We start from the raw sequence: 57671 nt of genomic DNA, 5'->3' as shown, positions 1-57671 counted from the left end.
GCCAATCACATCCGCCCCAAGGTGGACGGGATCAAGATCGGCGGGCATCAGGCCAGCTCGGCCTCGATGGTGTCGATCATGACGGCACTCTATTTCAGTGCGCTGAGGCCCGAGGACCGGGTGGCGGTGAAACCCCATGCCAGCCCGGTGTTCCATGCCATCCAGTACCTGATGGGCAATCTGGACCGCGCGCGGATGGAGAACTTTCGCGGTTATGGCGGGGTGCAATCCTATCCCAGCCGCACCAAGGATGTGGATGACGTCGATTTCTCGACCGGTTCGGTGGGGCTGGGCGTGGCCGTGACCGCCTTTGCCGCGCTGGTACAGGACTATATCGCCGCCAAGGACTGGGGGCAGGGCGCACCCATGGGCCGGATGGTGGCGCTGGTGGGCGATGCCGAGCTGGACGAGGGCAATGTTTACGAGACCCTGCAAGAGGGGTGGAAGAACGACCTGCGCAATTGCTGGTGGATCATCGACTATAACCGCCAGTCACTGGACGGGATCGTGCGCGAGGGTCTGTTCGAACGGGTCGAGAAGATTTTCGACGCCTTTGGCTGGGACGTGGTGCGGATCAAGTATGGCGCGCTGCAACGGGCGGCATTTGCCGAACCGGGCGGTGACAAGCTGCGCGACTGGATCGACGCCTGTCCGAACCAGCAATATTCGGCGCTGACCTTCATGGGCGGCGCGGTCTGGCGCAAACGGTTGATGGAGGATCTGGGCGATCAGGGCGACGTCTCTGCCTTGCTTGACCGGCGCAGCGATGAGGAACTGGCCGCGCTGATGGAAAACCTGGGCGGCAATTGCGTGGCCACCATGGCCGAGACATTCGCCGCAATCGACCATGACCGGCCCACCTGTTTCCTGGCCTATACGGTCAAGGGCTGGGGCACGCCGATCGCGGGTCACAAGGACAATCATGGCGGGCTGATGAACAAGACCCAGTTTGCCGCCTGGCAGGCCCATATGGGCGTGCCCGAGGGGCAGGAATGGGAGCCGCTGGCCACCGTCGCCGACCCCGGTGCGCTGCGCGCCTTTCTGGACGGTGTGCCGTTTTTTGCCAAGGGGCGGCGGCGGTTCTCCGATGCCCGCCTTGCGGTGCCGGGGATCGAGATTGCGAGCGACCGCGAGATTTCGACCCAGGCGGCCTTTGGCAAGGTGCTGGACGATCTCAGCAAGGGTGACAGCGAGCTGGCGGCGCGCATCGTCACCACCTCGCCCGATGTGACTGGCACCACCAACCTCGGCCCGTGGGTGAACCGGCGCAAGCTGTTCGCGCGCAAGGATCAGGCTGACGCGTTTATCGAGCACAAGATCCCCTCGACCGCGAAATGGGAGTTCACGCCCAAGGGCCAGCATATCGAGCTGGGTATCGCCGAGATGAACCTGATGCTGCTGTTGGGGGCGGCGGGGCTGAGCCATTCGCTGTTCGGCAAGCGGCTGATCCCGGTCGGTACGGTCTATGACCCGTTTGTGGCGCGCGGCCTCGATGCGCTGAACTATGCCTGCTATCAGGATGCGCGGTTCTTGCTGGTGGGCACGCCCTCGGGCGTGACGCTGGCCCCCGAAGGGGGGGCGCATCAATCCATCGGCTCTCCGCTCATCGGGATGAGCCAGGACGGGTTGGCCGCGTTCGAACCCGCATTCGCCGACGAGCTGGCGGTGATCATGGAATGGGCGTTTGACTATCTGCAACGCGATGGCGAGGGCGACCCGGACGAGCGCACCTGGCTGCGCGACGAGACCGGGGGCAGCGTCTATCTCAGGCTCTCGACCAATCCGATCGAGCAGCCGGGCAAGCGGGTGGACGATGCCTTTCGCCAAGGCGCCATAGACGGCGCCTATTGGTTGCGCAAGCCCGGGCCCAATGCCGAGGTGGTGATTGCGTATCAGGGCGCGGTGGCGCCCGAGGCGATCCGCGCCGCCGGCCTGCTGGGCGAGGCACGGCGCGATGTCGGTGTGCTGGCGGTGACGTCGGCGGACCGGCTGAACGCCGGTTGGACCGCCGCGCAGCGGGCGCGGGCACGCGGCAACCCGGCGGCGCTGTCGCATATCGAACGGCTGATGGGCGAATTGCCACCGCATTGCCATCTGGTGACGGTGATCGACGGGCATCCGGCAACGCTGGGCTGGCTGGGATCGGTGGCCGGGCACCGGACCATCCCGCTGGGGGTCGAGCATTTCGGCCAGACCGGCACCATCGGCGATCTCTACCGCCATTTCGGCATCGACGCAGGCGCGATTGTCGGGCGGGTCGAGGGGCTGACCGCCGGTCGTCCGGGCCAACCCGCGCGGCTGGTCGGATAGGGCTTGCGCCCGCCTGCCGGAGAGTGGTTAACCTGTTATGTGCACCGGCGTGGGTCAAGGGGGCAGGGATTTAAGGAAATCCCTGCTCACAGGATTTCACTTGAAATCCTGTGCCACCGCGCCGCCTGACCCTGGTGCGAGGAGGAGGCCATGCCGCATTTCATCGTCGAATATTCCGGCAATCTCGAGGACGCGCTGGATATCGGTGCGCTTTGCGAGGTGATCCGCGCCACCGCCGCGGGGATCGACACCTTTCCCATGCCGGGCATCCGGGTGCGCGCCTTTCGCGCCGATCACTGGGCTATTGCCGATGGTGACCCCAAGCACGGGTTCATCGACATTTCGATCCGCCTGCGCGCGGGCCGCGCGCCCGAGGTGAAACAGGCCGCTGCCAACAAGGTCTTCGAAGCGGTCCGCGCCTTTGTCTCCCCGGTGATGGCACAGCGCTCGCTGGCCCTGTCGCTGGAGATGCGTGATATCGACCCGGACCTGTCGCCCAAGACCGGCTCGATCCGCGATCACCTCTGAACCCGGTTCAGAGATTGCCCTAGCCCCTCTGCCCGTTCCGCTGTAATCCCCGGGGATGGACAAGACGCAAAGCTATGACATTTTCCTGATGGCGCCGCCGGGGCTGGAACAGCCTCTGGCCGAAGAGGCGTCCGAGTGCGGCTTTGCCGAACCGCGCGTGGTGCCGGGCGGGGTCGAGACGCGCGGGCCCTGGTCCGAAGTGATGCGCGCCAATCTGGTCTTGCGCGGTGCGGGCCGGGTGCTGGTGCGGATTGGCGGCTTTCCGGCGGTGCATCTGGCGCAGCTCGACAAGCGGGCGCGCAAGTTTGCCTGGGGCGATTTCCTGCGCGCGGATGTGCCAGTTCGGGTCGAAGCGGTCAGCCGCAAGTCCAAGATCTATCACGCAGGCGCCGCCAAGCAACGCGTCGAACGCGCCCTTGCCGAGGAACTGGGCGCCCCCATCTCGGATGAGGCAGATATTCGCCTGATGCTGCGGATCGAGCGCGATTTCTGCACCTTCTCGATCGACACCTCGGGCGAGGCGCTGCACAAGCGCGGCCACAAGGAGGCGGTGGGCAAGGCCCCCATGCGCGAGACCATGGCGGCGCTGTTCCTGCGCCAATGCGGGTTCGACGGGGTCGAGCCAGTGCTCGACCCGATGTGCGGCTCGGGCTCATTCGTGATCGAGGCGGCGGAATGGGCGGCCGGGCTGGCGCCGGGGCGCACGCGCAGCTTTGCCTTTGAACAGCTGGCGGGGTTCGATGCCGCCCGGTGGCAGGCGCTGCGCGCCGCGGCGGGCGCGGGTGGCAGGCCCGAGAGCCTGTATTGCGGTTCGGACCGCAACGCCGGCGCCATCGAGGCCAGCCGCGCCAATGCGACCCGCGCGGGCGTCAGCGATTTCTGCGCGTTTCATCAACGCCCGGTCAGCGATATCCGCCCGCCCGAGGGGCGTCCCGGACTGGTCATCGTCAACCCGCCCTATGGCGCGCGGATCGGCGATCAGGCGCGGCTGCGTTCACTTTACGGCAGTCTGGGCAAGGTGCTGATGGAACGCTTCAGCGGTTGGCGTGTCGGGCTGATCACCTCAGAGATGAGCCTGGCGCGGGCGACCCGGCTGCCGTTTAAGGCGCCCGGCCCGATGGTCGATCATGGTGGCATCAAGGTGCGGCTTTACCAGTCGGCCCGGCTGCGCTGATAGCGCTGACAAAGCTGCTTGACGCGCGCGGAGACAAAAGGCAGATGCGTCGCGCGGGCAACCGGTCTAGTCTGACCCCAAGTCGCCCGAGACAGGAGAGACCCGTGGCCCACGAGGCGCAGAAAGCCATCGCGCGCAATTCGCTGCTGATCCGGTCGTTGCCGGAACAGCATGTGGACGCCTTGTTGAATCAGGCGGTCTGGCGCAGCTATGACCGGGGCGAGACGCTGTTCCTGCAAGAGGAAAAGGCGCAGGCGATCCATGTTGTGATCGACGGCTGGGTCAAGCTGTTCCGGATGACGCCGACCGGGTCCGAGGCGGTGGTGAGCGTGTTCACCCGGGGCGAAAGCTTTGGCGAGGCGGTGGCGCTGCGCAACATGCCCTATCCGGTCTCGGCCGAGGCGGTGACCCCCTGTCATGTGATGCATATCCCCAGCCCCGTCTTTGTCTCGCTGATGCGGCGCGACCCCGAGATCTGTATCTCGATCCTGGCCACCACGTTTGGCCATCTGCATTCGCTGGTGGCGCAGCTGGAACAGCTCAAGGCGCAGACCGGCGCGCAGCGGGTGGCCGAGTTCCTGCTGGAGCTGTGCGATTGCGCGGATGGCCCCTGCGAGGTGACACTGCCTTATGACAAGATGCTGATCGCGGGCCGTCTGGGCATGAAGCCCGAAAGCCTGAGCCGCGCCTTTTCGCGGCTCAAGGCGGCGGGGGTGACCGTTCAGCGCAACCATGCCGAGATCGAGGATATCGCACTGTTGCGCGACTATGCCGAAAGCGATCCGGCCGATAGCTGGAGCAAGTCATGACGACCCGGTTGCAGGCGGTCCTGGCCGCCATCGACAGCGCCAACAGCGCCGATCCCCGGCTGGACGAGGGGCGGCCCGAGGCGCTGCTTTACGGCGAGCGAATGAGCGCCGAGCTGGCGCGGCTGGTGCCCGATGCGCCGGGTGTGTTGCAGATCGCGGCGCGGGGACAGCATGTGGAGCGTTGGAAACTGGCGCGCGCCACATATCCCGAGGGCCGCGCCGGATATCTGGCCTGGCGCCGGGCGCAGGCGGTGCATCATGCCGAGGTGGTGAGTGGGCTGATGTCCGAGGCCGGATACGGCGCCGAAGAAATCGCGGCAGCGGGCCGGATGCTGCGCAAGGAAGGCATCAAGCGCGACGCGCTGGTGCAGGCGCTGGAGGATGTGATCTGTTTCGTCTTCCTGCGCTGGTATTTTGCGCCCTTCGCGGCCAAGCACAGCCCGGATAAAGTACAGGACATCGTCGAAAAGACCGCGCGCAAGATGTCGGCGCCCGCGCGTGCGCGGGTACTGGAGGAATTCGACCTGCCCGCTGATCTGGCCGCCGCTTTCACGGGCTGAGCCGGGCCTCAGCCGTAGCGCGCCGCGCTGGCCAGAGCGGCCTGCATCTCTTCGATCAGGTGTTGCATCAGCTCGGCCGTCGACAGGCGCCGCGCCAGACCCAGCCCCTGACCGGCCCAGAGCGACAGGAAATCCGGGTTCTGCTGCTTGGCGGCCTCGGCGCGCAGGCTGCGGGTCAGCGCGTTCTGATAGGGAAAGTCGAGCAGGCGGTCGGGCATCGCCTCGCCATCGGCGATGACGCGGTTGCGGATGCCGCGTGCGGGGCGCCCGGAAAAGGCGCGGGTGAGGGTGGTGTCGGTCTCTTTGGCGGTCAGGATCGCCTGTTTATGCGCCTCGGGGATACCCGCCTCGGTCGTGGTCAGAAAGGCGGTGCCGATCTGTGCCGCGCTTGCCCCCAGCGCCAGCGCGGCGGCAATGCCGCGCCCGTCGGTGATGCCGCCCGAGGCGACCACCGGCACGCCGACAGCCGAGACCACTTGCGGCACCAGCGCCATGGTGCCCACCATCGCGCGGGTCAGATCGGCGCCGAACCCGGCCCGGTGGCCGCCCGCCTCGGAGCCCTGCGCGATCACCGCATCGACGCCCGCCGTCTCGAGCGCCTGCGCCTCGGCGACGCTGGTGGCGGTGCCCATCACCAGCATGCCGCGCTGCCGGGCGCGGTCGATGACATGGTCGGGCATGATGCCAAAGGCAAAACTGAAGACCGAGGCGCCGCTGTCCAGCACCTGCTCCACCTGCGCCTCGAAATCGAACTCGGCCCCGTTGATCGTGCCGGGCGGGGTGATCCCCAGCGCCTGGTAATGCGGACGCACGAAATCGAGCGCGGGGCCTGGATCGGCGGGAAAGGGTGGCGGATCGAACGGCGCGAACAGGTTGACGGCAAAGCCCGCATTGCTGCCCTCGCGCACGCGGGCGGCATTGGCGCCGATCCGGTCGGGTTGCAGATAGGACACCCCCATGCTGCCCAGCCCGCCGGCCTTGCCCACCGCCATCACCATCTCGGGCGTGTCGCCGCCACCGGCCATCGGCGCCTGGATGATCGGATGGTCGAGCGCCAGACGCTCCATCAAGCTGTTTCGGTACATGTCGGACCCTGCCTTGCTGGTGTTGCCCTGATACTAGGCCCGATTGTCGCCGGAACCCAATGAAGAGCTGCGATCGGAGCTATCGGGGATCGAGATATCATTGGCAGGAAACGGCGGCTGCGCTATCTTTGTTTAGAATGCCACGGGTCATGATCAATCTGGAAAAGTGAACGCATGGATATTGCCGATCTCCGTTTCTTCGACTGTGTGGCGCGTGTGGGGAACATGAACCGCGCGGCGGCCGAGCTGAACACGGTGCAGTCGAATGTCACCAACCGCATCCGCAATCTGGAACATGATCTGGGGGTGGTGCTGTTTCATCGCCACAGCCGCGGGGTCGTGGTGACGGCGGCGGGCGAGGTTCTGTTGCCCTATGCGCGTCAGGTCATGACCCTGCTGGCCGATGCCCGTAAGGCGATGACCCAGGATGGCGCGCCCGAGGGGCCGCTGAACCTGGGGGCGCTGGAAACGGTGCTGGCGCTGCATCTGGCGCCGGTTCTGTCCGAGTTCGCCGGGGCGCATCCGGCGGTGGACCTGTCGATCCAGACCGGAACCAGCCGCGAACTGGTCGAGATGGTGCTGGCCCATGGGGTCGAGGGGGCGCTGGTCTGCGGGCCGGTGGCGCATCCCGATCTTGAGGCAACGCCGGTGTTTCGCGAGGATTTGTGCATCGTGGCCCGGCGCGACGGGCGCAGCCTGGGTCAGGTTCTGGGCGCGCCGGGGGTGCGCCAGCTGGTGCTGCGGCTGGGCTGTTCCTATCGTCAGCGGCTGGAGGATGTGCTGGCGCGGCGCGGTGTGGTGGGGGTGCGGACGCTGGAATTCGGCACGCTCGACGCCATTCGCGCGGGCGTTGCGGCGGGGGTCGGGATTACCCTGATGCCGCGCCGGCTGGTTACCCGTGTCTGGGGCGAGGCGGGTCTGGCCCTGCACCCGCTGGAGCCGGGCGAGGCCGAGGTGACCACCGATTTCATTCGCCGCAAATCCGCCTATGTCTCGCCCGCGCAACGGGCGTTTCTGGAGGCCCTGACGCGCGACCCGCCGATCCGCATGGCGGGCTGAGGGTGGAACGCGGGGCCGGGTCCATCATTGAACCGGTTTCATAGTCTGATTTCGCAGGCCTGTCCGAACGGCTGGTTCTGATTGAACCCGTGCAGCAAGTATTCGAGCAACGCCCCGCCCTGGACGCAATAGCGCTCTGTCGAGACGGGGTTCATCAGACCCAGGTCCAGCGTTCCGGGAAAATGGGCAAAGGACAGCAACAGCGCCCCGCCCTCTACATAGATGATCTCGTCATCGTTGAAATGCAGCTTTATCACCTCGGCATAGGTGGTCGGCGTCAGGCGCGTTACACCTTCTACGCCGTCCAAGGTAATAGCGGGAACAACGGCAAACGGGTCCCCGAGCAGCAATTCGGCGGTGTCGCTTTCGATCATCACCGGTTGATTGGGCAGCATGACCATCTCACGCGTGTTACCGATCACTCCCGGTGCGATGGCCAGAAGGGGTGCCGATCTGGACATCGCGATGCGCTCTCTGGTCACGGCCGTGACCGGTCTTGGCCCGCTGTCAAAGGTTGCTACCAGATCGCCGGCGGCGATTGCCTCGACCGGGCGCCAGCCAAGGTTGGTCGCAATCCGCGTGCCGGGCAGAAAGCCGGTGAAAACATCGGGATCATACGAGAGGGTGCGGTCGACCGCGTCCTGATCGAACCCGAGGAATTCGCCCAGACGCCGGACAATCGACAAGCCATCAACCCGCAGGGGTTCAGGCCGTGTGTTACAGTCGAACGGGCCGCTGCCATGCGACAACGGAATCCCCGGTAAAGGAACGGTCTTGCAACATTTGCTCTGCCTCGTTTTTTTAATCAGACTACCGGCGGAGGATGTCGCAGCGTTAAGGTTTTCGACGCGTTACCCCCCGATGCGCATCGGGGGCAGATCGAAGGATCAGGATGATTACGTCCAAAAGATCACATGGTATCGAAAGCGGCGGGCCAGGGATTTCAATACCGTAAGACAGCTATCTTGCGATAGGGCCGATGTCTGAAAGACAGCCATTGTCATCCCAATGACGGTTTGCCCTATAGCGTTGACCGCGCAACAATTCTTTCGGGTGGTTGGGCATTCCGGATGTATCGCGCATTCTGATCTCAGAGAGGAAATAAACCCAAATGCTCAAGTCATTCTTGCGCAAGCAAGATGGGTTCGCGTCTGTCGAATTTGTCGTTCTGACCTGCCTTGCCCTGTGCTTCGCCGCGTACATCGTTGATGTCACTTCGGCGCATGCCGACAACCTCCCTGTGAAGACTGTAAGGGGAGATCGTGGTTCCGAAAGAAATGATCAATCCGCATCGGCAATAACGCCCTGTAGCGAGACGACAGAGCGGTCCAGCAGACGGCCAATTTCCGATAGCTGTTCCCCGGACGGCGGAGAGTTGTGACGGGCGGCCTGAAGTTCGAGGTCCTGCAGACGCGCGACCAATGCTTCGGCACCGAGAATGGCGGCGGTCCCCTTGAACCGGTGCAGTTCCGATGCGACTGCCGCCAGATCCTGTTCCCTGCGCTGTGCCAGATTGGTTACCCGGTCCAGGCTTTTCCGGCCATCGCCGAGAAAGGCGACAAGAAGATCGGCTGTCTTGTCGCGACCAAAAGTCAGTCGCATCTCTGTTATGTTCGCCGGATTGATCAGCGCGGCCTCGTTTGTTTCAGGCCCAGAGGGGGCGGGGGCCTGCCCGCTTGCCGCCGAGGCGATCTCTTCAACCAGCGCCTTGAACGAAAACGGTTTGGCGATGACGCGGTCGAAACCCGCCTCGACAAAGCGTTTCCGGTCGTCGGCAAGCACATGGGCGGTGACCGCAAAGACCGGCGTATCCTTTGAAAGGCCATTTCCCTTGCGGATCAGGTGCAAGGCGTCGACGCCGCTGATGCCCGGCATGCTGATATCCATCAGGATGCAGTCGAAACGCTGCTGAGCTGCCAGTTCGACCCCCTCAAGGCCATCGCTGGCCATCGTCACCTTGATGTTGGATGCCGCCAGCGCCTCGCCGATCACCATCCGGTTGATCTCGTTGTCTTCGACCACAAGAACGTCGAGCGCCTCGAGAGAGGCGCCGTCGGCAGGCTCGGCGATGGCGTTGCGTGCCGGATTTTCCGTGTCTGGCGCCGGTTCCCGCGCACGGATCAGAGGGATTCGGAACCAGAACGTACTGCCCTCACCGGGGCTGCTTGTGACCCCGATACTGCCGTTCATGGCAGCGATGATCCGACGCGTGATGCCCAGCCCCAGACCGGTGCCGGAACTGAGATGCGAAAAGGACGCGTCTTGTGTAAAGAAATCGTCGAAGATGCGAACCTGGTCGTCCTGCGCGATGCCGATACCGTCATCCTGCACGCGAAACTCCAGCTCGCCGGTGGCGGAGTGGACGAGAACCCTGAGGGATATCGTGCCGTTATGGGTGAACTTGGCCGCATTGTTCAGCAGGTTGACCAGCACCTGCCGCAGGTGATGCGCGTCGACCTCGACATATCCCAATTCTGCCGGGAAAGCGGACAGAGACAAGGCGTTGCCGTTCTTTGCTGCGAGAATGCGCTGCTGGTCGATCACGCCCGAGACCAGTTCGTGCAGGTCGCAGACCGCGGCTTCGATGCGCAGGTGTTTCGAGGTGTTGCTGGCCACCTGAAGAACGTTGTTGACGTGATGAAGCAATGTCGCGGCGGCGTTCTCGGTGACCCGCATGTAGCGCAGCTGGGTTTCGGTCAGTCTGGTGTTCCCGAGCAGTTCGAGCGCCGCCATGATTCCGTGCAGGGGCGTGCGCATCTCGTGGCTCATGGTGTTCAACAGCCGCTCCTTGGCGCGTTCCCCGGCCAATGCGATGTGGTGCGCCTCTCTCAGTTCGCCTTCCTTTTCCAGGTCGAGGGTAAGGTCACGGATGTAAGCTACGAAGATGCGGCCATCGGGACCGTTGCCGCTGGAAAGCGAGATCTCGACCGGAACCTCGGTCCCGTCGCTGCGCAAGGCGCGTGACCGGTTGCCCTTGCGTCCGATGAGCGTGGCATGCCCGGTTGCAAAGTACCGGTGCACGCCGGCCTTGTGTGCCCTGCGCAGATCGCGCGGGACAAGCAGCGTGCCGACATCGGCGCCGATCGCCTCGGCCCGGGAAAAGCCGAATGACGCTTCGGCTGCCATGTTGTATTCGATGATGCTCATTTTCTTGTCGCTGACGACAATCGGAACCGGCGAAGTCGAAATGACCGAGGAAAGCCGGGCGCCCGTCATCGCGGCCTCGTACATCGAGCGGCGCAGCTTTCGGCTCGTGTTCCAGACTATCAGGATCACGCCCGCAAGCAGCAGGAACAGCAACAGGGTGGAAAGACCGGCGATGGACAGCGCCGACAGGACGTCGCGCCGGCCACGATCCGATTGCAGTGTCGAAACCGCAACCCCGGAGAGGGAGAGATTGCGCAGATGCGCGCCGATCGTTCGCGTTTCACGGGTGAATTCCGCCCATCGGTCAAGCAACTCCACATCGCTTGCGTCGATGATCGGGACAGCCCAGTCGAAATAGCGTTGGATGGCGTCAAAGGAACCCGCGGATCGGGGGTTTTCGCGGACCTCTGAATAGAGCGGGCTTTCGGATATGGTTGCGATCCGGCTGTAGAGCACGTCGAAATTGCGTCTTACCGCGTCGATGCTGTCCTGTGCCCCAGGTGCTGCACCCTGGGTGAGCAGGGTTTCGACCTCGAGCCGGAATTGCAGGTATTCGACTTCGGCCTGGGCCAGGTTCCAGGGGATATTGTCGGAATCCGCGCGCCGAAATGCAGCGAACTGGTTCACCACGCTGACCGTGCTGACCACGACCATGCCGCGATGCTTGCCCTCGAGAACGGTTTTTCCTGAACCGTCCTGTCGAGGATGCCGCCCGGCTAACTTGTTGATGCGATCGATGGGTCGCGGTGCTCAACCCAGCGCGGTAAAGCCCGCATCGAGCGCCGACAGGATGTCCGCGACATCCTGTTCGCTCAGCACCAGCGGCGGCGACAGGATGATATTGGGGCCCGAGATCCGCAGCATCACCCCGGCCCTGTACGCCGTCTCGTAGACGGTGTTCATCGTGGCGGCGTTGGCGGGGGCCTTGCTGGCGCGGTCGGCGACCACCTCGAGTGCCGCCATCAGACCATGACCGCCGCGTACATCGCCGATCATTTCGTGTTTCGCGGCCAGCGCTTGCAGGCCGGAATACAGCTCGGCCCCGCGCGCGGCGGCATTGCTGGCGACATCCGCTTTCAGCGTTTCCTTCAGGCAGACCACCGCCGCAGCCGCGCCCACCGGGTGGCCGGAATAGGTATAGCCGTGGCTGATTGCGCCCTTGCCGCTGGTATCGCCTTCGAACACCTCGGTCATCCGTGCGCCGATCAGCACCGCGCCAAAGGGGAAATAGCCGTTGGTGATCGCCTTGGCAGTGCACATCATGTCCGGCTGCACCCCCCACAGGCGCGACCCCGACCAGGCGCCGGTGCGGCCGAATGCGGTGATCACCTCGTCGGCGATCAGCAGGATGCCGTTGCGGTCACAGATTTCGCGTACCATCGGCATGAAGCTTTCATGCGGCGGGATCACCCCGCCCGCGCCCAGGATCGGCTCCATGATGAAGGCGGCGATCGTCTCGGCCCCCTGAAAGGCGATCTCGTCCTCCAGCGCCTGCGCGCACAGCTGCGCCAGCCGCGCCGGATCGGTCTCGTTGAACGGGTTGCGATAGATATAGGGGGCGGGAATATGGAAACAGCCCGGCAGCAGCGGTTCGTAATCGGTGCGGAACTTGTTGTTGCCATTGACCGAGGCGCCGCCGAAATGGGTGCCGTGATAGCCCTTTTTCAGCGACAGGAACTTGGTGCGCTGGGGCTGTCCGCGCAGCTTGTGATACTGCCGCGCCAGCCGCAGCGCGGTCTCGACACTGTCCGAACCGCCCGAGGTATAGAACACGCGCTGGATGCCTTCGGGGGCGAAGAAGTCGCACAGGTCATAGGCCAGTTCGATGGCGGCATCGTTGGTGGTGCCGCGGAAGGTCGAGTAATAGGGCAGGCTGTCGAGCTGCCCGGTTATCGCCTGTTTCACCGCGTCGTTGGAATAACCCAGGTTGACATTCCACAGCCCGCCGACCGCGTCGATCGTCTCGTGCCCGTCGATATCGCGGATGCGGACACCGGAGGCACCGGTGATGATCTTGGGCGGATTGGCCTGGGCATCGGCGGGATGAGTCATCGGCTGCCAGAACTGGCGGGCGTTGTTCTCCTTGATGAAATTGGCGGTTTTCATCGGTTCCTCTCCCTCGTGTCGCGGCAGGTCTCTTTGGCTCATGCTTGACACAGGGATTTCTCTATGACAAGCATTTTATGAAACGATGGTTTGAATAATGAACCGATTGAGATGGAGGACCCCGGCCATGGATCAGGCAGCTATCGACGCCCTGCGAACCCGCGTGATCCCGCCGCGCGGCCATGTGATCGGTGGCAGGGTCGAGACTGGGGGAGAGATGCTTGACGTGATCTCGCCCATCGACGGGAGCGTTCTGACGCAGATCGCGCGGGGCGGTTCTCGCGAGGTTGAACGGGCTACGGCCGCCGCGCGCCATGCGTTCAACACCCGTGTCTGGGCGGGGCAACCGCCCGCCGCCCGCAAGAAGGTGCTGACCCGCTTGGCAGAGCTGATCGAGGGTGAGGCGCTGGACCTTGCGGTGCAGGGGGTGCGCGACAACGGCACCGAGATCTCGATGGCCTTCAAGGCCGAAAGCGGCTCGGCCGCCGGGACCTTTCGTTACTACGCCGAGGCGCTGGACAAGGTCTATGGCGAGATTGCCCCGACTGCGGGTGACATTCTGGGCCTTGTCCATAAGGAACCCGTGGGGGTGGTGGGCGCCATCCTGCCGTGGAATTTCCCTCTGATGATCGGCGCGTGGAAGATCGCGCCGGCGCTGGCCATGGGCAATTCCATCGTGGTCAAACCGGCCGAGAGCGCCTCGCTCTCGATCCTGCGTCTGGCGGAACTGGCGCTGGAGGCGGGGCTGCCCGAGGGCGTGTTCAACGTGGTCACCGGCAAGGGATCCGAGGTTGGCGAGGCGATGGGCCTGTCGATGGAGATCGACATTCTGGTCTTTACCGGCTCGGGCGCGGTCGGGCGGCGGTTGTTGGAATACTCCGCCCGTTCGAACCTGAAACGCTGTTACCTTGAGCTGGGCGGCAAGTCGCCCAATGTGGTCTTTGGCGATGTGGCCGATCTGGATCATGCGGCCAAGGTTTCGGCGGCGGGCATCTTTCGCAACTCGGGGCAGGTCTGCGTCGCGGGCTCGCGTCTGATCGTGGAACGGTCGATTCATGACGAATTCGTCGATGCGCTCTGCCGCCATGCCAGCGCGCTGAGGGTGGGCGATCCGCTCGATCTGGGCTCCTCGGTGGGGGCGGTGCATTCGGCGGCGCAGCTGGAGCAGAACCTGCGCTTTGTCGAGACCGCCTTGGCCGAGGGCGCCGATTGCGCGCTCGGCGGCCAGCGCATTCTGGAGGAGACGGGCGGATATTACATGCAGCCCACGGTGATGACCGGTGTGTCGCGCGACGCGACGCTGAACCAGCAGGAGGTGTTTGGCCCGGTGCTGGCGGTCAGCGCCTTCGACACCGAGGCAGAGGCGGTCGATCTGGCCAATTCCACCGTCTATGGTCTGGCTTCGGGTCTGTGGACCTCGGACCTCAGCCGCGCGCATCGGATGGTGCGCGCCATCCGCGCCGGTGTGGTGCATGTGAACACCTATGGCGGCGCTGACGGCACCGTGCCTTTGGGCGGCGTCGGCCAGTCGGGTAACGGTCATGACAAGAGCCTGCATGCGCTCGATAAATACGTGGACCTGAAAACCGCCTGGATGCAACTCTGACGGCGGCCAGAGGGAGGAGAGGCAGAGATGAGTGACAAGACGATCCTGATCGCGGGCACCTATGACACCAAGGATGACGAGCTGAATTATCTGGCTGGCGTGATCAGGGGGCAGGGGGGCGGCGTGCTGTCGATGGATGTCAGCGTGCTGGGCGATCCGTCCCGGCCCACGGATGTCTCGAAGCATGAGGTGGCCGAGGCGGGGGGCAGTTCGATACAGGCGGCCATCGACAGTGGCGACGAGAATGCCGCCATGCAGATCATGGCGCGTGGCGCGGCGGCCAAGGCGCTGGAGCTGTATCTTGCTGGCCGCATCCACGGGGTGATCGTGCTGGGCGGCACCATGGGCACCGATCTGGCGCTGGACCTGTGCGCCGCATTGCCGCTTGGGGTACCGAAATACATCGTCTCGACCGTGTCGTTCTCGCCCCTGCTGCCGCCCGAGCGGATCCCGGCGGATGTGCAGATGATCCTCTGGGCCGGGGGGCTCTACGGGTTGAATTCGATCTGCAAGGCCTCGCTCAGCCAGGCGGCTGGGGCGGTGCTGGGAGCAGCGCGCGCGGTCGAGGCCCCGGTTCGCGCCCGGCCGCTGATCGGCATGACCAGCTTTGGCAAGACGGTGCTGCGCTATATGGTCAGCCTGAAACCGGAGCTGGAGGCGCGCGGATACGAGGTGGCGGTGTTTCATGCCACCGGCATGGGCGGGCGCGCGTTCGAGAGCCTTGCGGCCGAGGGCGCCTTTGCCGCGGTGTTCGATTTCGCGCCGCAAGAGGTGGCAAACCACCTTTACGGCGGCCTCTCGGCGGGGGCTGACAGGATGACCAATGCGGGCAGGCAGGGCATCCCGCAGCTGGTGGCGCCGGGTTGTTACGATCTGGTCGATTATGTCGGCTGGCAGGCGCCGCCCCCGGCGCTGGCCGACCGGCCCAACCACGCCCATAACCGTCTGTTGACCTCGGCAGTGCTGGAGGCGGACGAGCGCCGCGATGTCGCTCGCGCCATTTGTGGCAAACTGGCGGGCGCCAAGGGTCCGGTGGCGTTGATGCTGCCCACCGGGGGCTGCAACGAATGGGACCGCCCCGGTGCGCCGCTGCATGATGCGGACGGGCTGGCGGCCTTTTGCGAGGAGATCCGCAGCACTTGTCCGGCCAATGCCGACCTGGTCGAACTCGATGCCCATATCAACGACGCCGCGTTCTCGGACCGGGCGCTGGCGATCTTTGACGATTGGATGGCGAGGGGGCTGGTCGGCAAAGGGGCTTAGCAACTGTATCTGTCAGGGGTGGCGGGGCTCCCATTCCCGCCGTCTTTTGCACAGAGCATTGGCGATGATGACGAGCTTGCGCGCGACGGCCGTGACGATGACCTTGTGTGGTTTCCCGGCTTTACGGAGCCGATCTGCGAAGGCTTTAAGCGCCGGGTTGTGATGCGAGGCGAACAGTGCTGCCTGGAACAGGACATACCGCAGGGCGCGCCCGCCACCGACGATGGTGCGCTTGCCGCGCAGCGTTCCGCGGTCCTGCTCCACTGGCGCCAGACCGTTCAGCGCCGCAACTTTTTTACCGGTGAGCGCGCCGCGTCCGGGAAGTTCGGCGATCAGCGTCGAACTGGCTGCCGGTCCGATGCCGGGCACGGAACGGAGGATCCGCGTGGTGTCCACGAGACGCCTGTCGTGACCGAGAAGCTCTGAAATTCGGCTTTCCAGCTCGGTGATTGCTACATTCAGCCGCTCTTTCAGCTCCAAATCGATATCCTCGAGAAGCTCCGCAGTTCCGGATTTCCGATGCGCCCGGATCTGCGCCAGAAGCCGCTTTCGCATCTCGACCACCTGTGCCCGCCTGGTGGTCAAAGCCCTGAGAAGACGCAGATGTTCCGCCGGAAGTGCTCGTCCAGCGTCGGGTCTGAAGATCATGAATCGGGCAATGAGTTCAGCATCGATCCTGTCGGTCTTTGCGCGGGTTCCAAGACTACGCGCGAATACCTTGACCTGGGCCGGCGGCACCGGGCGGGCCTCGACGCCTGCGTCCTCCAGATAGAACCAGAGCCGCAATTCCTGCCCGCCCGTCGCCTCGAAGTACACGATGGCCTCGCGGTGTCGGGCCAGATTGGCCACGGCAACATGACCGTCGTCATCATTGGGCATACGGTGGCGCTGACCGTCCGGAAGGCAATGAACATCGAGCCAATCTCGGCTCACGTCTACGGGTCGTTTCCTCTAAAACAGTTCATCAGGCCGACGCACTACTTCGGCACAGGGTTAACCTCAGATAGAGCCTTTGGATTTACAGAATTCGGCCATGGTGCGGGTTGGGGTGCCGCAAGTTATTCCACTTTAGGAGAGAAACTTGCCCCGGAAGTTGTTGAGCAATTCAAGGAAAACATGTCGACCGGCCGGGATTGTGCCGTTGGTTTCGAGTATGGTAGCACGCAACTGACGCACAAATCAGGGATGCTTTTTTCGCTACCCAACACCTGTTCTGCCGTTTCATATTATCTGCTTGACCACCAAGGTTTTGCAGAAATTGGTATTTCCCAGCCATTTCGTTTTATATCATCTCAATGGAATGCCGCGCTTCATGTGCTAAGCGACATCGTCACGGACAAGATCAAGCAATTGAAATTGGATGGTGCGGCGCAAGCTAAAAGCCCCGAACTTTAGAGCAGAAACTCAGAGAAGGTATCCGAGAAGCATTGTTGTGCGGTTCTCTAGACTAAGCCGCACTAAACCAGAAATGCGCGACAGGCATTGTCAAGAAGATGCTACAGGACCTTGCGGGCATGTGCCCCTGGAATGGCAAGCATCTTGCGGTACTTGGCCACGGTACGGCGTGACAGTTTGAAACCAGCTGTCTCCAGTTGCCGCATCAATTGATCATCTGAACTTGGGCGTTTTAGGTCCTCAGTCATGATCAGAAGAGACAACCGCTGTAGTGCCTGCTCTCGTGTCTTGCCTGCAGCCTGGTCCGACGCAAGGCCGAGCGCCAGGAACTCTTTGGCGGGAAACGTGCCGATATCCGTCATGATGCGGCAAGACCTCAAGGCGCGGCTGATGGTGCTTTTGTGGACGCCCACTTCGGATGCGAGCTGTTCGACGGTGAGCGGCAGCTTGTTCCGACTGCGCCCAGATTTAATGAATTTCTCCTGTCGCTGCGCGATCGCGTTGCCCGTCGCCAGCAGCGTGTTGGCACGCTTCTGCATCGCGCGCACCATGTTCGCGGCACTTCTGTAGCAATCCCGATAGTAGCTTTGGGCATTGCCGTCTGTTTCGGTGTTTAACGTCGTTGAAAACAGCCCGTCGTCGGTCAGGATCGAGGGCAGGGCGTCTTGGTTCAGTTCGGCCTGCAAGCCACCGTCGGCGCCGGTCCGGATAATGATTTCCGGTGCGCCCTGCACGTGCCCCACGTCTTGCTTGTCGACCAGCGGAGCGGGATCCAGGCTGCGGATGTCTTTGAGCATGTCGATAGCGTCCTCCTCGTCAACCCCGCACAGCGCGCATATGTTCGGAACGTCCTGTTTGGCCACGAGGTCGAGCCGGCCCAAAAGTGTCTCGATCAAGGGGTCGAACCGGTTCTTGGCTTCAAGCTGGAGCCGGAAACACTCGGCAAGCGAGGTGGCAAAAAGACCGGGGGGATCGACGTGCTCTTGCAGGAGGGGGACCAGCCGAGCGATGTCGTTCACTGAAACGCCAAGGTAGCCTGCCATGTCGTCAAAGCTGTCAGCAAGAAAACCCCGGTCGTCCAGACTGTGCAAAAGCCCGATTGCCAGCTCGGACTCTTGCCGGGTCAAGCGGATCAGTCCGATCTGCTTGCCGATGTCGTCGAGCGCGGTTTCCTGCGACGGCCCGTCGAGATCATAGGCCGGACTGCCGCCGCCCGGTGCGCCGGTCGGGATGGCGACAAGAAAGGCGTTCCGGCGTCTTTCGCGCGATATGACCCGGATGGCTTCGTCAGGCCCCATCTCGAGCAGGGCCAGGGAGTTGCGCATGGTTTGCGTCAGCGCCAGCTTCTGCGTCTGCGCCTGTCTTTGTGTCTGTCGCATTGCGGCTCCATAACCGATGTCCCCCAACCGGTTTGGCATACCTGTTGCTTGCTATCAACGAAAAGGTCAGGGGGATTTATGGATCTTATTGGTTCAAGAACAATCGCCGCATCAACGGACGTGGTGTGGCAGGCGATCCTGTCCGCGGATGTTCTGCAGGCCTGCGTGCCGGGATGCACCGAAATGTCCGGCTCTCCCGAGGATGGGTTTGAGGCGACGGTGGTGCAGAAGGTTGGGCCCGTCAAAGCAACATTCAAGGGAGTGGTAACGCTCTCCAACATGGTGCCCCGCACGAGTCTTATGTTGAGCGGTGAGGGCAAGGGTGGCGCCGCCGGCTTCGCCAGGGGCGGTGCGAAGGTTCATCTGGAGGCCGAGGGCTCAGGGACCGTGCTCCATTACAACGTGGAAGCCAAGGTTGGCGGCAAGTTGGCACAGCTCGGGTCACGGATCATCGACGGCTTTGCCAGGAAGATGGCCGATCAGTTCTTCGAGAACCTTCAGAAGCAGATCGAAGGGCCTTCCGAGGGCGATGGCAACGAAACAGCAAAGAAGGGGTGGTTCAAAAAGCTGGTCAGCTGAGAACCCGGCCCAGGCAAAACTCAAGGGAGGAATGAATGTCTGAGATCAAGATGACCGTGAACGGCAAGCCCGTGCGCGGTGATGTGAAGGATAACACTTTGCTCGTGGACTTTATCCGCGAACACCTGCGCCTGACCGGAACCCATGTGGGATGTGACACGTCGCAATGCGGCGCTTGTGTTGTGCATGTCAATGGCAAGGCGATCAAGTCCTGCACGATGCTGGCGGCATCAGCCGATGGCGCCGAGGTGACAACAATCGAAGGTGTGGCCAATGGTGATCTGCATCCGATGCAAAAGGCGTTCAACGACAATCACGGGCTGCAATGTGGCTTTTGCACTCCGGGGATGATCATGAGCGGGATCGATATGGTCCAGCGCTACAAGTCGGCGGGCAAAACGCTTGATGAAGCCGCCATCCGCCATGAGCTTGAAGGCAATATCTGCCGCTGCACCGGCTACCACAACATTGTGAAATCCATAGCCCAGGCCGCTGGCGAGATGTAAGGGGAGGAAATCGAATGAGCCAAGGAATAGGTGCGCCGGTCAAGCGCAAGGAAGATAAGCGCTTCACCACCGGCAAAGGTAAATACACCGACGACATCCGAATGGAGAACCAGGCCTACGCCGCTTTTGTGCGGTCACCTTTCGCGCACGCCCGCGTAAGGAATATCGACACCAGCGCTGCCATGGTCATGGACGGTGTCATTGCCATCCATAATGGCGCGGAACTGACCGGTGACGGTATCGGCAACATCATTTGCGGCTGGGCGATCACCTCAAAGGATGGCAGCCCCATGAATATGGGCGCCTGGTCGGCGCTGGCGACCGAAAAGACCCGCTATGTCGGCGACGCGGTGGCCATCGTCATCGCCGAGACAAAGGCCCAGGCCCGCGCGGCCGCAGAGGCGGTCGATGTCGATTATGAAGAGCTTCCGGTGGCCGCGACCATCGCGGCGGCGCTGGCCGATGATGCGCCACAGATCCACGAGAACGCTGCGGGCAACATCGTCTATGACTGGGAAATCGGTGAAAGGGACGCGACGGACAAGGCGCTTGCCAATGCCGCTCATGTCACCGAGATGGATATCACCAACAACCGGCTCAGCCCCAATCCGATGGAGCCGCGCTCGGCAATCGCCACTTTTGACGAGGCCGAGGATCACTATACGCTGTACACAACCAGCCAGAATCCGCACGTGGCGCGTCTTGTCCTCAGCGCGTTCTATCAGGTCGCACCCGAACACAAGCTGCGCGTGATCGCACCGGATGTGGGCGGCGGGTTCGGCTCGAAAATCTACATCTACCCCGAAGAGATTGCATGCCTTTGGGCGTCGATGAAAACCAATCGTTCGGTGAAGTGGACGTCTGACCGGACCGAGGCGTTTCTGACCGATGCCCATGGCCGCGATCATTTGACCAAGGCCAGGATGGGGTTCGACGCCGAAGGACGGATCGTCGGGTTCAAGGTGTCGACCAAGGCCAATTTCGGCGCCTATATGTCGCTCTTTTCCAGCGCAGTACCCACCTATCTCTATGCTACGCTGTTATCGGGCACATACAACATTCCCAACATCTATTGCGAGGTGCTGGGGGTCTATACCAACACCGTGCCGGTCGATGCTTATCGCGGGGCAGGGCGGCCCGAGGCGTCCTATCTCGTCGAACGCATGATGGAGACCGCAGCGCGCGAGTTGGGCAAGGACCCAGCCGAGCTGCGCAACATCAACTTCATCCGTGAATTTCCGCATCAGACGCCGGTCATCATGAACTACGACAGCGGCGATTTCGAAGGCAACATGCGTCAGGCGATGGAGGCCGCGGACTGGGCGGGGTTCGCCGCGCGCAAGGCCGAAAGCAGGGCGCGCGGTAAACTACGGGGCATCGGCATGTCGTGCTATATCGAAGCTTGCGGGATTGCGCCTTCGGCAGCGGTCGGGTCGCTGGGTGCGGGTGTCGGGCTTTGGGAAAGCGCCGAGGTGCGAATGAATCCCGTCGGCACGATCGAGGTGCTCACCGGATCGCACAGCCACGGCCAGGGGCACGAGACAACCTTTGCGCAGGTGGTGGCGGACCGGTTCGGCGTTCCGATCGACAGCGTGCAGATCGTGCATGGCGACACCGACAAGGTGCAGTTTGGCATGGGGACCTATGGCTCGCGTTCGGGCCCGGTCGGCATGTCGGCCATCGTCAAGGCGCTCGACAAGGTCGAGGCCAAGATCAGGAAACTGGCCGCACACCTGCTGGAAGTATCCGAGGCCGACATTGTCATCGAAGACGCCCAGGCCAAGGTCGTCGGCACCAACAAGTCACTGGCATGGCACGAGATCGGACTGGCGGCCTATACCGGCCACAACCTGCCCGAGGGGATGGAGCCGGGTTTGAAGGAGGGGGCGTTCTATGACCCGCTGAACTTCACCTTCCCAATGGGCTGCTTCATCTGCGAGGTCGAGGTTGACCCGCAGACCGGCAAGACCGAGATCGTCAGCTTTGTCGCATCGGACGATTTTGGCACGATCATCAACCCGATGATTGTCGAAGGCCAGGTGCATGGCGGTATCGCGCAGGGCGTTGGGCAGGCCATGCTGGAGGAGGTCAGATACAGCGAAGACGGCCAGCAATTGTCAGCCTCTTACATGGATTACGCCATGCCCCGCGCCGATGATCTGCCCAACTTCGAAGTTCTTCATCACGGCACGACCTGCACTACGAACCCGTTGGGGATGAAGGGGTGCGGAGAGGCAGGTGCCATCGGCACACCGCCTGCGGTCATCAACGCGATTACCAGCGCAATCGGAAACAATGATCTGAACATGCCTGCGACGCCCGCAAAGGTCTGGGCGGCTATCAACGCAGCCAGGATCGCAGCGGAATAGAGGAGGTCAGGATATGCACAACGCAAATTATCACGCCGCGCACACGACTGCAGACGCGGCATCGCTTTTGGCTTCGGCCGAAGATGGTGTCTTGCTGGCGGGCGGGCAGACACTCTTGCCGACCATGAAGGCCCGATTGGCAGCCCCGTCGGACCTTGTCGATATCTCTCGGGCAGAAGAGCTGCGCGGCATTTCGATCGCAGATGGAGCTGTCACGATTGGTGCGATGACGACCCATTCGGAAGTGGCCAGCAATTCGGACCTGCAAACCGCATTCCCGGCACTTTGCTCGCTGGCGGGCCGCATCGGCGATCCGGCTGTGCGTCATCGCGGCACCATTGGCGGAAGCCTGGCAAACAACGACCCGGCGGCCTGTTATCCGGCGGCTGTACTGGCCACTGGTGCAACCATCTCAACCAACACGCGCGACATCGCGGCGGACGATTACTTTCAAGGAATGTTCACCACCGCGCTGAAAGAGGGAGAGATCATCACCTCGGTGACACTGCCCATTCCGCAAGCTGCGCATTACCAGAAGTTTGCGCAGCCTGCTTCGCGTTTTGCTCTGGTGGGTGTGTTCGTCGCGAAATACGCCGACGGCGTCAGGGTCGCTGTGACGGGCGCATCCGAGGACGGAGTTCATCGCTGGACGGAAGCCGAGGTTGCCCTGAGTGACAGCTTCGCGGCAGAGGCGGTTGCCGACCTGGCGGTCTCCGCCGACGGTCTAATTTCGGATTTGCACGGGGATGGCGCTTACCGGGCGAACCTCGTGAAGGTGCTGACCGGACGCGCTGTCACAGCCGCTGGCTGACGTCGGCCGGACCTGGACGCCGCCGGGGCCGTGCTGCCTCGGGCGTCCGGGTTCGCCCTGTTTCCGTCTCATTGGCGACCGCTGTCTGGTCGACGCAATCATGTGCCCTGACCATCATGAGGCAAGCCGTGGAGCCGTCCGATCGGTCCGCGGCTCCATTTTGTTGGCGACGCCCGACCGTTGGCCACTCTCATACGACGGTAATATTGGTCGTGTACTGAGTTGCGCGCCTCAGTCTGCCTGAAATTATGCCATACAAGGTCGAGCCCGAAGCCGCCTGACAACGCTCGTCGGCAACGTCCGGATCTTGGGTCTGACAACTGCGGGGACGCCAAGCGCCCGACCGTCCTGCGCCTCGCTTTTCCTATCTCACCGCACTGACTCGATACGGGCGGAGGGCGCGGCCCGGCGCTTGGCACACTTGTTGCTTTATCTGGGTAAATGGAGGCGTCGCCCGTGACCAAAGTCGGCATCATTGCAAATCCGGTTTCTGCCCGTGACATTCGCAGGATTGTCAGTCACGCGGGCAATCTTCCGATCAACGACAGGGCCAATATCGTTCTGCGTATGCTGACGGGGCTCTCGGCCACTGGGGTCGACGAGGTTGTGATTATGCCCGAGAATGGCGGCATCCGGACCCAGCTAATGCGCACGATCGAGCGCGAAAGCAAGACAGGCCGACAGCGCTTTCCGAAGGTCACCTACCTTGATATGCCGGTGACCTGCACATCGGACGACAGCGCCGAAGCCGCGCGCCAGATGCATGATCAGGGCGTTGGTGCCATCGTGGTTCTGGGCGGCGACGGAACCAATCGCGTCGTTGTCTCCAGGTGCGGTAACACCCCAATTGCGGGGGTATCGACGGGAACCAACAACGCATTCCCTGAGCTACGCGAGCCGACGATCACCGGCCTTGCTGTCGGACTTGCCGTGACAGGGCAGGTGCCGTGCGACCACGCATTTTCCTACAACAAGAGGCTGGAAGTCCGCGTCAACGATCAGCGCGAGATTGCCCTGGTCGATGTCGCCGTCGTCTCGGAGAGATTCATCGGCGCGCGGGCGATCTGGAAGACCGAAAGCTTTCGGGATCTTTTTGTGACATTTGGCCGACCGGATGGGATCGGCATGTCTTCGATTATTGGCCTTTTGGCACCGCTGGATCGCGAAACACCAAAGGGACGCCGTGTCCGCCTGCTCCCACTTGAGACGGCCAAGACCCGCCTGACCGCCCCTATCGCGCCGGGGCTGATCGAAGAGGTCGGGATCGGCGCCGTGGAAACGATCGTCCCGGACGATGTCTACCTGCCCAGCGTCTCGGCCGGTTCCTTTGCGCTCGATGGTGAGCGTGAACTGACCTTCAGCGAAATCGACGATGTGAGCATCCGGCTTCAGGCCGATGCCTTCCGCACGATTAACGTGCCCGATTGCATGGCCTACGCCGCCAAGTACGGGCTTCTCACCAAGGAAGCGAATGGTTCGCTTCATGTCGCTCAGTAACAAAAGGGAGGACCTCATGAGCAACCCATTCCCACTGGAGAAAGATGGGCTCTTGGACGCCTATCGCCGGATGAAGACGATCCGGGAATTCGAGGAGCGCTTGCATGTCGATTTCGGCCGCGGCGACATTCCGGGCTTTGTGCACCTGTATGCCGGCGAAGAAGCCGCCGGCGTCGGCATCATGATGCATTTGCAAGACCATGACCGCATAGCATCAACCCACCGCGGGCACGGCCACTGCATTGCCAAGGGTGTCGATGTCAAAGCCATGATGGCCGAAATTTATGGCAAGGCCACCGGGTCGTGCGCGGGCAAGGGCGGCTCGATGCATATTGCCGACCTGTCCAAGGGCATGATGGGCGCGAACGGTATTCTGGGTGCGGGGGCACCGCTGGTCTGCGGAGCCGCACTGGCGGCGCAAAAGCTTGGCCACGACGGGGTCGGCATTACCTTCTTCGGGGACGGCGCGTCGAACCAGGGTACCGTTCTGGAATCGATGAACCTGGCCGCCATCTGGAACTTGCCTGCGATCTTCGTGGTGGAGAACAACGGCTATGCTGAATCGACCTCCGTCGATTACGCTGTCGCCTCCGACTCCTACGTCGATCGCGCAACTGGCTTCGGTATGCCGGGCATCACCGTCGATGGCACCGACTTCTTTGCCGTCTACGAGGCGGCGGGCGAGGTCATCAAGCGCGCCCGCGAAGGGGCTGGCCCAACGCTTCTTGAGTGCAAGATGATCCGGTTCTTTGGTCACTTCGAAGGCGATGCGCAGACCTATCGTGCGCCGGGCGAAAACGAAGACAACCGCAAGAACCGCGACTGTCTGAAGATCTTCCGCGCGAAAGTGACCGAGGCCGGGGTTTTGACCGATGCCGAACTGGACGCGATCGATGCCGAGGTCCTCGCCTTGATCGACGAGGCCGTCAAAGAGGCAAAAGCCGCGCCGCTGCCTGGCCCCGCAGAACTGACCACCGACGTGTACGTCGCCTATTAACGACAAGACAAGGAGGATTGAGAAATGGCTCGTACACTGAGCATGAAAGACGCGATCAACGAAGCGATTGATCAGGAAATGGCCCGCGACAAGACCGTCATCATGATGGGCGAAGACATCGTGGGCGGCGCGGGCGCCGCAGGCGAAGATGACGCCTGGGGCGGGGTTCTTGGGGTCTCCAAAGGGCTCTACCACAAGCACCCCAAGCAGATGATCGACACGCCTTTGTCGGAAAGCGCCTATGTGGGGGCGGCCATCGGCGCCGCGACCTGCGGGCTCCGTCCGATTGCGGAACTTATGTTCATCGACTTCATGGGCGTCTGCCTGGACCAGATCTACAACCAGGCGGCCAAGTTCCGCTACATGTTCGGCGGCAAGGCCGAAACGCCGGTGGTGATCCGTGCGATGTGCGGCGCGGGCTTCCGCGCGGCGGCCCAGCACAGTCAGATGCTGACACCGATCTTCACCCACATTCCGGGTCTCAAGGTGGTCTGCCCCTCGAACGCCTATGACACCAAGGGTCTTCTGATCCAGGCGATCCGCGACAATGATCCGGTCATCTTCCTGGAGCACAAGAACCTCTACGCCTCCGAATGCGATGTGCCGGAAGAGCCTTATGCGATCCCCTTTGGCGAGGCCAATATCGCCCGCGAAGGCAGCGACGTGACCATTGTGGCCTATGGCCTGATGGTGCCGAATTCGCTGGCGGCGGCGGAAACACTGAAGAAGGAGGGCATCGACTGCGAAGTGATCGACCTGCGCACGCTTTCGCCCATCGACATGGACACGGTGATCGAGAGCGTCGAGGAAACCGGGCGACTGGTCTGCGTGGACGAAGCCAACCCGCGGTGCTCGATCGCGACGGACGTCTCGGCGACGGTTGCGCGGGATGCGTTCAAGGCGCTGAAGGCCCCGATCGAGATGGTCACCGCGCCGCATACGCCGGTGCCGTTCTCGCCCTCGCTCGAAGACCTCTATATCCCGTCGCCCGACCGGATCGCAGAGGCCGTGCGCAAGACGATGGGGGCGTAAGTCGGATGAGCGATCAAATCGTACCGATCCTGATGCCGAAATGGGGGCTTTCCATGAAAGTGGGCACCCTTGCCGCCTGGCATGTGGAAGAAGGAACTCAGATCAACCCTGGCGACGAGATCATGGATGTCGAGACCGATAAGATCGCAAATGTCGTGGAGGCCGCCGACGGTGGCCTCCTGCGCAGATGCGTCGGGACAGCCGGAGAGATTTATCCGGTTCAGGCTCTTTTGGGTGTCCTGGCGCCGGCGTCGGTCTCGGATGCCGAGATCGACGCCTATGTTGCGGCCTTCGAGATGCCCGAGGTCGAGGAAGACGGAGAGGAAGTTCCCAGCCATCAGACAGCCGACCTTGAAATCGGCCGTATCCGCTATTTGACGCGGGAGGGCGAAGGCACCCCGGTCATTTTCATTCACGGGTTTGGCGGCGACAGCGACAATTGGCTTTTCAACGTTGATGCGATTGCGGCTGATGCTCCGGTCTATGCACTTGACTTGCCTGGTCATGGCGGGTCGGTAAAGTCCATCGACAACCCCGGTCTTGGCACGATGGTGACGGCCGTCATTCAATTGATGGATCACTTGTCCATCGAAAAGGCACATTTGGTTGGCCATTCGATGGGGGGGCTGGTTTCGGGACAGACGGCGATTGACCATGTGGGGCGAGTGGCATCGCTGACGCTGATCTGCTCGGCGGGTCTGGGGGATGAAATCAACCCAGACTATATCGGTGGATTTGTTTCGGCGGCGTCCCGCAAGGAGTTGAAGCCGGTGCTGAAACACCTCTTTGCCGATGACAGCCTCGTCAGCCGCTCGATGGTGGATGATCTGCTGAAGTACAAGCGCCTCGATGGTGTCCAGGCGTTCCTGGACGCGCTCAAAGGCAATCTGTTTTCACAAGGAAAGCAGGGCGCGAGCATCGCTGCGGGAGTCGCCGCGTCGGGCGTCCCGACGACCGTGATCTGGGGGGCGGAGGACGCCGTTATTCCGCCAAGCCATGCCAGCGCAATCAGCGGCGCCAAGGTCGAAGTGATCGCGGATGCCGGGCACATGGTCATGATGGAGAATGCCGCACGCGTGAACGAGCTGATCAAGGCTCAGCTCTGATTGCTCCTGTCGCACTGGCGCATCTGCGCAAAAGTGCGGTCGATGTGTCTCGTCGGACTGGCCGTATGCGAGCACATCTCAAGTCCCGTCCGGTGACCTCCCCGCCGGACGGGAACATCCAATGACAGAAAGTAAAGAACATGAGCGCACATAACGAAAAGCTGGCCGAGGCCAACAAACGACTGATGGGTTTGTTCAAAGCCGATCAGAAAACCATGATGGCCTTCAAAGGGCTCGCAGATACCGCTGCTAGGGAAGGGAAGATTTCCACGGCGATGAAAGAGACCATTGCCGTTGCGATCGCAGCCGCACGCGGATGCGAGGATTGCATCCTCTACCATGTGAACGAAGCCAAATCCCATGGGGCCGACCGTGACACATTGGTCGAAGTCTTGGCTGTAGCAGTCGAAATGTCGGGCGGGCCGGGCACGGTCTACGCCGCCAAGGCCCTTGATGCCTATGATCACCTTTGACGACATCCTACATTTTCAGGAGGTTTCCATGGAAGTCGGATCGAGCATTCCTTCCACGCCGGTTCAGCAGTTCGAAGGCGGCGAAATCAAGCAAATCGACCTTTCAGAATTCTCGAAAGGCAAGACGGTTCTGGTGGTCGCGATGCCGGGCGCATTCACGCCCACCTGCGCAGATGACCATGTTCCGGGTTATCTGCAAAACGCTGACAAGTTCCTGTCAAAGGGCGTCGACGACATCGTTATTCTGGCGACAAGCGATTTCTTCGTCGTAAAAGCTTGGGCGGACAGCCTGAACCCACCGGCGAACGTACATTTCATGGCAGATGGAAGTCAGGTCTTTGCCAAGGCCGCGGACCAATTGCTTGATCTAACGGAACTTGGTCTTGGTATGCGCACCCAGCGGTACGCTGCTTTGGTACGGAACGGCAATGTTGTGAGTATTGCCGTCGAACCGGATGCAACCGCAGTCACGGTGTCCGGCGCAAAAGCCGTTTTGGGGGGTCTCTGACGAATCCGTCTCAAATGCGACGGGCTCGCATGACGGTCACGCGCCCCACGAAACTAGTCTTCTACGGTAAGGAGTCGCCTTATTTTGCGAAGCATGATAACGATATTTGCGCCTACGGGGATACATTCCCAGTAGGTTCTCATTCGACACTTTGGGAGGGGTGGCGAAATGAACCAGACAATCGTGTTTGAAAAGCACGTCCAGGAAATTGTTGATGCCGCGGAAGGCAGAGCAACCGAGCGCGACCCCGAGGTCGTGCAATCCTGGCTTCGCTGCCTTAACGAGCATGAACTCGATCCGGAACACAGAGGCGAAGCACGGATCCTGCCGGAAACCACGTTGCGCCAGCACCGTCAGGAGGCCGAGGACCTACTGTCCATTGCGCGCTTCGGCATGGAGGATCTCTACCGGCGTGTGAATTCGATGGGCTACGTCCTGCTCTTGACCGATGCTAAGGGCGTCACAGTCGATTTCATCGGCGACGAAAAAGTTGATCGTGAACTTAAGCGGGCGGGGCTATATATCGGTTCGGAATGGTCGGAAGCGAATGCCGGCACCTGCGGCGTTGGGGCTTGCCTTGCCTCTGGCGAAGCGTTGACGATCCATCAAACGGATCATTTCGACATGGCACATACGCCGCTGAGTTGCACGGCTGCCCCGATCTATCATGTCGATGGGTCGCTGATCGGTGTGCTGGATGTCTCTTTGCTGATGTCGCCTTCGGAAAAGTACAGTCAGGCGCTCACACTCGAAGTCGTGAAATCCTGCGTTCGCCGCATTGAGCTTGCGAACCTCATGAATTCCCGCAAGTCCGACTGGATCATGCGGCTGAACACTACCTCGGAGTTTCTGGGTGTCGACCCGAATTGCGCGGTGTCGGTGGCGGCCGATGGCACCATTTCCGGCCTGACGCATGGCGCTCACCGCCTCTTTGCCAAGACGCTCGGCCAGGATTGGAAAACGCGCCAGGGATTCGTCGGGAAACCATTCGAGGATGTCTTCGACTTCGATTTCAACGATATTCCCCGTCTGCTGGGGGCAGAGACCCCGGGTGAGCAGGCGTTGGAAATGTCCGACGGTCAGATCATGTTCGCCGATGTGCGCGCGCCGGTGAAATCGGTCAGCGTCGCGTCGAAGCCGGCGATGCCCGATGCGCTGACCCGTATTCACGGCGGTGATGGCAAGATGCTTGCACTGGCCGGAAAAGCTGCCCGGATCGTGGACAAGCACATCAGTATCATTCTTGAGGGTGAAACCGGGGTCGGGAAAGAGTTCGTCGCCAAGGCGCTTCACAAGGCGCGCAAGAAGAAGGGGCCGTTCGTGGCCATCAATTGCGCGGCATTGCCTGAAGCATTGATTGAAAGCGAGCTTTTCGGCTACGCGCCCAATTCCTTTACCGGCGCCCATGCCAAAGGCAAGAAGGGCCTGATCGAACAGGCCAATGGCGGCACGCTCTTTCTCGATGAAATCGGTGATATGCCTCTGGCGCTGCAGGCGCGGTTGCTGCGCGTGCTGGCCGAAAAAGAGGTCATGGCGGTCGGCGCGACAAAACCGGTGCCGGTGGACGTGCGCGTCGTGTCGGCGTCGCACCGAAATCTCAAGGCTTTGGTCGATGCCGGACAGTTCCGCCAGGATCTCTTCTACCGCCTCAACGGCGTCGTCCTGCAAATCCCCGCCTTGCGCGAACGCCAGGACAAGTCATGGGTGATCGATCAGGTCGCTCGTGTCGTCTCGCCCGATGCACCGCTGCATTTCTCGAAGGAAGCCAGGCAGGCGCTGCTTGGCTACGACTGGCCCGGGAACATCCGCGAGTTGATAACCACGCTAGAAGTCTGCCTTGCACTCTACGATGGTGACACGGTCGAACTACCTGATTTGCCAGAGCAAATTCTCGGCTAGATCTGTCTGGACGAGCCATAGATCACTCCCGGTTAGGCCTTGGCACACTTGTTGCTTATCTCTCCCTGACAACATTGGATGTCCAAATGGGAGGGAAAAATGTCATCTAAGACACCAAATGTGATTCAACCATCTCGCCGCGAGTTCCTGAAGAGCTCCACGGCAACGCTGGCTGCGGCAGGCGGCATGGGAATGCTGGGGAATTTCATGGCTGCCCCGGCCTTTGCCAATGGTTATGCCGCAGGCATGACCGGCGGCCCGACCGGTTTTGATGGCGCCGAGCGGTTCCAGTACAACAACACCATGTCGGAAGGGCGCGCCATCGAGGGCATCAAGGCGCTGCGCGAAGCCGGCAACGTGCCGCAGAAGATCACCATGCTTCTGACCGACGGGGCGATCGGACAGATCACCAAACCTTTCCCGGATGGGGCACCGTCAGCCAAGGAGGTCTGGGAGCGCGAGACCGGCATCGAGATCGACATCATCGGCGCGCCCGCCGAAGACATCTTCAAGAAGGTTATGCAGGATGTCACGACGGGGGGCGGCTCTTTCGACATCTACACCGGGCCGTGGAACTCGACCGGCGATCTGGTGTCGTCGGGCGGGGCGGTCAACTGTTCTGATTTCGTCACGCGGTATCAGCCCGATTGGGGTGATCGCGAACGCGGAACGACGACACCCGAAAACGAGAAGCTGCTCTATACCTACGCCGGCGATTACTATTCCGTCTCGCTCGACGGCGATTATCAGACCTGGTTCTACCTCAAGGGTCTTTACGAAGACCCGCGTGTGCAGGAGGCCTTCCTAAGCGAGACCGGGGCAGAGCTGAAAACACCTGACACGTGGGACGAGGTCGATCGCATCTCGAAATTCTTCACAGGCAAGGATTTCGGCAACGGCACGATGTATGGCAACGGCAACCTGATGAGCCCGTTCTGGGGTCTTGCGACCTTCTATGCCCGCTTCGCCTCGATGGATTTCCCGAACTTCCACTTCTTCGACGCGGACGCGAATCCTCAACTGAACACCGAGCTCGGGATCCAATGCGCCGAAGAACACGTGCGGTCCTTCGAGTGGTCGCCGCCGGACTCGCTGACCTTCACATGGGCCGAGGCCTACGCCACCATGTGGAACCTGCTGATCCCTCACACCGCGATCTACACCAACCTGGTGAAGTTCGGTGACGGGTTCAACGCCGACGGCACTCCGAAATCGAAGGCCACCGGCATGATCGGAAGCCACCTGCCTGTCGGGCGACGCTTCGGTGACAAGATCAACCGCCGCTCGGTGCTCTACTACAACATCACCGCGTGGATCTCGTCACAGTCGAGCCATCCCGAGGCCGCCTATCTCTTCCTGCAGTGGCTCAGCTCGACTCGTACCTACACCTGGATGGCCGGCAACCCGGGCGGATATTTCGACCCGTTCCAGCAGGCGAACTTCAGGGAACCGCTCGTGGCGTCGACCTACCACCCGTACTCGATGGAGACGATCCCGGCGACGATTGCGCGGTCGGTTCCGTCGATCAACTTCGCCGGGCAGACCGCGCTGGACAACGCCCTGGATGAGGAGATCCAGGCCGCGATCACCGGTCAGAAAACGGCACGCGAGGCAATGGACGCCGCCCAAGGCAAATGGGAGCGGATCATCAAACGTCAGCGTCGCAACGGCATCGTGGATGCCATCAAGGCGAGCCGCGAAACCTGGCCTACCATCGTCGACGACGCATAGTCCTGCGTCGGAAGTCTTCGGGGCCCGGAAACATGCCCGGGCCCCGAACATCAAAACACTTGAAATGATAGGGGGTGGGCCCGTGAAAACCTCGGCAAGCGCCATGGCGCTGAAATACTTCTTTGTTTTGCTCGCAAGCGCAGTCGTGCTCTATCCACTGCTTTGGATGGTCACGATGGCCTTCAAACCCTACCCGGAATGGACAACGGTTTCTGGCCTGACGTGGTTCCCCCAAAACCCGACCTGGCAGAATTTTGAGTTTATCTTCTACGGTCATGCCGAGGGTTTGGTCGTCAGTCTCGACCGAACGATCTCAGGCCCGTTGATCGCAAGCCTCGTGACCTCGATCTGTGGCACGCTTATCGCGGTCGTGTGCGGCACGCTGTCTTCATACGCAGTCGTACGGTTCGGCCTGGCGCAATCCCTGCCGTTGTCGGTATTGCAATTGCGACTTTTCCCGCCCCTGGCGGTCATGATCCCTGTCATGGTGATGTGGGCCTTTATCGGCGCTGTGGATACCTGGTGGGGCCTGAGCCTGATCTACGGGATCGTCACCCTGCCTTTCGCCTTCTGGCTTATGAAGACCTTCTTCGAGGAAGTGCCAGTCGAGATCGAAGACGCGGCGCGCGTGGCGGGCTGTTCGTACTGGCGGGTCTTCTATCGGATCACGCTACCGATTGTGAAACCGGGTCTGGCGACCTGCGCATTGTTTGTCTTCATCCTCAACTGGTCGGACTACCTGCTGGCGCTGCTTTTGACCCAGAAGGAATGGGTCACCTTGCCAGTCTACATGGCAACTCTGACCTCAGCGATGGGCGGTCAGATGTACGGCATGAAAGCCGCCCTCGGCGTGATCGCTGCCATTCCTCCTGTCGTCTTCGGCCTGATGATTCAGAAGCACCTAGTGCGTGGCCTAACCTTCGGAGCACTGAAACAATGACCGATCAAACCCTCACTGACACCACGGGAAATGCCGACACCATGGGCTACTGGCAAAAGGTCGCCCGCGACGGGCCGCGCATGGGCTTCTGGTTCGTTTTGCCGACCTTGCTGCTGTTGCTGTTCATCGTGGTCTTTCCGCTCCTGATGCAGCTTTACCTGTCCTTCACCTGGTGGACTCCGTTGGAAGGCATCCCCTGGTATCAGGCATGGGAAGTCTTCAACTGGGGCGAAAACTATTGGTTCATGATAACCGATCCCCGTTTCTGGGGGGCGCTCTGGCGCACGGTTCTCATCATGATCGTAGCGGTGCCCGCGCAATTCTTCCTTGGCATGGCGCTTGCCTATCTCTTCATCGACAAGTTTCCGGGGCGCAAGATCTTTTACTCGATCATGCTGACCCCGATGATGATCGTGCCCGCCGTCGTCGGCCTGATGTTCTTCCTGCTGTTCCAGGGCACTGGGCCAGTCAATGACCATCTTGGCCTGCCGGCAGAGTTTTCGTGGCTCACGGATGTGAATCGCGCGATGATTTCGGTCATCATTGCCGATATCTGGCAGTGGACGCCTTTGATGTTCCTGATCCTATTGGCAGGGATGTTGGGCGTGCCCTCGGATCAGCTCTTGGCGGCAAAGCTTCTTGGCGGGTCGAACTGGCAGAACTTCGTCAAGATCATCCTGCCGCGCATGAAGACTGTCATCATTATCGCGCTCGTGCTGCGCGCAGTCGAATGTTTCAAGATCTTCGATCTGGTCTTCATCATGACCAAGGGCGGACCGGGTGTGCAGACGGAAACCATCTCGGTCTTTCTCTACAAACAGACCTTCGGTGATCTGGAGTGGGCCTATGTGGCCACCATCGGCCTGTCGATCCTGATCGCGCTCAGCATTCTTGCGGTCAAGGGCCTGTCCTACATGGCCAAGAAATAAGGGGGGCAGGGAATGTCATCTATCCAGATTCAGAACGTTACCAAACGCTTTGGCGATTTCACCGCCGTCGACAACATCTCCATTGACATCGAGGAGGGTGAATTTGTTGCCCTGCTGGGCCCATCGGGCTGTGGCAAAACCACGACGATGAACATGATAGCCGGATTGGAAGACGCCACCGAAGGCGCGATCCTGTTCGACAACCAGGACCTGGGCCACGTGCGGATGCAAGACCGCAATATCGGTTTCGTGTTCCAGAACTACGCGATCTTCACGCATCTGAGCGTCTACAAGAACCTGTCCTATGGGCTTGAGGTGAAAAAGGTCGGAAAATCCGAAATCGAGCGCCGGGTGAAAGCTATGGCCGACCGGATGAGCATTTCGCACAGGCTGGACCAACCGGCCTCGAGCTTGTCGGTGAACGAAATGCAGAAACTGGCCATCGGCCGCTCTGCCATCGTCGAGCCGCGAATTTTCCTGCTGGACGAACCGCTCTCGAACCTCGATGCGGGATTCCGCGCCTATATGCGGGCCGAGTTGAAGGTGCTGCAGCACGAATTCGGCCAGACAATGATTTACGTCACCCATGACCAGATCGAAGCGATGAGCCTGGCCGACAAGATAGCGATCATCGATCAGGGAAAACTGATGCAATACGGCGCACCGCTCGACATCTACAACGACCCTCAGAATCGGTTTGTCGCAAACTTCGTCGGCAGTCCACGCATGAACCTTGTTGATGGCGAATTGCGCGAGGAACAGGGCGCCCTTCGACTGATGCTGCACGGCGGCGCAGAGATCCGGTTGGACGGGCAGGTGAAAACCGCTTTCACCAGCGATGCGAAAGTGCACAGCGGGTCTTTCGGAATTCGTCCGCAGGACATCTATTTCGGTGAGAAGCGCGCTGACAACGACATTCGGATGCAGGGCAAGGTCGAGGTACTGGAGCGGGTCGGGCCGAAACGGCTGGCCTATCTGCAAGTTCAGGAAACCATGTTCCTCGCGTTCGATGATCAGGCGCAGCTGCGGGTCGGGGACGACGTTCCCTTCTATCTGCCGTCAGGGGCAAGCATGGCATTTGACCTGGAGTCGGGCCGCAGGCTGGGAGGACAGTAAGATGACAGCGATTGAGATTTCGAACGCGGTAAAAAGATACCCTGGTTTTACACTCGGCCCGATCAGCATGAGCGTGGCGCAGGGGGAGTTTTTTGGCATCTTCGGCCCGCCATCCACCGGGAAAACGTCGATCCTGAAACTAATCCTCGGGCTCTTGCAGCCCGAGGAGGGGACCGTGACGCTCTCGGGGAAGGACGGTGCGGCTCTGGATGTTGCTGAACGCGATATCTCCATGGTCTTTCAGAACCTGGCGCTGTTTCCGCATATGACGGGACGGGAAAACATCATCTTTCCCCTCAAAGAACGCGGCGCGTCGGAGAAGGAGATCGAAGAAAGACTCGATTTCGTGTCCGAGGTTCTGCATGTCAGCCACATCCTGCACAAAAACCCTGCACAAATGTCGGGCGGGGAACGTCAGCGGATTGCCCTGGGCCGAGCCTTTGCAGCCGAAAGCCGGGCCATGCTGCTGGACGAACCGATTGCGGCGCTTGACGCGCGATTGCGCGAAGAGATGCGGGTGGAACTCAAACGGCTGCAGCGCGAGAACAACCAGACGTTTGTCTATGTCAGCCACGACGAAGAAGAGGTCATGGCAATCTCTGACCGCGTTGCAGTGATCATCGACGGCAAGATTGCCCAGATCGGGACGCCCGACGAGGTGTATAGCACCCCCAATTCAGTGGCCGTGGCCGGAGTTATCGGCTCACCACCCATGAATTTTTTCAAGGGCGCGTACTCGGAGTCCGGCGTTCATTTCAATACCTCGTCGTTGCCACCAATTCCCATAGTCGGAGCAACGCGCAAAGGCGGCGATGGCACTTTGGGTGTGCGCCCGGAAGACATCTGGCTCGGCGAAAGTGAGGGAAACCCGAGTATTGATGTGAATGTGAGTTCTGTCGAACCGCTGGGCAGCTATACGATTATCAACGCCTATCTGGGTGATCAGATTGTCAAGATACGCGCTCCCGGCCAGGTCACCCTTAAAGAGAATGCGGTGCAGCGGGTGAGCTTTGATCTGCGCCACCTGCATTTTTTTGATGACGTGGGCGAGAGGGTCTAGCAGCCAAAGACCTCTTGGCAATGTGATCCATCAAACCAAGGTCAGAACCAGAAAACGGAGAGTAACGTGACCGCGGCGGCGCAACGGATAAGGCACCCTGAAAAACAGAAAGTAGACGCGACAAGACCGTTGCCGAAACCCCGATGGCTGCGGGTGCGAGTGCCGAGTGGAGATGTGTTCGAGAGCACCAGCACCACGGTCAGGGGTCAGCGGCTGACCACCGTGTGCGAAGAAGCCGCCTGTCCGAACATCGGCGAGTGTTGGTCAAAATCGCACGCGACCTTCATGATCATGGGTGATACCTGCACCCGCGGTTGCGCATTTTGCAATGTTGCGACCGGACGGCCCGATGCATTGGATGTCTTCGAGCCTGCCCGGGTCGCGGACGCCGTGGCCAAAATGGGTCTGCGCCATGTCGTGGTCACCTCGGTGGATCGCGATGATCTGGAGGACGGCGGGGCAGAACATTTCGCACGGACATTGCGCGCGATCCGGCGCAAAACGCCGGACACGACGATTGAAATTCTAACACCCGATTTCCGGATGTCAGATGCGACCGCGCTTGAAACGGTGATGCGGGCCAAGCCGGATGTCTTCAATCACAACATCGAAACCGTGCCGCGCCTCTATCTCAGAGTCCGTCCAGGCGCGCGCTATTTCGGATCCCTCTACCTGCTGAAACGCGTCAAGAATCTCGACCCGGACGTCGCCACAAAATCGGGCCTGATGGTGGGGATGGGCGAAACGGACCAGGAAATCCTGCAGGTGATGGACGACCTGCGGGCCGCCGAGGTCGATTTCTTGACCATCGGCCAATACCTGCAGCCCACGCCACGGCACTATCCGGTCAAGCGATACGTGACCCCTGAGGAATTCGCCAGGCTGGAGCGAATTGCGAAATCAAAGGGGTTTGCCATGGTGTCGGCCAGCCCCCTCACCAGATCCAGTTATCACGCCGAAGAAGATTTCGACCGCCTCAAGGTCAAGCGCAATAGGGCGAACGCCACTCATTCGCAATAGGAATATCCATGTCACGAGAACTGTTCCAACCGTCCCCAGGGCTTGCTGCCAAGGCGCATGCGGATGCCGCCACGTATCAGCAGATGTATGACCGATCGGTGAACGATCCCGAAGGGTTTTGGGGCGACCAGGCCGGCCGGCTGGACTGGATCAAAGCGCCGACCCGGATCAAGAACACGTCCTTTGCCTATGACAACGTGTCGATCAAGTGGTACGAGGATGGCGAGCTGAACGTTTCCGCCAACTGCATCGACCGTCACCTGGAAACCCGCGGCGATCAGACCGCGATCATCTGGGAACCCGATGATCCGGACGCTGAGGCGCAGCACATCACCTATCGCGACCTGCACGCCAATGTCTGCAAATTCGCCAATGTCCTGAAAGAGATGGGCGTCGGCAAGGGCGACCGCGTCGTGCTTTACATGCCGATGATCCCACAGGCCGCCTATGCGATGCTGGCCTGTGCGCGGGTCGGCGCGATCCATTCGGTGGTCTTCGCCGGCTTCTCTGCCGACGCACTGGCCGCCCGGATCGACGCCTGCGGCGCCGCCGTGGTCGTGACCGCAGACGAGGCCCCGCGCGGCGGTCGCAACACGCCGCTTAAGGTCAATGCGGACGTGGCCTTCGGTAAGTGCAAGTCCAGCCCGAAGATGCTGGTCGTCAGGCGCACCGGCGGCGATATCCCGATGGTGGACGGCCGCGATTTTTGGCTGCACGAGATGGAAGCCCGGGTCGCCGACGATTGCGTGCCCGAGGCGATGAACGCCGAGGACCCTCTGTTTATCCTCTACACCTCGGGCTCGACCGGCGCGCCCAAGGGCGTGGTGCATACGTCGGGCGGCTACCTGGTCTATGCCTCGATGACGCACCAGTATGTCTTCGACTATCACGACGGCGACATCTTCTGGTGCACGGCGGACGTGGGCTGGGTCACCGGCCACAGTTATATCGTCTATGGCCCGCTGGCCAATGGCGCCACCACGCTGATGTTCGAGGGTGTGCCCACCTATCCCGATGCTGGCCGCTTCTGGGCGGTGTGCGCAAAGCACAAGGTCAACCAGTTCTACACCGCCCCCACCGCGATCCGCGCGTTGATGGGTCAGGGCAAGGAATGGGTCGAGAAACACGACCTGTCGAGCCTGCGCATCCTCGGTACCGTGGGAGAACCGATCAACCCCGAAGCCTGGAACTGGTATAACGATGTCGTCGGCCACGGCCGCTGCCCAATCGTCGACACCTGGTGGCAGACCGAAACCGGCGGCCACCTGCTGACGCCCTTGCCCGGCGCCACCGCGACCAAGCCCGGTTCCGCCACCAAGCCGTTCTTCGGTGTGCAGCCGGTGATCCTCGACGCGCAGACCGCCGAAGAACAGACCGAAACTGCCGCCGAGGGCGTGCTCTGCCTGAAAGACAGCTGGCCCGGCCAGATGCGCACCTGCTGGGGCGATCACGACCGTTTCGTGCAGGCCTATTTCACCGACTACAAGGGCTATTACTTCTCGGGCGACGGCTGCCGCCGCGATGCCGACGGCTATTACTGGATCACCGGCCGGGTCGATGACGTGATCAACGTCTCGGGCCACCGCATGGGCACCGCCGAGGTCGAAAGCGCGCTGGTTGCCCACCCCAAGGTCAGCGAAAGCGCTGTCGTCGGTTATCCACATCCGGTGAAGGGCCAGGGCATCTATGCCTATGTCACGTTGATGGCGGGCGAAGACCCTACCGACGAGTTGCGGAAAGAGCTTGAGGTCTGGGTGCGCAAGGAGATCGGCCCCATCGCCAAACCGGATCTGATCCAATGGGCGCCGGGCCTGCCCAAGACCCGTTCGGGCAAGATCATGCGCCGCATCCTGCGCAAGATCGCCGAAAACGACTTCGACTCACTAGGCGACACCTCAACTCTCGCGGAACCGGCTGTTGTTGACGATCTCGTCGAAAACCGCATGAAAGAATAGGTAGTAAACGATGCCGAAAACGCAATTTGCTGTTCAGATGGGCATGGGCACCGATCTAAAAGGACAGGACTATAGCAAGGCTGCTGCCCGCGCCGTGCACGATGCCTTGCACCGCAATTTCCTTGTCGCGGGTGCGGCCTTTGACCTGCCACTGGACGCGATGATCGTCCATATCCGCGTGGGTGTCGCCAATCCGGATGCCGTTGATTTGGAGATCGTCAAAGCCGAGGTGCCAGCGGGCATAGTCTCAGCCGAAGCTGTAAATGGTGGCCTTGAGGTAGAGATGATGGGCCACAAAACCCTGATTGCGAACGCAATCGTCACCGTTTCCTATGATGTGGAGATACCGTCATGAAGCCGCTTATCTGTGAACTTGGAATGGGCGCCGATGTACATGGCCATGACTATACCAAAGCTGCGTTGCGAGGCATTTCCGACGCCATCCGGCACAGTTCGCTGACAATTTTCTACAGTTACAAGCACCCCTCGGAAATGCGTGTAGATGTGACCATTGGTGTGCCAGCACCGGACAAAGTGGACAAAGAGGCCGTGGCATCCGCACTTCCTTTCGGCGACGTCAACGTCAGGGTCGTCAAGGGCGGACTTGACGACAAAGGCATGGGCGGTGCCGAAGACATCACACTGGCAGCAGTTGCCGTTGAGGCTTGGCTGGACACCGAAGGGCATGGATTCAAATTGGCAAACGATTGAGCTGACATGCGACAGCGAGAAGCTTGCACGATTTCCGGATCCGCTCTGAACATGTCATAACAAAAACTTCACTATCGGATCTTGACACCTGTAGGGGGGTTCCCCCCCTCCAACGCCTGCCAAACGAACCTACCTGGATATCTCCCCTGCCTGCACCGCTCGTCCGTGCACCGCCAAGGTTGCTGAAAACCTCTGACACCCAAACTTGCGGATTACACCCAGTACTCGCGCTTCGTAGGCAGCGTGACCGATCAAACGACACAGGTCGGACGCGTGGAACTGGCGGTTCGCAGTCGGGGCGGCTTGCATCTGTCTCAGCAATTCGCGCTCTTTGGGGTCCATGGCTGACCAGTCCCGCGTGTTCATCGGCCTACTCAGGCCACCCAAGCTGATGGGCTTGCCGATCATGTACGCCATGGTCTGGCTCTTCGGCTCGACGCTCCTGTTCCTCTGGGTGCAGAGCTGGGTGGTGGCTGTATTCGCGGGCTGGCCTGGCCGGCGCTCTGGAAGGCCGCAGACTGGGATCCGAACTTCCTCGATGTCCTGGTGATCACCCTGCAGGAAGGCTCGCAAGCTGCCGGTGCCGTTCTTCACGGGCGCGCTGGCTACCCTGGGCGCCGATGTAGAAGGCGGGGGTATCGAGCGCTCCCAAGAGCAGCGCCGGCTCCCGGTCGTGGTCATGGAAGAACAGAAGGACGGCGGTGCGCGCGTCAGCCTCCGGGTTCTCGGTAAAGACCCTGTCCGGCAGGCGCCGACTCTCGCAGCCGGTCACACCGATGTTTAGGAGGGTCTCGTCATCGGGCGACAATAGGATTGTCGGATAATTCACCGAATGAGTCAGGGCGGCGAAACAGGCGGCCTCGCGGCCTTTGCCGTAGCCCATGATGGCGCGGGGCGACTTCGGCCGTTACCTGGGTACCGCTCTGCCGCATCGCAGCTTCATCGAAGCGGCAGTCGGCGCACTGTGCAGCATGATAGGCTGGGCGACCGACGGCACTTTGGACGAACCCGTTGTTCGCAGCATAGCAACGAAGATAATAGTCAGTTGGTGAAAGTTTCCATGCTGAATGACCTGAAACAGCAAAGACCTTCGGCTAGCGGCAGACGGCACTGTAAACGGGCCGACAGGACGGAAAGGTGTGGTTGGGCATAATCGCAGTGTTGGAAAAGCTCTGTTGGTCACCTTGAGCCCGCAGGCAGCGATCAGATCGTCGCCCGCGAACTGTGTTTTTCAAGCCCGGTCAAGTGCCGAACGCATCGGACCACCGGAGCGCACGCGATTTTGGAACTAGGCCCAACCGAGCTGTTTCAGCGCATGACCATCGTTCCAGACCTTCGTCATGTGCGTGATCTTCCCACCCGCGAATTCCATGGCATAGACGTAGTCAGTCGCAACAGCTGCACCTGTCGGATCGACTGGCCCGCCTGGGCCGGTTTGTGAGCCGTGGAAAACTGCGAAAGCCAGCACAATGCTTCGGTCTTCGTCTGCTGCGAACCCCTTCAATTCGTAGTGGCCGTCGGGGATCGGCGTTAGCATGCCCTTCATCCATTCGGCATATGCCTCCAGCGTGTGCGTATCCTCCAGCGCGCCGGCTTGGCAGGAAAAGCTAGCATCTGCGGTGCAGAACTGCGCGCACCCGTCCCACCCTTTGCCCGTTTCACAGGCTTCGAAGAATGCTTTTGCATCTGTGATCATGCTCATCTGTTGGTCTCCTTGGTAAACTGCGGGGCCTTTCCCCGCGTCGTCCACTAAAGGTACGCAGCGAGCTGGCGCCGCGATATCGTGCAGATGAACCAATTGATGCAGGAGGGATGTGGGGTATGCTGCTACTACATTTGCAGGGGGTGGCATGACGGATCCGGCACAAACTGTTGAAACGCTTTCGAAAAGAGAAGCCGAGGTTGCTGCTGCTTACGCCGACGGAGCCAGCTACAAGGAAATAGCGCGAGAGTTGGGCATCTCGCCAACCACCGTCCGGTCGCATCTGCGCACCGTCTACAGCAAGCTCAACGTCACATCCAAGATCGCGCTGGTGCAGGCGCTTGTCGATCCCACGACCGTACCTACCGATGATCATGACAAGGCTGGCCTGGCCGCAGATCTGGCGCTTGAACTCGATGATGCGATAAGGCGCGAACGCACGCTGACACGTGTCCTGCGGATCATCAGTCAAAGCAGCGCGAATCTCAATGACGTGATCGACGAAGTGCTCGGACAGGCCCTCGAGATTTGTGAGGCCGAGTTTGGTATCCTATTGGAGCACCATGGGGATTTCGCGTTTACCGAAATGCGGTCCTGCAACATCAGCACGCCTTTCGCAGACTGGCTGGCGAGCCAAGGTTTATTCAATCCGGGGCCGGATACCGCGGTCGGCAGGGCCGCCAGATCGCTGAAGCCGGTTAGCATCGGCGATGTGGGTGCCGAGGACATCAGCCATGAAGAAAACCCGCTGCGCTTTGCGACGGTGAAGTTCGGCCAAGCGCGCTCACTGGCAGCGATCCCGATGACCTCCGGGGGACGTTTGATCGGCGTCTTCAGCGTCTACCGGACCCGTGTGCATCCGTTCAACGACCGCGCGCTCGAACTGGCGCAGGCTTTCGCCGATCAGGCGGCCATAGCGATCGAGAATGCCCGTCAGATCGGCGCGATGGAGGCGCGCCTGTCTCAGGCTGCCGCAACCCGCGAGGTTTTGGATGCAATCAGCATGTCGCGGGATGACGAAGGGCCTGTGTTCGACGCGATCCTCCGCAACGCCGCCAGACTGTGCAACGCGCCCATGGCGCGGCTGGAACTTGCTGACAGCGCACGCGAGACATATCGTTGCGTCGCAGCTTGGGGCGATGAGATGCGGTCATTCCGCGTGGGTGAGGTCATGCCGCTGGACCAGCCAAACGATCTGCCGACCTCAATTCGCGAGGGTGTTCTCCGCCACATTCACGATCTGTCAAAAACCGAACTCTATCTCGGTGGTAATCCAACCCGAAAAAGGATGGTCGAGGAAGAAGGATACCGGACCTATCTCTGCGTGCCGTTGATCGCAGCGGGCGTGAGTATCGGTGCAATTGTTCTCAGCCGCCGTGAAGTGGCTCCGTTCTCGGATGAAAGCATTGCCTTGGTGGAAAACTTTGCCAAACAGGCGGTGATCGCGATCGAGAACGTACGCCGGTTTCGCGAATTGCAGAATCGTCTCGATCGTTCCGCCGCCACGCGTGAAGTCCTGGAGGCGATCAGCAACGCAAGCGACGACGAACAGCCTGTGTTCGACGCCATTCTTGGCAACGCCCGCAAGCTCTGCGAAGCGCCTTTTGCCGCCCTCGTCCTTGGACGCCGGACCGACAGCCATCAAACCATGATCGCACATCACGGCGCCGTACAAAGCACGGAGGATATCTACAGTGCTCGCCGCGTGCCGATGGACCCGGAACGCTCCTTCGCCGCACGTGCCATCCTTGAGAAGCGGCCCATTCATCTGCCGAACATGATGGACACCGACGAGTACCGGGCGGGTATCCCGAATGTGGTGGAACTGTGCGATCTTCAGGGCATCCGCACTAACCTCTTTGTTCCGCTAATCAAAGACGGTGAGGGGATCGGCTGTTTCATCATCTTTCGTCACGAAGTCCGTCCTTACAACGACGAACAGATTGCGCTTGTCGAAACCTTCGCCACCCAAGCCGTGATTGCTCTGGAAAACATTCGACAGTTCCGGGAGCTGCGGACGCGGCTGGAGCGGGAGGCGGCAACAAAGGAAATCTTGCAGGTCATCAATCAACACCGCGATGATGAGATGCCGGTCTTCGACGTCATTCTAAATAATGCCATACATCTGTGCGGTGCGAGTGCAGGCGCTTTGGCCCTCGGCAAGAAGGGCGATCCGCATCAGCGCATGGCGGTCTCGCGCGGTGTCAGCGATGCGACGTTGGATGTGTATGCGCGCGGGGAGGTTTCGATGAACCCCGACATTTCGCTTTCAGCGAAAGCCATTCTGACGGGCAAAGTGGTCCATGTCGCGGACATGGCCGATACGGACGGATATCGAAGCGGCGTCTCACACTTCACGTCGGTCGTGGATGATACCGGCATTCGCACAAACCTGTTCGTGCCGCTGCTAACGTCGGAAGGCGGTGAAGGCGTTCTCATCCTGTTTCGGACGGAGGTTCATCCCTACACACCCGATGAGATTGCCCTGGTCGAGACATTTGCTTCTCAGGCTGCTATTGCGCTGGAAAATGTCCGCCAGTTCCGCAACCTGCAGAAACGTCTGGACCGCGAAGCCGCTACAAGTCGCGTCCTCGGTGCCATCAGTGCCTCCCGCGAAGACGATATTCCGGTCTTTCACACCATTCTGGAAAACGCCTGCCGCGTCTGCGATGCGCAGTCGGGTTTCATTACAGTGCTCGATGAGAGCGGGCAGTACCTGACTGGCCCGGCACAGTACGGGGTCGGCGCCCCTTTTCAATCCATGTTCGAAGACTGGACTGCAGACCTCGCCACATCGCCCCTAGGTGCCGCCCAATGCATCCGGGAGCGCCGCGTGATTGCGATCGACGATATCGTGGAGACCGATCTTTATCGCGAGGGCAATGTCGAGCGCGTCAATCAGGTCGATCTTGAGGGCATGCGAACCATCCTGTGCGTCCCCCTGCTGACCTCCGACACAGGGTTTGGCTCGATGATCCTTTATCGCAAACGGGTTCAGCCCTTTTCGAGTGACGATATAGCTATGGTTGAAGCCTTCGCGGCGCAGGCCGTCATAGCCATCGAGAATGCCCGTCAGTTCCGCGCGCTACAGGCGCGAACCTTAGAGGTTCAAGCCCTGAACGCTTCCTTGGAGGCCAAAGTCAGCGATCAGGTCACCGAGATTGAGCGAATGGGACGGCTGAAGCGGTTCTTGCCGTCAGCTGTGGCGGACACAATCGTCTCGTCCGGTTCCGAGCGAATGCTGCAAAGCCACCGCGCGCTGCTTGGCGTTCTATTTTGTGACATCCGGGGCTTTACCGCGTTCTGCGAGACGGCTGAGCCGGAAGAAACAATCGACGTGCTGCAAACCTATCATGAGGAAATGGGCAAACTGATAAATTTGCATGGTGCCGGTGTCGATCTTCGGATGGGCGATGGGGTCATGGTGCTATTCAATGATCCGATCCCATGTGAAGATCCCGCTGGCGACGCCGTTCGCCTCGCGATCGCCATGCGCGAAAGGATGGCCGACCTGTGCAGGATGTGGAAGCGCATGGGCTACAGGCTCGGCTTCGGAGTTGGCGTATCTTTAGGCTATGCAACGGTTGGCATGGTCGGCACCGAAGGCCGCTTTGACTACACGGCCTCTGGCACCGCAATTAACCTTGCGTCGCGGCTTTGCGATGAAGCCGGTGACGGGGAAATCCTTCTCAGTCCAAAGGCGAGCATCGCTGTCGAAGACGATTATCCTGTCGAGTCCCGAGGAGAGATCACTCTGAAGGGCCTCCGCGAACCGCTGGAGGTCTTCAAATTGGCCGAACCCGGCGTGTCTTAGCAAGCAATCGGCGTCTAGAAATAGCCTCACAATATTTTTTTGAGCCGGCAGTGGCCATTTGCCGGGTTGCAGCAATGGTCGGTCGAGAAAAGGCCGCAGTGGGCTCGCTGCCGCCATATGACGGTTTCGGTTGGTTGTTCTTTGTATGATCGGCCGCTTGCGAACCTGCCTGATGCACTTGTTTGCGCCGGCAGCAATTCGAGGTTTGTTGTGGCGGGTCCCAGGCTACTCGGACACTATGCGCAGACAACAGCCGTTCGCCCCGGAAGGTCGACCGGCCGCAAAGTCCGCAAATTGCCAGTGCATGCCCGGTGCAGCGAAAGGTCGCTCATACTATACCTGTCGTACGTAGATCACACGGCGAAGGTTTCTGAAGAGCGCGCTATGTCGAATACTGCAGACAAAACGAATGGCCGTGTTCTTGCATCAGCCCATCTCGAAACTAACGGAATTGAGTGGGCCACTTCAAACTACAAGCTTAAGATCGACCTCAATTCCGAAGCCGGCACTTCGCTTGCCAACTTGTTCAGAACCACCCTGCCTGCGTCCAGCCCCAAGAACCAATTCGAAACTCCGGTTAGAAAGCTCAGGTTCTGTTCACACAACAGAATTCCGGCACCTGCCAATGCCCGCTCCTTCAGGCACTCGGCCATGTGGTCGATGTTTTCAGGCTGGACGCCCTCAGAAGGTTCATCGAGAATAATCACCTGCGTGTCCTCGATCATGGTTCGGACAAAGGCCAGGATTTTTCGTTCCCCACCCGACATGGTTCCTGCTGGTTGGTCCAGCCGCTCGGCTAATCGGGGGAACCGGTCGAAATACGTTTCAGTTTCCTCCCGGGCATTCCCGAGCGTCAGGTTCTCCCTGACCGTCAGATCATCAAACACCATGGATGTTTGTGGCATGTAGCCTATACCCTGGCCCCGCCGGGCATGTGCGGGGAGGTCGCCAACTGAACGACCATTCAACCGGATGTCACCGTGAACTGGGTGAAGTCCACCCTGCACCAGGCGGGCAAGGGTGGTTTTGCCGACACCGTTCCGACCGAAAACACCAAGAACGCTTCCAGCCTCGATATGGGCGGACACATCGAACAGGACCTTGGTGTCGCGATAGCCTCCGGTCAGGGTATCGATTTCCAAGAGTGCGGTCATTTCGTTCCTCCGGCATAGACGACCTGAACGTCCGGGTTACTCCGCACCTTGTCGAACGTGTCAAAGGCCAGGACCTGGCCCAGATGCAGGACAAGAACCTTGTCCGAGATCGCCTCGACGATGCTCATGTCATGTTCGATGACGATTACGAGCCCACCCGTATCGGCCTGGTAGTCGCGCACCAGGTCTGTCATCAGGCCCGTTTCATCGGGGGACAGTCCTGCACATGGCTCATCCAGCAACAGAACCGGCGGTTCGGCAGCGATGGTCATTGCGTATTCCAGGAACTGGCGGTGCCCTTGGGGAAGGTGTTCGACGGGTTGGACCAGTTCTTCCTGAAGCGGAACCGAGGGATGCTCCAGAAGGTCTGCCAGTGGTTTTGACCGCCACTGAAATGTCGTTGGGCGGAACAGGTCGATCAGTCCTGCACGGTTCGCCATCATGGCAATCGACAGGTTCTCGGACACACTCATGGAGAAGAACACCGATGGCACTTGCAGTTTGCGACCGATGCCGACGCCAAGGGCCATGTGTGGTGGCCTGCTATCGATGCGGGTGTCGCCAAGCGAAATACTCCCGCTGGTCAGACGAAGATTGCCGGTGATGGTGTTTAGGGCGCTGGTCTTTCCTGCCCCGTTCGGCCCGATCACGCTGACGATGCCGGTTGCTGGGGTTTCGAAGGAAACACCGTTCAGGATGCGGACAACACCGATGCTGAGCTTAACATCGTCGAACTGGAGGCGAGATTTGGCAACGCCGTTCCTGGGCTTTGGAGCTACTATTGCCGGTTTTGGTACCGTTGTCCCAACTGGTCTGAAGCGTCGGTAGGCGGATTCCAGCAATTCCGCGATGCCGCCAGGGGCCTTCAAAACGACGAGAATGAAGGCCACGGCCATCAGGAGTTCCCAATAGGGGAAGCTGTCGCGCAACTCGGCAGAGGCCCAGCCGACGATCACGGCCCCGATCAGCGGGCCGAGAACGTGGAAGCGGCCTCCGACGGCAGCGAGGATCACCATCTCGGCGGAGAGGGCAAATCCGGTTGATGTCGGGGTCACAATGCCCTGATGCGAGGCAAAGAGCCCCCCGGCCAATGCCGTGAGAACGGCAGAGAACGCGAATACCGCCCCCTTGACGGCATGGGTCGGGAAGCCGAGCAATTGCAGGCGGGGTTCGTTATTCGCGACTGCCCTGGCGATCAAGTTCACCGGAAGCCGGTTCAGGATGAACAGGAGCAAGCTCACCGCCACAGTTGCAGTCACAATGACGTAGTAGAACCCGCCAAACGGGTCGAGGTTGCCGAGGCTCTGGAACCCGCTCATCCCGTTGAAGCCACCGGTCAGGTTGGTTGCCGTTCCGGCGATCTGTTCGGCAATCATCACCAAAGCCAGTGTGATCAGTGAGAAATAGGGTCCGCTTTCGTTGCGGCCCCTGAAGATCAGCGCGGCCAGTGCGAAGGCAAAAACTGCCATGATAACCAAAACACCAGCGGCAAGGGCAAGGTCCAGAACCAGACCGCCTTCGGCCCGTAGGGTGATGGCGGTAATATAGGCCGCGACGCCGAAGAACAGGGCCTGACCAAGCGGCAGCACCCCGGTCTTGCCCCAGAGAAAGCCGATCCCCTGGGCCGCGATGCCGTAGATCAGGTAAAGCCCGATCTGGTAGGCTGTGAAGTCCCCGAAAAGCTCCGGGATCAACAGCAGGACCGCCAGAAGCAGACTAACGGGAAGAAGAACGGATGCCATCAGGTTTCAACCAGAGAAAGAGGATTGAGAGGGTCAGCACGGCCAGATAGCCATAGGTCTGGCTGACGACAGCCCCGAGGAAGGACTGAGTGCCCGCGATGATTCCGGCACCGATACCAAGCCCTTCGAGGCTGCCGAGGCCACCAACAACAAGGGCAAAGAACGACCGGATCAGGTAGTCGAGGCCCATCATCGGTTCGATGCGGATGGTCGGGGCAAGGATCAATCCGGCCAGACCCGCAGTGCAGCAGCCGAAGATGAAGGCTCCGGCGGACAGACGGGCCGTGTTGATACCGATGGCCTCGGCCAAGTCCGGATTGCCGACCATCGCCTTGATCCGGGTGGCGACCTTGGATCGGGCATTCCACCAGTAGAGGGCAGCAAATCCGATGATGATGCCGATGATGACGGCGATGCGATAGGCGGGATAGTCGGAACCAAGAACGCTGAGAGTGCCGCTGATGGGTGGGCTGACGGACTGATAGCCGCGTCCGAAGATCAGTTCCACGGCCTCACGCAGCAGAATGGCAATGCCCCAGGTCGCCAGAAGGCTGTCAAACATCCGGCCATAGAGGTGGCGGATGACTACCCGCTCCAAGATGAAGGCGACGAACGCCACGGTCAGCAGGCAGACGGGGAGTTGTAGCCAGCCGGGCAGACCCAGCGACGATGTGATGACCGGAGCATAGGCCCCGATCATCACGAATTCCCCATGCGCCATGTTCATGATCCTGAGCTTGCCAAAGACAATGGCCAAGCCCAGGGCGACCAAAGCCAAGGTGCTGATCTGCCAGGCCAAATTGAGGATGAGAACAGACGTCATGGGTGGGAGGTCAGTTCGAGCAGGCTTCGGACGACGCCACGTTGTCGAACGACGCGACGATGTTGAACGCCCCGCCGCTGCCATCGGCGAGATAGATCGTCTGCGCCATATGATGCCCCGTCAGGGTGTTATCACCTCTCGGGGTGGTCCATGTGGTGCCTTCTGCGGCGGCATCCATGGCAGCAACGTCAAGGCTGCCTGCCTTGTTGGCCAGAGCGGCCAGCAGCATCAGACCCTCATAGGCCGACTGTCCCAGACCATTCAGAGCCGGTGCATCTGCCCCGTATGCAGCCGAGTAGTCGGCTGCGAAAGACGCTGCCCCTTCGGTCTCGATAGAAGCGAAATAGCCGGAAGATGAGAATAGCCGATCCGCATTGTCCGCACCGATACCGGCGAGGGTGTTTTCTTCGATCAGGGTGCCCAGGCGAATGGCCCGTTCATCCAGTCCGAAGCCTGCGAAGCTTACGTTGAAGCCTACGGAACCGCCACCCACAAGGGTGATCAGCACCGCGTCGGCACCGCTTTCCTTGATGCGCTGAAGCGAAGAGTCGAACTCAGCAACCGTGAAGGGGACGTATTCCTCACCCACGACCTCACCACCTGCATCGGCGATATAGCCTTTGGCCAAGGCGTTGGTGTCACGGGGCCAGTTATAGTCATGGCCGATCAGATACCATTTTGACACGCCCTCTTTTTCGGCGAGGTGGGGTATGACAGGGGCAAGCTGCTGGCTCGGGGTCTCACCAGTGATGTATAGCCCGTCCGCACAGGAATTGCCCTCATAGACCGGTGTGTAAACATACGGGACCTGCCCGCCAAATCGCCCGATCAGGGCTTCACGTACCGCCGAGTCATGCATGCCTACAAAGGCTTGGGCACCTTCCCCTTTCCACAGCCGCAACGCGGCCTGAGTGGCTTCTGCCGGGGGCACACCGACATCGGCGAAGACCAGTTCGATCTGTTCGCCATTGATACCGCCGCTTGCGTTGATCTTCTCTGCCGCCAGTTTGGCCGAATTCCTTGTGGACGGCCCGAAGAGGCCCGCCGGTCCGGAATCGGGCACCAGCACCCCGACCTTGATGTCGGCGGTGGCGGATACGGTTCCGAGTGTCAGGGCCATTGCGGCACTGGCCAAGAGTTTCGTCGTTGATTTCAACATGAGTTCCTCCCTTTGTTGAAAATGGCGTCTATTGCGCCATTGCTTTTTCTACCGCCCGTGCCAGGGCCAGTAGCGACCGGTCCTTTCCGGGCAGGGCATCAAACTCGATGCCGACCGGAAGACCCGAAGACACAGGGCATGGAAGTGAAATGCCGGGAGTGCCGACATTTGATCCCAGGTCGGTATTGCGGATGTAAGTCGGGAAGGTCGGGACCTGGTCACCGTTCAGTGTGACAGTTTCGTCCTGCCCGATGGGCCTGGCAGGCAGGGGCGTCGTCGGGAAGACGATCGCGTCCAGCCCGTTCGCCTCAAAAACCTGACCGTAAATTTGACGCATCGCCGGGCGATGCACATCCAGTGCTGCACGGTAGGCGGCTTCCGGCATCGCCTCATCCCCAAGCTGGCTGCCGATGGCCCCGGCCACATCCGGTGATCCAATGCCAGCAACCAGTGTTTCGAAGGATACGTCCGGGGCGTGTTTGGCCAGATAGGCCGGAAGGTCGCGCATGACTTCGTAGAACACGACCGGGAAACTGAAGGCTTCGTTATGCGGCCAGATCGGCTCAAAGTTGACATCGACCAACTTGGCTCCTGCAGAAGATAGCAAGGAAAGCTGTGCCTCGACCGCTTCGGCGACCGCCGGGTCGAGGTTGTCAAAGAACATCTGCCGGGGAACGCCAAGCGTGACATTGGTCAACTCGACACTGGCAATATCGGCGTTGTCGCCCGATAGAACGCTGTCAAAGAGAGCGATATCGCGAACGCTTCGAGCCAGAGGGCCGACTGTATCGCGGGTGTGCGAGATCGGAACAACACCGCCGCCGTCATAGCGCCCGGTCGTCGGACGGAAGCCAATTACGCCACAGAGAGCCGCAGGAATACGGCAGGACCCGCCGGTATCCGTGCCCAGACCTGCGGGGAAAATTCCGGCGGCAATGGCGGCTGCGGTGCCACCCGATGACCCACCGGGGATCATGGCCGGATTGTTCGGATTGCGCACGGCCCCGGTAACCGCGTTGTTTGACGTGATGCCGAAGGCCAGTTCATGCATCGCGGCCTTGGCCCCGATGAAGCCGCCCGCCTGGTTGATCCGCTGGACAACACCGGCATCTGTGGCTGGGGTATGGTCCAGAAGAGCCTTCGTGCCACCGGAGGTCGGGTAGTTCGTTGTGTTGATGTTGTCCTTGGCCACGACCGGCAGACCGGCCAGTGCCGCCCCTGGGTGGGTCTCAAAGGCTTTGGTTGCCGTCCGGACGACGTGTTCCTCATCGAAACTCTGAACCGCATTCAGGTCCGAGTGTTTCGCGGCCCGATCAGCCAAAGCCTCGGCATATTCTGCCGCAGAAACCGATCCATCCCTGATCGCAGCCACCGTGGCGACCGCATCCAAACACTCCAAATCCAGCGACATCCTTGCCTCCCTGATGATTGGAGAACAGAATAGAAACTGGCAGGATCAGTTGCCTATCATCACAAATGATGATTTTTCTCGGCCAAGAACTGAGCCAATTGAGTGCGCCGGTTCAGCGCCGATTTTCGGAAGATGGATGCAATATGGGAGCGAAGCGTGGGTTTGGAAAACCCGAGTTTGCCGCAGATTTCGTCATCGGTGAGCCCCGTGACCAGGAGGTCGGCCACTTCGGCCTCCCGAACCGTGAACCCCAAATCATTGGCGATCTGGGCAAATCTCAGGGACGGTAACTGCTCGACCGCGCTCTTCGCCCGGATCAGGGCATTGACTAGGCTCGGCCCAACAGCATCTACGATCTGGGCCTCCCTGGGTGTAAAGTCCTCACGGTTCGCCCCACGCCATATCCGGAGGTCCCCAATATTGTCGCCCCTGTCATAGGCAAAGTAGTTCATGCCGTAACAAAGACCGTCCTGTTTCAGAAAATCGTTGAAGAATTCGGTCTTGACCAGACGGTCATGCCGCATCACCTCGCTGACAGGTGTTGCCTTCTTTCGTTTTTGCAGTGTTGGCGTGATCGGGTCATGAAACTGGAAGTAGCTTTCGTACCTGCGCAGGTTGTCGTCCGTCATGTTGATCTGGACGCAGGACACAAACTTCCGCGCATCGTCGTCCCAGATGTAGGATGCGAAATAGTCGGCTTTCAGCAGGTCGAGCATCTTCTGACCCACACGCCGACGGACCTCATAATGGTCGAACTCGCCACTCAGGTCTCGCATGATCGAAAAGATCAGGTCAGCTTCTTCATCCGTCAGATTCACGGTCTGGATTCCGATTGAAAGCCACTTATTGTTTCAACAACATGGCCCGCAGGCAAGGGTCACTTGATTGATGAGCAAAAACCAAATTATTTCAGTGAGCCCTTCTAAAGCGGACCTCTGACAGCTAGACGCCAATGGCGGAAGGGTCCCGCTCCTTGTTAAATGATCCTGATTGCAGAGAAAGGATGATTTGAATTTCGCCCCTCTGTTGGGCGTTCAATGACCGCTCTGGCGACACATGCTACTTTACAGCGAGAACCATGCCGCGCCCGCAAGCATTTTCTGCGTCAGCAATAGCCGCATGAGAGTATGGCAGGAAGGTCCCGCATAGCGGACATCCGGCCTGATGTGCAGGATATGCCGCTCAAAAGTGCCTGCCGAGACTTGATGCAGGACGGTGAAACCATTGCGCTATAAATACTCAAAACTTCAAGTTTTTGCACACATCAAGCCGCACCAATCTGGCGCCCTTCTCCCCCTCGCACGCGGATTTGCGCAGACTGGGGCAAAATGCGCAGTCTCCGTCGATTGAAACGCGGCGCGCGCCCATGTATGGGGAGCCTGTCAAATCAGAGTAACCGGTGTCGGACCCCTGGTCCGATTCCGCCGCGCCGCAATGGATGTGGCAACACACTCTCGGATCGCACGCCCCAGGAAAGGCTAGAAAAGGTAAGAGAATATGGCTGATAAAATGAACTCCGACATATTGTATACCATTGTAGACGAAGCGCCGGAGCTGGCCAGCGCCTCGTTCCTGCCGATCATCCGCAAGTTCGTTTCGGCGGCGGATATCACCGTTGGAACCCCCGATATCTCGCTGGCGGGCCGCATCATCGCGACCTTCCCGGAAAACCTGACCGCCGATCAGCGCCAGTCCGACGATCTGGCCGCCCTGGGCGAGCTGGTGAAGACGCCCACCGCCAATGTGATCAAGCTGCCCAACATCTCGGCCTCGGTGCCGCAGCTGGTGGCCGCGATCGAGGAATTGCAGAACCAGGGTTACGACATCCCGTCCTATCCCGAGGCGCCCGCCACGGATGCGGAAAAGGAGATCCGTGCGCGCTATGACGCGATCAAGGGCTCGGCGGTGAACCCGGTCCTGCGCGAAGGCAACTCGGACCGTCGTTCGGCCAAGGCGGTCAAGAGCTATGCGCAGAAGAACCCGCATTCGATGGGGGAATGGGTCTCGACCTCGAAAACCAAGGTCAGCTCGATGCCGGGCAACGATTTCTATGCCAACGAGAAATCGGCCACCATCACCGCCGCGCAGGCGGGCAAGGCGCGGATCGAGTTCATCGGCGCCGATGGCAGCGTGACCGAGCTGAAGAAGAACTGGCAGCTGGACGAAGGCACGGTTGCCGATGCGACGTTCATGTCGGTCAAGGCGCTGGGGGCCTTTCTGGCTCATGCCATCGAGGACACCAAGGCCGACGGCACCATGTTCTCGCTGCATATGAAGGCCACGATGATGAAGGTTTCGGACCCGATCATCTTTGGTCACGCGGTCAAGGCCTGGCTGGCGCCGGTGTTCGAGAAATTCGGCGACCGCATGGCGGCGCTGGGGGTGAACCCGAATTCCGGTCTGGGCGACCTGCTGGAGCGGGTGAAGGGCGACGCCGAGATCCTGGCCGCCATCGAGGCGGTCAAGGCGGATCGTCCGGCCATGTACATGGTCGACAGCGACAAGGGCATCACCAACCTGCACGTGCCGTCGGATGTGATCATCGACGCCTCGATGCCCGCCGTGATCCGCGCGGGCGGCAAGGGTTGGGACCAGACCGGTGCCAAGGGCGACACCAATTGCGTGATCCCCGACCGCTGCTATGCGACCGTCTATGACGAGACCATCAACTTCTTCAAGGCCAACGGCGCGCTGGACGTGACCACCGCCGGGTCGGTGGCCAACGTTGGCCTGATGGCCCAGAAGGCCGAGGAATACGGGTCGCACCCGACCACGTTCGAGGCGCCCGCAGACGGAACCATCCGTATCGTGCTGGCCAATGGCGACGTGCTGCATTCGCATGCGGTCGAGGCGGGCGATATCTGGCGCGCCTGCACCGTCAAGAAGGCGCCCATCGAGAACTGGATCCAGCTGGCGATGGACCGTCAGCGCCTGACCGGGTCCGAGGCAATCTTCTGGCTGGACGCAAATCGCGCCCATGACGCGCAGCTGATCGCTTATGTCAAACCGGCGCTCGAAGCCGCGGGCGTGGCCGACAAGTTCCAGATCCTGGCCCCGCGCGAGGCGACGGCGCAATCGCTCAAGACCATCACCGCCGGCAAGGACAGCATTGCCATCACCGGCAACGTGCTGCGCGATTACCTGACCGACCTGTTCCCGATCCTGGAGCTGGGCACCTCGGCCAAGATGCTGTCGATCGTCAAGCTGATGCAGGGCGGCGGGCTGTTCGAGACCGGCGCCGGCGGCTCGGCCCCGAAACACGTGCAACAGCTGGTCGAGGAAAACCACCTGCGCTGGGATTCGATGGGGGAATTCTGCGCACTGGGGGAAAGCCTGAACTTCCTCGCCGACAGCCGGGGCAATGCCAAGGCCGGGGTGCTGGGCCGCGCCGCCGAGGCGGCGACCCAGGGCATTCTGGATTTCAACCGCAGCCCCAGCCGCAAGGTGGGTCAGCCCGACAACCGCGACAGCCATTACTGGTTCGCCCGCTACTGGGCCGAGGCGCTGGCGGCGCAATCCGACGATGCCGAACTGGCCGCCGAGTTTGCCCCTCTGGCGAAGGCGCTGGCCGATGGCGAACAGGCGATCCTGACCGAACTGGCCGCAGCCCAGGGCAAATCCGCCGATATCGGCGGCTATTACAAGCCTTCGGCCGAGAAGAAGGCGGCGATCATGCGGCCGTCTGCGACGCTGAACGCGATCATCGGCTGAGCCTGACTGGCAAAAAAATTTCGGCGCGGGGGCAATCCCCGCGCCTTTTTTCATGTCCCGTACGAAAGGTATGCACGGGCGTGGTACCGATCCTCCTGTCACCTTGCAGAACGATGCTGTTCAGAAGGGGCCAGCGCATTGCATCAGGATGGCCGCTGGGGTCAGTCGATTTCGTGCGCGCCCTTGATCAAGGATTGAAGGGTGTAAATCAGCACCGCCGCCCCAATCGCTCCTACGCCTGCTATCCCGAGCAGAAGAATGATATCTATTGGGCCGCCCATATCGGCCAGGTGCGAGTGGGTCATGAACAGCACAAACCAGACCGCGGCAACTGCGCCGAAGGGCATCGAGAGTTGAGCAAGCAGAAACTTGGTCCAGCTAACCTTACGATCACGGACAAGGACGTAGAGATAGGCCACCGTTACGATGATTGCCGCACCGACCATCGACCAGAAGAGCCAGCGCCCAAAGATCTCTTGGAAAACGGCTAGAAGTGTCTCGAATGTCAGGTCTTTCATCGCCGTGACTCCTCTTTAGGCGCGACCGCGCAGCATCGCGTTGTAAGTTGCTTTCAAAGCGACTTCCTTCATCAGCCAGCTGACCCAAAGCTCTTCGAGAGGAGCGATCAAACCCGGGAAGGAGGGCACCAGATCATTGTTGTAGTCGAATTCGATCAGCATTGCGCGCCCGACCCTGGTGATCAGCGGGCAGGACGTGTAGCCGTTGTAGGTTTCGGTCGGCTCGGTGCCGGCGATGGCAGACAATAGCCCATCCTCGACCACCGGGACCTGCCATTTGACACTTGCCGCCGTCTTGCCCTTTGGGACGCCTGCCACATCTCCAAGCGCCCAGACCTCGGGGTGGCGAAGGTGCCGCAATGTCAGGGCGTCCACTTCGACCCATCCCTGATCGGTCCATTTATCTGTCCAGGACAGATCGGATTGCCGGATCACATCGGGCGCGCGCTGCGGAGGAATGATGTGGATGTAGTCATAGTCTATCTCGACATCGAAGCCGTCTTAGTCCGCGAAGATTGCGCGTTTCCGACCTGCGTCGATGGACTGCAATTTGTGATGCATCCGGGTCTCTATCGCTCGGTCGGCAAAGAGCATCCGCACCTTTTCGGCGACGATCGGTACGCCAAACAGCGCCCCCTGCGGCGCGGCGTAGACGAACTCTGCTTTGCTCCGGTTGCTGGCCCGGCGCGTGATGTCATCAATCAGAAACGTGTGCTTTAGGGGCGCGCCCGCGCATTTCATCTCGGTTTCGGGCCGCGTGAAAAGACCAACGCCTCCGGTTTCGCTGAATTTCGACGCTGCCTGCCATGTTTTTTCAGCATATTCCGGGCCTGCATATAGCGCCCCGATCCCATCCCGACCGACCATATCCAACGAGAACCCTTCGATCGCGTCATTATCGAGAGCAAGCCCAGGTGCTGCCACAAGATAATCGTACTGAAGCGTCTGTCCGTCTGCCGTCGCTACGGTTTTTGCAACGGGATCAATGGCCACCGCCGCCTCTTGGATCAGTCTCACCTCGCTAGGAAGCCAATCCGTTGTCCTTGAAACGACGTAACCTGCGGGCTTCAGACCGGCGGCGACGAGTGAGAGACCAGGTTGGTATAGATGCTCTTTGCGCGGATCGACAAGCGTGATCTGGGCGCCGACAAGGTGGCGGACCAGCCTGTTGGCGAGCGCTGTCCCGCCGGCGCCCGCGCCGATGATCACGATCCGGGCCTTTGTGGTAATCTGAGCCTGAACCGGGGCCGGCTCGGAGATGGCCGCTATTGCGGCGCTTCCAGCAGCCAGCTTCAGGAATTTTCGACGTGACGGGCAGTTACGTGTAACTGCTTCATAGGTTCTCCTCCTATTTTGATCCGCGACTCCTTACCCTTGCGCGCCTTGCTCGCCGACTTGTGTCAGGTGTGCCGGGCAGGAAACGAGCAGATCACGACTCGGCAGCTGGAAAAACGCATGCAAGAAAATACATATGTTTAGCGAAGCGTTGTCGATATAGATCAAGCAGGCGCCGGGATCAGGCGGGGGCCGGCCACACTGCTGCCAGAGCGTTGGTTGCTCTGATTGCGATGTGCTGCAGAGCGGTGGAAAAGCTTTAGCGGTTGAGTGTGCCCCGGTCCCGCAGGCCGGGGCCGATGAGGGAACTGGTCGGCCGGACAGGACCGGGTTTAGAACTCAATTTCGGTGCCAACATTGGCGGCGCGGGCGCGGTCGACGACGGTCGCGGCGACGGCAAGGTCCTGCAAACCGACGCCTGTCCCGTCAAAAAGGGTAATCTGCGCATCGGAGATACGGCCCGGGTTGGTCCCTTTGATGACAGCGCCGATCTGCGTCACGTCAGCCGCCTGGATCAGGCCCTGCGCCACCGCGTGCTGCGCCTCGCCGATGCTGATGGATTGCGCGACCTCGTCCGTGAATACGCTGGCGCGGGCCAGCAGGGCGGCCTCGACCTCTTGCTTGCCTTTGGTGTCGGTTCCC

At 60.8% G+C, this 57671-nt stretch carries 50 protein-coding genes and 1 pseudogene (1 of these 51 running past the window's edge); 33 read left to right on the top strand and 18 right to left on the bottom strand.

Annotation, left to right across the window (positions count from 1 at the left end; translation table 11 throughout):
* The 5 genes from AC2FNY_RS18540 to AC2FNY_RS18520 all read left to right on the top strand — a co-directional run.
* Positions 1-2310 carry the 3' portion of a thiamine pyrophosphate-binding protein gene (locus AC2FNY_RS18540; protein WP_496803360.1) on the top strand. The gene continues 81 nt to the left of window position 1, outside the view, so only the last 2310 of its 2391 coding nucleotides appear in the window; its start codon lies off the left edge, out of view; it ends in the stop codon at positions 2308-2310.
* 150 nt (positions 2311-2460) lie between these two features.
* Positions 2461-2838, top strand: a complete 378-nt coding sequence (locus AC2FNY_RS18535; protein WP_234184906.1) for a 5-carboxymethyl-2-hydroxymuconate Delta-isomerase — start codon at positions 2461-2463, stop codon at positions 2836-2838.
* Positions 2839-2893: 55 nt separating this feature from the next.
* Positions 2894-4012 carry a THUMP domain-containing class I SAM-dependent RNA methyltransferase gene (locus tag AC2FNY_RS18530; protein WP_496803359.1) on the top strand — a complete coding sequence of 373 codons (1119 nt, stop codon included), beginning with the start codon at positions 2894-2896 and terminating at the stop codon, positions 4010-4012.
* A 104-nt stretch (positions 4013-4116) separates the two neighbouring features.
* Positions 4117-4821, top strand: coding sequence for a Crp/Fnr family transcriptional regulator (locus AC2FNY_RS18525; protein ID WP_496803358.1), 705 nt, complete (start codon positions 4117-4119; stop codon positions 4819-4821).
* On the top strand, positions 4818-5381 hold the full coding sequence (locus AC2FNY_RS18520; protein ID WP_496803357.1) for a DUF4202 domain-containing protein: 564 nt from the start codon (positions 4818-4820) through the stop codon (positions 5379-5381). Before AC2FNY_RS18525 ends, AC2FNY_RS18520 begins: the two co-directional genes overlap by 4 nt.
* 8 nt (positions 5382-5389) lie before the next feature.
* On the opposite strand, the gene AC2FNY_RS18515 is transcribed toward AC2FNY_RS18520, so the two are convergent.
* The gene (locus AC2FNY_RS18515) at positions 5390-6466 is read right to left on the bottom strand and encodes an NAD(P)H-dependent flavin oxidoreductase (protein WP_496803356.1); all 1077 of its coding nucleotides are present in this window, start codon (positions 6464-6466) and stop codon (positions 5390-5392) included.
* A 174-nt stretch (positions 6467-6640) separates the two neighbouring features.
* Here AC2FNY_RS18515 and AC2FNY_RS18510 point away from each other — a divergent pair, with 174 nt between their 5' ends.
* Complete coding sequence (locus AC2FNY_RS18510; protein WP_496803355.1) at positions 6641-7525, top strand: LysR substrate-binding domain-containing protein; 885 nt, start codon at positions 6641-6643, stop codon at positions 7523-7525.
* A 38-nt stretch (positions 7526-7563) separates the two neighbouring features.
* On the opposite strand, the gene AC2FNY_RS18505 is transcribed toward AC2FNY_RS18510, so the two are convergent.
* From AC2FNY_RS18505 to AC2FNY_RS18495, 3 genes are all read right to left on the bottom strand, one after another.
* Complete coding sequence (locus AC2FNY_RS18505; RefSeq protein WP_496803354.1) at positions 7564-8211, bottom strand: Hint domain-containing protein; 648 nt, start codon at positions 8209-8211, stop codon at positions 7564-7566.
* A 595-nt stretch (positions 8212-8806) separates the two neighbouring features.
* Positions 8807-11326 (bottom strand): hybrid sensor histidine kinase/response regulator, encoded by a 2520-nt coding sequence (locus tag AC2FNY_RS18500; RefSeq protein ID WP_496803353.1) that lies wholly within the window; start codon positions 11324-11326, stop codon positions 8807-8809.
* Positions 11327-11422: 96 nt separating this feature from the next.
* Complete coding sequence (locus tag AC2FNY_RS18495) at positions 11423-12778, bottom strand: aspartate aminotransferase family protein (RefSeq protein WP_496803352.1); 1356 nt, start codon at positions 12776-12778, stop codon at positions 11423-11425.
* A gap of 127 nt (positions 12779-12905) precedes the next feature.
* Here AC2FNY_RS18495 and AC2FNY_RS18490 point away from each other — a divergent pair, with 127 nt between their 5' ends.
* Together AC2FNY_RS18490 and AC2FNY_RS18485 are read left to right on the top strand one after the other, a co-directional pair.
* The gene (locus tag AC2FNY_RS18490; protein WP_496803351.1) at positions 12906-14384 is read left to right on the top strand and encodes an aldehyde dehydrogenase; all 1479 of its coding nucleotides are present in this window, start codon (positions 12906-12908) and stop codon (positions 14382-14384) included.
* Between the two features lie 27 nt (positions 14385-14411).
* A complete protein-coding gene (locus AC2FNY_RS18485; RefSeq protein ID WP_496803350.1) occupies positions 14412-15647 on the top strand; it encodes a Tm-1-like ATP-binding domain-containing protein in 1236 nt (411 codons plus the stop codon).
* A gap of 12 nt (positions 15648-15659) precedes the next feature.
* Here AC2FNY_RS18485 and AC2FNY_RS18480 read toward each other — a convergent pair whose 3' ends face one another.
* The gene (locus AC2FNY_RS18480) at positions 15660-16526 is read right to left on the bottom strand and encodes an IS110 family RNA-guided transposase (RefSeq protein ID WP_496803349.1); all 867 of its coding nucleotides are present in this window, start codon (positions 16524-16526) and stop codon (positions 15660-15662) included.
* Here AC2FNY_RS18480 and AC2FNY_RS18475 point away from each other — a divergent pair.
* On the top strand, positions 16503-17042 hold the full coding sequence (locus tag AC2FNY_RS18475; RefSeq protein WP_496803348.1) for a hypothetical protein: 540 nt from the start codon (positions 16503-16505) through the stop codon (positions 17040-17042). The genes AC2FNY_RS18480 and AC2FNY_RS18475 overlap by 24 nt on opposite strands.
* Before the next feature lie 101 nt (positions 17043-17143).
* On the opposite strand, the gene AC2FNY_RS18470 is transcribed toward AC2FNY_RS18475, so the two are convergent.
* Positions 17144-18421: an RNA polymerase factor sigma-54 gene (locus AC2FNY_RS18470; RefSeq protein WP_496803347.1), complete on the bottom strand. Its 1278-nt coding sequence runs from the start codon at positions 18419-18421 to the stop codon at positions 17144-17146.
* A 78-nt stretch (positions 18422-18499) separates the two neighbouring features.
* Here AC2FNY_RS18470 and AC2FNY_RS18465 point away from each other — a divergent pair, with 78 nt between their 5' ends.
* From AC2FNY_RS18465 to AC2FNY_RS18365, 21 genes are all read left to right on the top strand, one after another.
* Positions 18500-19000: an SRPBCC family protein gene (locus tag AC2FNY_RS18465; RefSeq protein ID WP_234168297.1), complete on the top strand. Its 501-nt coding sequence runs from the start codon at positions 18500-18502 to the stop codon at positions 18998-19000.
* A 35-nt stretch (positions 19001-19035) separates the two neighbouring features.
* A complete protein-coding gene (locus AC2FNY_RS18460) occupies positions 19036-19506 on the top strand; it encodes a (2Fe-2S)-binding protein (protein WP_496803346.1) in 471 nt (156 codons plus the stop codon).
* 14 nt (positions 19507-19520) lie between these two features.
* The gene (locus AC2FNY_RS18455) at positions 19521-21875 is read left to right on the top strand and encodes a xanthine dehydrogenase family protein molybdopterin-binding subunit (RefSeq protein WP_496803345.1); all 2355 of its coding nucleotides are present in this window, start codon (positions 19521-19523) and stop codon (positions 21873-21875) included.
* 13 nt (positions 21876-21888) lie between these two features.
* Positions 21889-22686, top strand: coding sequence for an FAD binding domain-containing protein (locus tag AC2FNY_RS18450; protein ID WP_234168291.1), 798 nt, complete (start codon positions 21889-21891; stop codon positions 22684-22686).
* 456 nt (positions 22687-23142) lie between these two features.
* Positions 23143-24183: an ATP-NAD kinase family protein gene (locus AC2FNY_RS18445; protein ID WP_496803344.1), complete on the top strand. Its 1041-nt coding sequence runs from the start codon at positions 23143-23145 to the stop codon at positions 24181-24183.
* A 16-nt stretch (positions 24184-24199) separates the two neighbouring features.
* Complete coding sequence (locus AC2FNY_RS18440) at positions 24200-25180, top strand: thiamine pyrophosphate-dependent dehydrogenase E1 component subunit alpha (RefSeq protein ID WP_234168288.1); 981 nt, start codon at positions 24200-24202, stop codon at positions 25178-25180.
* Positions 25181-25204: 24 nt separating this feature from the next.
* Positions 25205-26212 carry an alpha-ketoacid dehydrogenase subunit beta gene (locus AC2FNY_RS18435; protein WP_234168286.1) on the top strand — a complete coding sequence of 336 codons (1008 nt, stop codon included), beginning with the start codon at positions 25205-25207 and terminating at the stop codon, positions 26210-26212.
* A 5-nt stretch (positions 26213-26217) separates the two neighbouring features.
* Positions 26218-27318: an acetoin dehydrogenase dihydrolipoyllysine-residue acetyltransferase subunit gene (locus AC2FNY_RS18430; RefSeq protein ID WP_234140645.1), complete on the top strand. Its 1101-nt coding sequence runs from the start codon at positions 26218-26220 to the stop codon at positions 27316-27318.
* A gap of 140 nt (positions 27319-27458) precedes the next feature.
* Entirely contained in the window at positions 27459-27791 is a 333-nt protein-coding gene (locus tag AC2FNY_RS18425) for a carboxymuconolactone decarboxylase family protein (RefSeq protein WP_234168282.1), read from the top strand.
* A gap of 28 nt (positions 27792-27819) precedes the next feature.
* A complete protein-coding gene (locus AC2FNY_RS18420; protein WP_496803343.1) occupies positions 27820-28299 on the top strand; it encodes a peroxiredoxin family protein in 480 nt (159 codons plus the stop codon).
* 168 nt (positions 28300-28467) lie between these two features.
* Entirely contained in the window at positions 28468-30198 is a 1731-nt protein-coding gene (locus AC2FNY_RS18415) for a sigma-54-dependent Fis family transcriptional regulator (protein WP_496803342.1), read from the top strand.
* 99 nt (positions 30199-30297) lie between these two features.
* Positions 30298-31929: an ABC transporter substrate-binding protein gene (locus AC2FNY_RS18410; protein WP_496803341.1), complete on the top strand. Its 1632-nt coding sequence runs from the start codon at positions 30298-30300 to the stop codon at positions 31927-31929.
* Between the two features lie 82 nt (positions 31930-32011).
* The gene (locus AC2FNY_RS18405; protein WP_234168270.1) at positions 32012-32869 is read left to right on the top strand and encodes a carbohydrate ABC transporter permease; all 858 of its coding nucleotides are present in this window, start codon (positions 32012-32014) and stop codon (positions 32867-32869) included.
* Entirely contained in the window at positions 32866-33798 is a 933-nt protein-coding gene (locus AC2FNY_RS18400) for a carbohydrate ABC transporter permease (protein ID WP_234168269.1), read from the top strand. The genes AC2FNY_RS18405 and AC2FNY_RS18400 overlap by 4 nt, the downstream gene beginning before the upstream one ends.
* A 12-nt stretch (positions 33799-33810) precedes the next feature.
* Positions 33811-34914 (top strand): ABC transporter ATP-binding protein, encoded by a 1104-nt coding sequence (locus AC2FNY_RS18395; protein WP_234168267.1) that lies wholly within the window; start codon positions 33811-33813, stop codon positions 34912-34914.
* A gap of 1 nt (position 34915) precedes the next feature.
* Positions 34916-35974, top strand: a complete 1059-nt coding sequence (locus AC2FNY_RS18390; RefSeq protein ID WP_496803340.1) for an ABC transporter ATP-binding protein — start codon at positions 34916-34918, stop codon at positions 35972-35974.
* A 66-nt stretch (positions 35975-36040) separates the two neighbouring features.
* On the top strand, positions 36041-36994 hold the full coding sequence (gene lipA / locus AC2FNY_RS18385) for a lipoyl synthase (protein ID WP_234237896.1): 954 nt from the start codon (positions 36041-36043) through the stop codon (positions 36992-36994).
* A gap of 8 nt (positions 36995-37002) precedes the next feature.
* The gene (gene acs, locus AC2FNY_RS18380; RefSeq protein ID WP_234168264.1) at positions 37003-38949 is read left to right on the top strand and encodes an acetate--CoA ligase; all 1947 of its coding nucleotides are present in this window, start codon (positions 37003-37005) and stop codon (positions 38947-38949) included.
* 10 nt (positions 38950-38959) lie between these two features.
* On the top strand, positions 38960-39304 hold the full coding sequence (locus tag AC2FNY_RS18375; protein ID WP_234168263.1) for a Lin0512 family protein: 345 nt from the start codon (positions 38960-38962) through the stop codon (positions 39302-39304).
* Positions 39301-39660: a Lin0512 family protein gene (locus AC2FNY_RS18370; protein WP_234168261.1), complete on the top strand. Its 360-nt coding sequence runs from the start codon at positions 39301-39303 to the stop codon at positions 39658-39660. Before AC2FNY_RS18375 ends, AC2FNY_RS18370 begins: the two co-directional genes overlap by 4 nt.
* 340 nt (positions 39661-40000) lie before the next feature.
* A complete protein-coding gene (locus AC2FNY_RS18365) occupies positions 40001-40210 on the top strand; it encodes a VirB3 family type IV secretion system protein (RefSeq protein ID WP_234168259.1) in 210 nt (69 codons plus the stop codon).
* On the opposite strand, the gene AC2FNY_RS18360 is transcribed toward AC2FNY_RS18365, so the two are convergent.
* Entirely contained in the window at positions 40211-40543 is a 333-nt protein-coding gene (locus tag AC2FNY_RS18360) for an XdhC family protein (RefSeq protein ID WP_234168257.1), read from the bottom strand.
* A 405-nt stretch (positions 40544-40948) separates the two neighbouring features.
* A complete protein-coding gene (locus AC2FNY_RS18355) occupies positions 40949-41362 on the bottom strand; it encodes a nuclear transport factor 2 family protein (protein WP_234168256.1) in 414 nt (137 codons plus the stop codon).
* A gap of 148 nt (positions 41363-41510) precedes the next feature.
* On the opposite strand from AC2FNY_RS18355, the gene AC2FNY_RS18350 reads away from it, so the two are divergent.
* Complete coding sequence (locus tag AC2FNY_RS18350; protein ID WP_496803339.1) at positions 41511-45176, top strand: GAF domain-containing protein; 3666 nt, start codon at positions 41511-41513, stop codon at positions 45174-45176.
* A gap of 470 nt (positions 45177-45646) precedes the next feature.
* Here AC2FNY_RS18350 and AC2FNY_RS18345 read toward each other — a convergent pair whose 3' ends face one another.
* From AC2FNY_RS18345 to AC2FNY_RS18320, 6 genes are read right to left on the bottom strand one after another with little or no spacing between them, the layout of a single operon-like run.
* Positions 45647-46330, bottom strand: a complete 684-nt coding sequence (locus AC2FNY_RS18345) for an ATP-binding cassette domain-containing protein (RefSeq protein WP_234176979.1) — start codon at positions 46328-46330, stop codon at positions 45647-45649.
* The gene (locus tag AC2FNY_RS18340; RefSeq protein WP_496803338.1) at positions 46327-48072 is read right to left on the bottom strand and encodes a branched-chain amino acid ABC transporter ATP-binding protein/permease; all 1746 of its coding nucleotides are present in this window, start codon (positions 48070-48072) and stop codon (positions 46327-46329) included. Before AC2FNY_RS18340 ends, AC2FNY_RS18345 begins: the two co-directional genes overlap by 4 nt.
* The gene (locus tag AC2FNY_RS18335) at positions 48047-48895 is read right to left on the bottom strand and encodes an ABC transporter permease subunit (RefSeq protein WP_234168251.1); all 849 of its coding nucleotides are present in this window, start codon (positions 48893-48895) and stop codon (positions 48047-48049) included. Before AC2FNY_RS18335 ends, AC2FNY_RS18340 begins: the two co-directional genes overlap by 26 nt.
* Positions 48896-48905: 10 nt before the next feature.
* On the bottom strand, positions 48906-50054 hold the full coding sequence (locus AC2FNY_RS18330; RefSeq protein ID WP_234237898.1) for a substrate-binding domain-containing protein: 1149 nt from the start codon (positions 50052-50054) through the stop codon (positions 48906-48908).
* 28 nt (positions 50055-50082) lie between these two features.
* The gene (gene iaaH / locus AC2FNY_RS18325) at positions 50083-51465 is read right to left on the bottom strand and encodes an indoleacetamide hydrolase (RefSeq protein ID WP_234168249.1); all 1383 of its coding nucleotides are present in this window, start codon (positions 51463-51465) and stop codon (positions 50083-50085) included.
* A 59-nt stretch (positions 51466-51524) separates the two neighbouring features.
* Positions 51525-52283, bottom strand: a complete 759-nt coding sequence (locus tag AC2FNY_RS18320) for a helix-turn-helix transcriptional regulator (RefSeq protein ID WP_496803337.1) — start codon at positions 52281-52283, stop codon at positions 51525-51527.
* Positions 52284-52962: 679 nt separating this feature from the next.
* On the opposite strand from AC2FNY_RS18320, the gene AC2FNY_RS18315 reads away from it, so the two are divergent.
* Positions 52963-55176, top strand: a complete 2214-nt coding sequence (locus AC2FNY_RS18315; protein WP_496803336.1) for an NADP-dependent isocitrate dehydrogenase — start codon at positions 52963-52965, stop codon at positions 55174-55176.
* Positions 55177-55337: 161 nt separating this feature from the next.
* Here the strand turns inward: AC2FNY_RS18315 and AC2FNY_RS18310 are convergent, their stop codons facing one another.
* From AC2FNY_RS18310 to AC2FNY_RS18300, 3 genes are all read right to left on the bottom strand, one after another.
* Positions 55338-55694 carry a DUF5368 domain-containing protein gene (locus tag AC2FNY_RS18310; protein ID WP_234163278.1) on the bottom strand — a complete coding sequence of 119 codons (357 nt, stop codon included), beginning with the start codon at positions 55692-55694 and terminating at the stop codon, positions 55338-55340.
* 15 nt (positions 55695-55709) lie between these two features.
* Positions 55710-56129 carry a hypothetical protein gene (locus AC2FNY_RS18305; RefSeq protein ID WP_496803335.1) on the bottom strand — a complete coding sequence of 140 codons (420 nt, stop codon included), beginning with the start codon at positions 56127-56129 and terminating at the stop codon, positions 55710-55712.
* Positions 56130-56195: 66 nt separating this feature from the next.
* Positions 56196-56858, bottom strand: coding sequence for an NAD(P)/FAD-dependent oxidoreductase (locus AC2FNY_RS18300; protein WP_496803361.1), 663 nt, complete (start codon positions 56856-56858; stop codon positions 56196-56198).
* Here AC2FNY_RS18300 and AC2FNY_RS18295 point away from each other — a divergent pair.
* The gene (locus AC2FNY_RS18295) at positions 56802-57005 is read left to right on the top strand and encodes a hypothetical protein (protein WP_496803363.1); all 204 of its coding nucleotides are present in this window, start codon (positions 56802-56804) and stop codon (positions 57003-57005) included. The two genes, AC2FNY_RS18300 and AC2FNY_RS18295, sit on opposite strands and share 57 nt — an antisense overlap.
* Before the next feature lie 356 nt (positions 57006-57361).
* Here the strand turns inward: AC2FNY_RS18295 and AC2FNY_RS18290 are convergent.
* Positions 57362-57671: pseudogene (locus AC2FNY_RS18290) on the bottom strand (ornithine cyclodeaminase family protein); the annotation flags it as partial.

This window comes from Ruegeria sp. BHSC223, assembly GCF_059613025.1.
The sequence above is the reverse complement of the archived record's forward strand: the minus strand, read 5'-3'. Positions and strand labels throughout refer to the sequence as shown.

Coding starts and splice junctions, on each gene's coding strand:
- AC2FNY_RS18495 (WP_496803352.1), bottom strand. CDS start 12,778: ATGAAAACCGCCAATTTCATCAAGGAGAACAACGCCCGCCAGTTCTGG.
- AC2FNY_RS18310 (WP_234163278.1), bottom strand. CDS start 55,694: ATGAAAGACCTGACATTCGAGACACTTCTAGCCGTTTTCCAAGAGATC.
- AC2FNY_RS18350 (WP_496803339.1), top strand. CDS start 41,511: ATGACGGATCCGGCACAAACTGTTGAAACGCTTTCGAAAAGAGAAGCC.
- AC2FNY_RS18355 (WP_234168256.1), bottom strand. CDS start 41,362: ATGAGCATGATCACAGATGCAAAAGCATTCTTCGAAGCCTGTGAAACG.
- AC2FNY_RS18295 (WP_496803363.1), top strand. CDS start 56,802: ATGCTCTTTGCGCGGATCGACAAGCGTGATCTGGGCGCCGACAAGGTG.
- AC2FNY_RS18515 (WP_496803356.1), bottom strand. CDS start 6,466: ATGTACCGAAACAGCTTGATGGAGCGTCTGGCGCTCGACCATCCGATC.
- AC2FNY_RS18330 (WP_234237898.1), bottom strand. CDS start 50,054: ATGTTGAAATCAACGACGAAACTCTTGGCCAGTGCCGCAATGGCCCTG.
- AC2FNY_RS18520 (WP_496803357.1), top strand. CDS start 4,818: ATGACGACCCGGTTGCAGGCGGTCCTGGCCGCCATCGACAGCGCCAAC.
- AC2FNY_RS18490 (WP_496803351.1), top strand. CDS start 12,906: ATGGATCAGGCAGCTATCGACGCCCTGCGAACCCGCGTGATCCCGCCG.
- AC2FNY_RS18485 (WP_496803350.1), top strand. CDS start 14,412: ATGAGTGACAAGACGATCCTGATCGCGGGCACCTATGACACCAAGGAT.
- AC2FNY_RS18465 (WP_234168297.1), top strand. CDS start 18,500: ATGGATCTTATTGGTTCAAGAACAATCGCCGCATCAACGGACGTGGTG.
- iaaH (WP_234168249.1), bottom strand. CDS start 51,465: ATGTCGCTGGATTTGGAGTGTTTGGATGCGGTCGCCACGGTGGCTGCG.
- AC2FNY_RS18335 (WP_234168251.1), bottom strand. CDS start 48,895: ATGACGTCTGTTCTCATCCTCAATTTGGCCTGGCAGATCAGCACCTTG.
- AC2FNY_RS18535 (WP_234184906.1), top strand. CDS start 2,461: ATGCCGCATTTCATCGTCGAATATTCCGGCAATCTCGAGGACGCGCTG.
- AC2FNY_RS18435 (WP_234168286.1), top strand. CDS start 25,205: ATGGCTCGTACACTGAGCATGAAAGACGCGATCAACGAAGCGATTGAT.
- AC2FNY_RS18460 (WP_496803346.1), top strand. CDS start 19,036: ATGTCTGAGATCAAGATGACCGTGAACGGCAAGCCCGTGCGCGGTGAT.
- AC2FNY_RS18315 (WP_496803336.1), top strand. CDS start 52,963: ATGGCTGATAAAATGAACTCCGACATATTGTATACCATTGTAGACGAA.
- AC2FNY_RS18400 (WP_234168269.1), top strand. CDS start 32,866: ATGACCGATCAAACCCTCACTGACACCACGGGAAATGCCGACACCATG.
- AC2FNY_RS18420 (WP_496803343.1), top strand. CDS start 27,820: ATGGAAGTCGGATCGAGCATTCCTTCCACGCCGGTTCAGCAGTTCGAA.
- AC2FNY_RS18440 (WP_234168288.1), top strand. CDS start 24,200: ATGAGCAACCCATTCCCACTGGAGAAAGATGGGCTCTTGGACGCCTAT.
- AC2FNY_RS18390 (WP_496803340.1), top strand. CDS start 34,916: ATGACAGCGATTGAGATTTCGAACGCGGTAAAAAGATACCCTGGTTTT.
- AC2FNY_RS18425 (WP_234168282.1), top strand. CDS start 27,459: ATGAGCGCACATAACGAAAAGCTGGCCGAGGCCAACAAACGACTGATG.
- AC2FNY_RS18360 (WP_234168257.1), bottom strand. CDS start 40,543: ATGGGCTACGGCAAAGGCCGCGAGGCCGCCTGTTTCGCCGCCCTGACT.
- AC2FNY_RS18365 (WP_234168259.1), top strand. CDS start 40,001: ATGGCTGACCAGTCCCGCGTGTTCATCGGCCTACTCAGGCCACCCAAG.
- AC2FNY_RS18340 (WP_496803338.1), bottom strand. CDS start 48,072: ATGGCATCCGTTCTTCTTCCCGTTAGTCTGCTTCTGGCGGTCCTGCTG.
- acs (WP_234168264.1), top strand. CDS start 37,003: ATGTCACGAGAACTGTTCCAACCGTCCCCAGGGCTTGCTGCCAAGGCG.
- AC2FNY_RS18455 (WP_496803345.1), top strand. CDS start 19,521: ATGAGCCAAGGAATAGGTGCGCCGGTCAAGCGCAAGGAAGATAAGCGC.
- AC2FNY_RS18430 (WP_234140645.1), top strand. CDS start 26,218: ATGAGCGATCAAATCGTACCGATCCTGATGCCGAAATGGGGGCTTTCC.
- AC2FNY_RS18500 (WP_496803353.1), bottom strand. CDS start 11,326: ATGGTCGTGGTCAGCACGGTCAGCGTGGTGAACCAGTTCGCTGCATTT.
- AC2FNY_RS18480 (WP_496803349.1), bottom strand. CDS start 16,526: ATGCCCAATGATGACGACGGTCATGTTGCCGTGGCCAATCTGGCCCGA.
- AC2FNY_RS18370 (WP_234168261.1), top strand. CDS start 39,301: ATGAAGCCGCTTATCTGTGAACTTGGAATGGGCGCCGATGTACATGGC.
- AC2FNY_RS18530 (WP_496803359.1), top strand. CDS start 2,894: ATGGACAAGACGCAAAGCTATGACATTTTCCTGATGGCGCCGCCGGGG.
- AC2FNY_RS18470 (WP_496803347.1), bottom strand. CDS start 18,421: ATGCGACAGACACAAAGACAGGCGCAGACGCAGAAGCTGGCGCTGACG.
- AC2FNY_RS18450 (WP_234168291.1), top strand. CDS start 21,889: ATGCACAACGCAAATTATCACGCCGCGCACACGACTGCAGACGCGGCA.
- AC2FNY_RS18410 (WP_496803341.1), top strand. CDS start 30,298: ATGTCATCTAAGACACCAAATGTGATTCAACCATCTCGCCGCGAGTTC.
- AC2FNY_RS18345 (WP_234176979.1), bottom strand. CDS start 46,330: ATGACCGCACTCTTGGAAATCGATACCCTGACCGGAGGCTATCGCGAC.
- AC2FNY_RS18415 (WP_496803342.1), top strand. CDS start 28,468: ATGAACCAGACAATCGTGTTTGAAAAGCACGTCCAGGAAATTGTTGAT.
- AC2FNY_RS18510 (WP_496803355.1), top strand. CDS start 6,641: ATGGATATTGCCGATCTCCGTTTCTTCGACTGTGTGGCGCGTGTGGGG.
- AC2FNY_RS18475 (WP_496803348.1), top strand. CDS start 16,503: ATGACCGTCGTCATCATTGGGCATACGGTGGCGCTGACCGTCCGGAAG.
- AC2FNY_RS18375 (WP_234168263.1), top strand. CDS start 38,960: ATGCCGAAAACGCAATTTGCTGTTCAGATGGGCATGGGCACCGATCTA.
- AC2FNY_RS18395 (WP_234168267.1), top strand. CDS start 33,811: ATGTCATCTATCCAGATTCAGAACGTTACCAAACGCTTTGGCGATTTC.